Annotated in this window: 50 protein-coding genes and 1 pseudogene; 27 read left to right on the forward strand and 24 right to left on the reverse strand. The window is 63.4% G+C overall.

Annotation, left to right across the window (positions count from 1 at the left end):
- Positions 1-8 precede the first annotated feature (8 nt).
- The gene (locus LB536_RS20990) at positions 9-488 is read right to left on the reverse strand and encodes a hypothetical protein (RefSeq protein WP_224595940.1); all 480 of its coding nucleotides are present in this window, start codon (positions 486-488) and stop codon (positions 9-11) included.
- Between the two features lie 275 nt (positions 489-763).
- Here LB536_RS20990 and LB536_RS20995 point away from each other — a divergent pair, with 275 nt between their 5' ends.
- Positions 764-2,767 carry a PhoX family protein gene (locus LB536_RS20995; protein WP_224595945.1) on the forward strand — a complete coding sequence of 668 codons (2,004 nt, stop codon included), beginning with the start codon at positions 764-766 and terminating at the stop codon, positions 2,765-2,767.
- Positions 2,768-3,002: 235 nt separating this feature from the next.
- On the opposite strand, the gene LB536_RS21000 is transcribed toward LB536_RS20995, so the two are convergent.
- Positions 3,003-4,187, reverse strand: coding sequence for a flavin-containing monooxygenase (locus LB536_RS21000; protein WP_224595948.1), 1,185 nt, complete (start codon positions 4,185-4,187; stop codon positions 3,003-3,005).
- A gap of 435 nt (positions 4,188-4,622) precedes the next feature.
- Here LB536_RS21000 and LB536_RS21005 point away from each other — a divergent pair, with 435 nt between their 5' ends.
- Positions 4,623-5,660, forward strand: a complete 1,038-nt coding sequence (locus LB536_RS21005; protein ID WP_224595951.1) for a phosphatidylglycerol lysyltransferase domain-containing protein — start codon at positions 4,623-4,625, stop codon at positions 5,658-5,660.
- 56 nt (positions 5,661-5,716) lie between these two features.
- On the opposite strand, the gene LB536_RS21010 is transcribed toward LB536_RS21005, so the two are convergent.
- Entirely contained in the window at positions 5,717-6,478 is a 762-nt protein-coding gene (locus LB536_RS21010; protein ID WP_224595953.1) for an ABC transporter permease, read from the reverse strand.
- Positions 6,479-6,492: 14 nt separating this feature from the next.
- Complete coding sequence (locus tag LB536_RS21015; protein ID WP_140765189.1) at positions 6,493-7,419, reverse strand: ABC transporter ATP-binding protein; 927 nt, start codon at positions 7,417-7,419, stop codon at positions 6,493-6,495.
- Positions 7,420-7,741: 322 nt separating this feature from the next.
- Between LB536_RS21015 and LB536_RS21020 the strand changes: the two genes are divergently transcribed.
- Positions 7,742-9,103, forward strand: a complete 1,362-nt coding sequence (locus LB536_RS21020) for a cytochrome ubiquinol oxidase subunit I (protein ID WP_224595955.1) — start codon at positions 7,742-7,744, stop codon at positions 9,101-9,103.
- A 4-nt stretch (positions 9,104-9,107) separates the two neighbouring features.
- On the forward strand, positions 9,108-10,112 hold the full coding sequence (locus LB536_RS21025) for a cytochrome d ubiquinol oxidase subunit II (RefSeq protein WP_224595957.1): 1,005 nt from the start codon (positions 9,108-9,110) through the stop codon (positions 10,110-10,112).
- A gap of 188 nt (positions 10,113-10,300) precedes the next feature.
- On the opposite strand, the gene msrA is transcribed toward LB536_RS21025, so the two are convergent.
- The 5 genes from msrA to LB536_RS21050 form a co-directional block, all read right to left on the reverse strand.
- The gene (gene msrA / locus LB536_RS21030; protein ID WP_140765603.1) at positions 10,301-11,026 is read right to left on the reverse strand and encodes a peptide-methionine (S)-S-oxide reductase MsrA; all 726 of its coding nucleotides are present in this window, start codon (positions 11,024-11,026) and stop codon (positions 10,301-10,303) included.
- A gap of 179 nt (positions 11,027-11,205) precedes the next feature.
- Positions 11,206-11,436: a hypothetical protein gene (locus tag LB536_RS21035; RefSeq protein ID WP_224595959.1), complete on the reverse strand. Its 231-nt coding sequence runs from the start codon at positions 11,434-11,436 to the stop codon at positions 11,206-11,208.
- Positions 11,437-11,604: 168 nt separating this feature from the next.
- Positions 11,605-12,309, reverse strand: coding sequence for a DUF1223 domain-containing protein (locus LB536_RS21040; protein WP_224595962.1), 705 nt, complete (start codon positions 12,307-12,309; stop codon positions 11,605-11,607).
- Positions 12,310-12,573: 264 nt separating this feature from the next.
- Positions 12,574-12,945 carry an endonuclease domain-containing protein gene (locus LB536_RS21045; RefSeq protein ID WP_140765597.1) on the reverse strand — a complete coding sequence of 124 codons (372 nt, stop codon included), beginning with the start codon at positions 12,943-12,945 and terminating at the stop codon, positions 12,574-12,576.
- A 259-nt stretch (positions 12,946-13,204) separates the two neighbouring features.
- The gene (locus LB536_RS21050) at positions 13,205-14,284 is read right to left on the reverse strand and encodes a TadE/TadG family type IV pilus assembly protein (protein ID WP_224595963.1); all 1,080 of its coding nucleotides are present in this window, start codon (positions 14,282-14,284) and stop codon (positions 13,205-13,207) included.
- A gap of 209 nt (positions 14,285-14,493) precedes the next feature.
- On the opposite strand from LB536_RS21050, the gene lepA reads away from it, so the two are divergent.
- From lepA to LB536_RS21065, 3 genes are all read left to right on the forward strand, one after another.
- A complete protein-coding gene (gene lepA, locus LB536_RS21055) occupies positions 14,494-16,299 on the forward strand; it encodes a translation elongation factor 4 (RefSeq protein WP_224595965.1) in 1,806 nt (601 codons plus the stop codon).
- 93 nt (positions 16,300-16,392) lie between these two features.
- Positions 16,393-18,927 carry an SIR2 family protein gene (locus LB536_RS21060; protein ID WP_224595968.1) on the forward strand — a complete coding sequence of 845 codons (2,535 nt, stop codon included), beginning with the start codon at positions 16,393-16,395 and terminating at the stop codon, positions 18,925-18,927.
- Between the two features lie 318 nt (positions 18,928-19,245).
- Positions 19,246-19,761: a hypothetical protein gene (locus tag LB536_RS21065; RefSeq protein WP_224595971.1), complete on the forward strand. Its 516-nt coding sequence runs from the start codon at positions 19,246-19,248 to the stop codon at positions 19,759-19,761.
- 1,040 nt (positions 19,762-20,801) lie between these two features.
- On the opposite strand, the gene LB536_RS21070 is transcribed toward LB536_RS21065, so the two are convergent.
- The 3 genes from LB536_RS21070 to LB536_RS21080 all read right to left on the reverse strand — a co-directional run bounded on the left by LB536_RS21070 (position 20,802) and on the right by LB536_RS21080 (position 24,245).
- Positions 20,802-22,442 (reverse strand): ABC transporter substrate-binding protein, encoded by a 1,641-nt coding sequence (locus tag LB536_RS21070; protein ID WP_224595974.1) that lies wholly within the window; start codon positions 22,440-22,442, stop codon positions 20,802-20,804.
- 455 nt (positions 22,443-22,897) lie between these two features.
- A complete protein-coding gene (secB, locus tag LB536_RS21075; protein ID WP_224595977.1) occupies positions 22,898-23,401 on the reverse strand; it encodes a protein-export chaperone SecB in 504 nt (167 codons plus the stop codon).
- A gap of 346 nt (positions 23,402-23,747) precedes the next feature.
- The gene (locus LB536_RS21080; protein ID WP_140765607.1) at positions 23,748-24,245 is read right to left on the reverse strand and encodes an FxsA family protein; all 498 of its coding nucleotides are present in this window, start codon (positions 24,243-24,245) and stop codon (positions 23,748-23,750) included.
- Positions 24,246-24,444: 199 nt separating this feature from the next.
- Between LB536_RS21080 and LB536_RS21085 the strand changes: the two genes are divergently transcribed.
- The 4 genes from LB536_RS21085 to LB536_RS21100 are packed head-to-tail and all read left to right on the forward strand — an operon-like array spanning position 24,445 to position 27,195.
- Complete coding sequence (locus LB536_RS21085; RefSeq protein WP_224596040.1) at positions 24,445-25,152, forward strand: Tim44/TimA family putative adaptor protein; 708 nt, start codon at positions 24,445-24,447, stop codon at positions 25,150-25,152.
- A 21-nt stretch (positions 25,153-25,173) separates the two neighbouring features.
- Positions 25,174-26,271, forward strand: a complete 1,098-nt coding sequence (locus LB536_RS21090) for a murein transglycosylase A (RefSeq protein WP_224595981.1) — start codon at positions 25,174-25,176, stop codon at positions 26,269-26,271.
- Positions 26,271-26,801, forward strand: a complete 531-nt coding sequence (locus LB536_RS21095; RefSeq protein ID WP_224595984.1) for a Smr/MutS family protein — start codon at positions 26,271-26,273, stop codon at positions 26,799-26,801. Before LB536_RS21090 ends, LB536_RS21095 begins: the two co-directional genes overlap by 1 nt.
- Positions 26,802-26,826: 25 nt before the next feature.
- Positions 26,827-27,195 (forward strand): helix-turn-helix domain-containing protein, encoded by a 369-nt coding sequence (locus LB536_RS21100; RefSeq protein WP_224595987.1) that lies wholly within the window; start codon positions 26,827-26,829, stop codon positions 27,193-27,195.
- 46 nt (positions 27,196-27,241) lie between these two features.
- Here LB536_RS21100 and LB536_RS21105 read toward each other — a convergent pair whose 3' ends face one another.
- From LB536_RS21105 to LB536_RS21120, 4 genes are all read right to left on the reverse strand, one after another.
- Positions 27,242-27,481 carry a hypothetical protein gene (locus tag LB536_RS21105; RefSeq protein WP_140762260.1) on the reverse strand — a complete coding sequence of 80 codons (240 nt, stop codon included), beginning with the start codon at positions 27,479-27,481 and terminating at the stop codon, positions 27,242-27,244.
- Between the two features lie 368 nt (positions 27,482-27,849).
- Complete coding sequence (locus LB536_RS21110) at positions 27,850-28,464, reverse strand: transglutaminase-like cysteine peptidase (RefSeq protein WP_224595991.1); 615 nt, start codon at positions 28,462-28,464, stop codon at positions 27,850-27,852.
- Positions 28,465-28,624: 160 nt separating this feature from the next.
- Positions 28,625-29,902: a polyhydroxyalkanoate depolymerase gene (locus tag LB536_RS21115; protein ID WP_224595994.1), complete on the reverse strand. Its 1,278-nt coding sequence runs from the start codon at positions 29,900-29,902 to the stop codon at positions 28,625-28,627.
- A 292-nt stretch (positions 29,903-30,194) separates the two neighbouring features.
- Entirely contained in the window at positions 30,195-30,563 is a 369-nt protein-coding gene (locus LB536_RS21120; RefSeq protein ID WP_140762270.1) for a septal ring lytic transglycosylase RlpA family protein, read from the reverse strand.
- Between the two features lie 309 nt (positions 30,564-30,872).
- Here LB536_RS21120 and LB536_RS21125 point away from each other — a divergent pair, with 309 nt between their 5' ends.
- The 4 genes from LB536_RS21125 (at position 30,873) to LB536_RS21140 (ending at position 35,884) form a co-directional block, all read left to right on the forward strand.
- Positions 30,873-31,058 carry a hypothetical protein gene (locus LB536_RS21125; RefSeq protein WP_181178733.1) on the forward strand — a complete coding sequence of 62 codons (186 nt, stop codon included), beginning with the start codon at positions 30,873-30,875 and terminating at the stop codon, positions 31,056-31,058.
- A gap of 962 nt (positions 31,059-32,020) precedes the next feature.
- The gene (locus tag LB536_RS21130; protein WP_224595997.1) at positions 32,021-33,472 is read left to right on the forward strand and encodes a pyridoxal-phosphate dependent enzyme; all 1,452 of its coding nucleotides are present in this window, start codon (positions 32,021-32,023) and stop codon (positions 33,470-33,472) included.
- Positions 33,469-34,638, forward strand: a complete 1,170-nt coding sequence (locus LB536_RS21135) for a trans-sulfuration enzyme family protein (RefSeq protein WP_224596000.1) — start codon at positions 33,469-33,471, stop codon at positions 34,636-34,638. The genes LB536_RS21130 and LB536_RS21135 overlap by 4 nt, the downstream gene beginning before the upstream one ends.
- Positions 34,639-34,918: 280 nt before the next feature.
- Positions 34,919-35,884, forward strand: a complete 966-nt coding sequence (locus tag LB536_RS21140) for a GlxA family transcriptional regulator (protein ID WP_224596003.1) — start codon at positions 34,919-34,921, stop codon at positions 35,882-35,884.
- Between the two features lie 22 nt (positions 35,885-35,906).
- Here the strand turns inward: LB536_RS21140 and LB536_RS21145 are convergent, their stop codons facing one another.
- Positions 35,907-36,074: a hypothetical protein gene (locus LB536_RS21145; protein WP_181183080.1), complete on the reverse strand. Its 168-nt coding sequence runs from the start codon at positions 36,072-36,074 to the stop codon at positions 35,907-35,909.
- A 99-nt stretch (positions 36,075-36,173) separates the two neighbouring features.
- Between LB536_RS21145 and LB536_RS21150 the strand changes: the two are divergent.
- The 4 genes and pseudogenes from LB536_RS21150 to LB536_RS21165 form a co-directional block, all read left to right on the forward strand.
- Positions 36,174-36,287 (forward strand): annotated as a pseudogene (locus LB536_RS21150) (helix-turn-helix domain-containing protein); the annotation flags it as partial.
- Between the two features lie 318 nt (positions 36,288-36,605).
- Complete coding sequence (locus LB536_RS21155; protein ID WP_224596005.1) at positions 36,606-37,910, forward strand: M24 family metallopeptidase; 1,305 nt, start codon at positions 36,606-36,608, stop codon at positions 37,908-37,910.
- 265 nt (positions 37,911-38,175) lie between these two features.
- Positions 38,176-38,856, forward strand: a complete 681-nt coding sequence (locus tag LB536_RS21160; RefSeq protein WP_224596009.1) for an isochorismatase family protein — start codon at positions 38,176-38,178, stop codon at positions 38,854-38,856.
- An 18-nt stretch (positions 38,857-38,874) separates the two neighbouring features.
- Positions 38,875-39,825, forward strand: coding sequence for an alpha/beta hydrolase (locus LB536_RS21165; RefSeq protein WP_224596012.1), 951 nt, complete (start codon positions 38,875-38,877; stop codon positions 39,823-39,825).
- Between the two features lie 22 nt (positions 39,826-39,847).
- On the opposite strand, the gene dnaQ is transcribed toward LB536_RS21165, so the two are convergent.
- The 5 genes from dnaQ to LB536_RS21190 all read right to left on the reverse strand — a co-directional run bounded on the left by dnaQ (position 39,848) and on the right by LB536_RS21190 (position 44,060).
- Positions 39,848-40,576: a DNA polymerase III subunit epsilon gene (gene dnaQ, locus LB536_RS21170; protein ID WP_224596013.1), complete on the reverse strand. Its 729-nt coding sequence runs from the start codon at positions 40,574-40,576 to the stop codon at positions 39,848-39,850.
- 283 nt (positions 40,577-40,859) lie between these two features.
- A complete protein-coding gene (gene coaE / locus LB536_RS21175) occupies positions 40,860-41,453 on the reverse strand; it encodes a dephospho-CoA kinase (RefSeq protein ID WP_224596014.1) in 594 nt (197 codons plus the stop codon).
- A complete protein-coding gene (locus LB536_RS21180; RefSeq protein ID WP_224596015.1) occupies positions 41,450-42,292 on the reverse strand; it encodes a shikimate dehydrogenase in 843 nt (280 codons plus the stop codon). Before LB536_RS21180 ends, coaE begins: the two co-directional genes overlap by 4 nt.
- Positions 42,285-42,884 (reverse strand): Maf-like protein, encoded by a 600-nt coding sequence (locus LB536_RS21185; protein WP_140762298.1) that lies wholly within the window; start codon positions 42,882-42,884, stop codon positions 42,285-42,287. Before LB536_RS21185 ends, LB536_RS21180 begins: the two co-directional genes overlap by 8 nt.
- A 243-nt stretch (positions 42,885-43,127) precedes the next feature.
- Positions 43,128-44,060: a pyruvate, water dikinase regulatory protein gene (locus LB536_RS21190; RefSeq protein WP_411966562.1), complete on the reverse strand. Its 933-nt coding sequence runs from the start codon at positions 44,058-44,060 to the stop codon at positions 43,128-43,130.
- Between the two features lie 293 nt (positions 44,061-44,353).
- Between LB536_RS21190 and hemE the strand changes: the two genes are divergently transcribed.
- From hemE to rho, 3 genes are all read left to right on the forward strand, one after another.
- On the forward strand, positions 44,354-45,385 hold the full coding sequence (gene hemE / locus LB536_RS21195; RefSeq protein ID WP_224596017.1) for a uroporphyrinogen decarboxylase: 1,032 nt from the start codon (positions 44,354-44,356) through the stop codon (positions 45,383-45,385).
- Positions 45,385-45,915, forward strand: a complete 531-nt coding sequence (gene hemJ / locus LB536_RS21200; protein ID WP_140762307.1) for a protoporphyrinogen oxidase HemJ — start codon at positions 45,385-45,387, stop codon at positions 45,913-45,915. The genes hemE and hemJ overlap by 1 nt, the downstream gene beginning before the upstream one ends.
- A gap of 166 nt (positions 45,916-46,081) precedes the next feature.
- Positions 46,082-47,347 carry a transcription termination factor Rho gene (rho, locus tag LB536_RS21205; protein WP_027145740.1) on the forward strand — a complete coding sequence of 422 codons (1,266 nt, stop codon included), beginning with the start codon at positions 46,082-46,084 and terminating at the stop codon, positions 47,345-47,347.
- Positions 47,348-47,625: 278 nt separating this feature from the next.
- On the opposite strand, the gene LB536_RS21210 is transcribed toward rho, so the two are convergent.
- The gene (locus tag LB536_RS21210; RefSeq protein ID WP_224596042.1) at positions 47,626-49,644 is read right to left on the reverse strand and encodes a thioredoxin domain-containing protein; all 2,019 of its coding nucleotides are present in this window, start codon (positions 49,642-49,644) and stop codon (positions 47,626-47,628) included.
- Between the two features lie 70 nt (positions 49,645-49,714).
- Between LB536_RS21210 and mnmE the strand changes: the two genes are divergently transcribed.
- From mnmE to LB536_RS21235, 5 genes are all read left to right on the forward strand, one after another.
- A complete protein-coding gene (gene mnmE, locus LB536_RS21215) occupies positions 49,715-51,043 on the forward strand; it encodes a tRNA uridine-5-carboxymethylaminomethyl(34) synthesis GTPase MnmE (protein WP_224596018.1) in 1,329 nt (442 codons plus the stop codon).
- 199 nt (positions 51,044-51,242) lie between these two features.
- A complete protein-coding gene (gene mnmG, locus LB536_RS21220; protein WP_224596019.1) occupies positions 51,243-53,126 on the forward strand; it encodes a tRNA uridine-5-carboxymethylaminomethyl(34) synthesis enzyme MnmG in 1,884 nt (627 codons plus the stop codon).
- On the forward strand, positions 53,123-53,755 hold the full coding sequence (gene rsmG / locus LB536_RS21225; RefSeq protein ID WP_140813686.1) for a 16S rRNA (guanine(527)-N(7))-methyltransferase RsmG: 633 nt from the start codon (positions 53,123-53,125) through the stop codon (positions 53,753-53,755). The genes mnmG and rsmG overlap by 4 nt, the downstream gene beginning before the upstream one ends.
- A gap of 56 nt (positions 53,756-53,811) precedes the next feature.
- Entirely contained in the window at positions 53,812-54,612 is an 801-nt protein-coding gene (locus tag LB536_RS21230; protein ID WP_224596020.1) for a ParA family protein, read from the forward strand.
- A 66-nt stretch (positions 54,613-54,678) separates the two neighbouring features.
- Positions 54,679-55,563, forward strand: coding sequence for a ParB/RepB/Spo0J family partition protein (locus LB536_RS21235; RefSeq protein WP_224596021.1), 885 nt, complete (start codon positions 54,679-54,681; stop codon positions 55,561-55,563).
- Positions 55,564-55,919: 356 nt separating this feature from the next.
- On the opposite strand, the gene holA is transcribed toward LB536_RS21235, so the two are convergent.
- Positions 55,920-56,963, reverse strand: a complete 1,044-nt coding sequence (gene holA / locus LB536_RS21240) for a DNA polymerase III subunit delta (protein WP_224596023.1) — start codon at positions 56,961-56,963, stop codon at positions 55,920-55,922.
- Between the last annotated feature and the right edge of the window lie 204 nt (positions 56,964-57,167).

The following is a 57,167-nucleotide window of genomic DNA, read 5'->3' on the forward strand; positions in this document are numbered from 1 at the left end:
GCCGAAATTCACAGGCCCCTGAGACGGCTGACATCGGCCGGTGTGGCCCGGCGGTCGATGATCGTGCGGCCCAGCGCATCCTTCATCCTGAAACGGCCGTTCTCGATGGTTTCCGTCATGCCGTCGGGGTGCTGAACTGAAATCTTGCTGCCGTCCACGTCGACCTTGTCGCCGGTCGTGGCGTTGACATGGCTGGAGTTGTTGTCGCCCTGCCCCTTGCCTTTTCCGTTGTTGCCGCCGCCGCTATTCCCGTTACTGTTCCCGCTATTCCCACTATTCCCACTGCCGCCACTGTTGCCGCCGTTGCCGTTGCCGTTACCACCGCCGTTGCCGCCACCATTGCCGCCCTTGTCGGCATGTGCGGTCGCGGCATCGATTCCGGGCACGAAACCATGGAAGACAACTCCATAGGGGGCGACGGTCAGCGCCAGAAGCGCCGCCGATCTCAGAGCCAGACGGCAACAACGGGCCGTGATCGATCCGTGCATACTGATCTCCGTCGATTGAGCCGGCGCGCCCACCCCAACGTTGCAGTGCAACCAACATCGCCGAAAGACGTGGTGACCGGAAGCGACCTCCGACCGTTGCGTTTCTCTCCCAGGACCTTTGCAGGCGCAAGGTTGGACCAAAGTCCCAGACCCAGCATGAAAAACGGTAGCGTGAGGGAGCGGCAGTGCCGATATCCTGTCACGAAAATGTGATCAGCCGACTGTAAGGCGTCGAACAGGCAACAAGCTCCAGCCAATCCAAGCCAGAGGCTCCCATGACCGAACATCGCACCCCCGACGCCCGATTCCGCACCAGCCTGCTCGAGGAAAACGAAGGCCCGGCCAACAATCCCAGCGAAAACCGCACGATGGGCGAGATCATCGCCGCACGTTTTTCGCGCCGTGGCTTCCTCAAGGGTTCGCTTGCCGTCTCCGCGATCGCCGCCACCGTCAGCCCGCTGGCTATGATTGCCTCCGACGATGCCCGCGCCGCGGACGGCTCCGCCTTCAAATTCGACGAGCTGGAGGCCGGTATCGACGACAAGCACCATGTCGCGCCGGGCTACGACGCCGACGTGCTGTTGCGCTGGGGGGATCCGCTGTTTGCCGATTCGCCGGAATTCGACCCGACCAAGCAGTCGGCGCAAGCCCAGGCAAGGCAGTTCGGCTACAACAACGACTATGTCGGCTATATCGCGATTGACGGCTCGGCGGAACATGGCCTGCTGGTGGTGAACCACGAATACACCAACCCGCATCTGATGTTCCCGGGCCTCGTCAAGATCGTCGAGAAGGACGGCAAGAAGTCGGCCGAGGTGGCGCCGCTCTCGAAGGAGCAGGTCGATGTCGAGATGGCCGCCCATGGCGGCACCATCGTCGAGATCCGCAAGGACGGCGGCAAGTGGCAGGTGGTGCGCGACGGCAAGCTCAACCGCCGCATCACCTCCAGCACCGAGATGGCGCTGTCCGGCCCGGTCGCCGGCCATGACCGCGTCAAGACCAATGCCGATCCGTCGGGAACGAAGGTCTTCGGCACGATCAACAACTGCGCCGGCGGCGTCACGCCCTGGGGCACCTATGTGATGGCCGAGGAGAACATTCATGGCTATTTTTCCGGCGAGCTGCCGGAAGGCCACAAGGAAGCCGCCAACTACAAGCGCCTCGGCATCCCGGAAGGCGCCTATGAATGGGGCGCGCATTACGACCGCTTCAACCTCGCCAAGGAGCCGAACGAGCCCAACCGCTTCGGCTGGATCGTCGAGGTCGACGTCAACGACCCGAATTCGGTGCCGCGCAAGCGCACCGCCATGGGTCGCTTCAAGCATGAGGGCGCCGAGTCGATCGTCGCCAAGGACGGCCGCGTCGTCTTCTATCTCGGTGACGACGAGCGCTTCGACTATGTCTACAAATTCGTCACCAAGGGCATGTTCAACGCCGGCGACCGCGCGGCCAACAAGGACCTGCTCGACGACGGCACGCTGCATGTCGCCAAATTCGCCGAGGACGGCTCGGTCGAATGGATGCCGATCGTGTTCGGCCAGGGTCCGCTGACGGCGGAAAACGGTTTTGCCGGCCAGGCCGACGTGCTGATCGAGACGCGCCGCGCCGCCGACCTGCTTGGCGCCACCAAGATGGACCGGCCCGAGGACATCCAGCCTAATGCCGGCAACGGCAAGGTCTATGTCATGCTGACCAACAATTCCAAGCGCAAGGCCGATCAGGTCGACGCCGCCAACCCGCGCGCCGGGAATGCCTTCGGCCATATCATCGAGATCGTCGAGGACGGCGGCGATTTCGCCGCCACGAAGGGCAAGTGGGAAGTGCTGCTGAAATGCGGCGACCCGTCGGTGGCCGATGTCGGCGCCACCTTCTCCACCGCGACGACGGCCAATGGCTGGTTCGGCATGCCCGACAATTGCGCGGTCGATTCGGCCGGGCGCCTCTGGGTCGCCACCGACGGCCAGGGTCCGAAGGCCACCGGCCGCACCGACGGCCTGTGGGCGGTGGACACGGAAGGACCGGCGCGGGCGACCTCGAAACTGTTCTTCCAGGTGCCGATCGGCGCCGAGATGTGCGGCCCGCTGTTCGCGCCGGACGATCGGACCGCCTTCGTCGCCGTCCAGCATCCGGGCGACGGTGGCGAGGACTGGGAAGCGTTTGGCCGGCCCTCCTATTACGAGGACCCGTCGACCCGCTGGCCCGACTTCAAGCCCGACATGCCGGTGCGGCCGGCGGTCGTGGCGATCACCAAACAGGGCGGCGGCAAGATCGCCGTCTGACGTCGGGCTAATGCATGTCGCCCGGAAGTGATCCTATTCGCCGCGACATGCTGTAGACAAAACGAGAGGCGCCTCGGGGATCCGAGGCCCCTCTTTTTGAATGCGTGTTGTATTCAAGCCTCGGGAAAGATTGGCGCGTGAATTGGCTCTCACCCTCGCTTGCCCTCAACAATGCCGGCAAGGCCGACGAGGAGATGCCTACCGAGGCTGTCGGTTCCGACTACTGGAGCCGAAATCAGCGTGAGGTGCCCGGATGGCCGGGACCGGCGATCCGCCCAGCTATCGCCCTGGCCAAAATGGCGGCATTGGCGAAGCAGCCGCGGATGCTCGGCCGCATGCCGGTGAACCACAGGCCGGGCAGTTTCGGATCGGCCTGGCCGCCGTTGAAGAGCGGAACGCCCTTCTCGTCGAGGACGCCGAGATCGCCGACCATGCGCTCCAGCCCGGTGCGGTAGCCCGTCGCGGCAATGACGATGTCGGGAGCGATCAGGCTGCCATTGGCCAGGATGACGCCATCGCGGGTGAACTCCCGTATCCCCGGCACCACCACGATCCTGCCCGATTTGATGGCATCGACGGCGCCATCGTCGGCGGCGATCGCGGTATAGTCCGAGGTCAGGCGGCTGGCGCCGCCGGCGGGCGCGGGCGGCAAGCCGAATTTGGTGAGATCACCGAAAACCAGGCGCTGCGTCACCGCCATGACCGCATCGGCGAGGCGCAGCGGCAGGCGTGCCATGAGCGGCGAGAGGCGGTGCACGGCGATCTTGCCGACGCGCTTGGGCAAAAGAGCGGGGCCGTTGCGGGCCGACAGCCAGACAGCGGCGGTATCAATGCCCGCCAGATGATTGAGGGCGTCGAAGCCCGAATTGCCGGCGCCGACAACCAGCACCTTCTTGCCCGCATAGGCCTGGGCGTCGCCGAAATCCGCCGAGTGGATGATCCGGCCCCCGAACGCCTGCACGCCCTTCCATTGCGGCGTGAAGGGTTCCCTGTCGCGGCCGGTGGCGACAACGACATGACGCGCCAGGCGCAAGCCGCCGCTGGTGCGCACGATCCAGTGGTCGCCCCCGGACGTGATGGCCTCGACGGAGACGCCAAACTCCACCGGCAAACGGTTCGCCTCATGGAAATCGCTCATATGGCGGATGACGACATCCCGGTGCGGAAAGGCGGGGGTACCCTTGGGATAGGCAAGGCCGGGCAGCGCCGAGAGATCGCGGTGGGTGTTGAGGTGCAGCTGTTCGTGGCGCCGGCGCCAGGGCTCGGCCAGCCGGCTTTCCTTCTCCAGGATCGCCGTCGCCACGCCGGCCTTCATCAAGGCCTGCGCGACAGCCAGCCCGGCGACGCCGGCGCCAATGACGATCGCCGGCTCGACCGCCACCAGCTGCTCCATCATCGTCCCAGGTGTTGTATCAGCCATTCAATCTCAAATCCCATTCGCCCTTACCGCAACCCCGAAGGCTCGCAGGCCGCTGTAACCGTTTGATCGCGCCAAACGGCAAATCGATGCCGATCTTCGATGACCCGCGCCGAGGCGCGGTCTCGCTTCCAGAGCATTGCGCCACCCGGTGGAAACAGCCGGTCGCGGCGCCGCGGCCAAAACAACGACATGGAGCGGATTACCCGCTTCTGTCCGAATACATCCAGCCCTATATGGCATATCGGCGGCATCGGCGATAATCAGGTCGCGGCAAAGTGATTGATTCGAGGTCCGGGGGCTGGCGGATCTCGTCACGGACGCAGGCATTCGAAACCGGCAACCGATTTCGGCTACCCGCGAAAAATCAAGACGCCGTGGCGCGTCTTGCGTGTCGGCGGACACGTCGCGCCACAAACGGCACGCGGAATCTCGACCATGCCCTCCTTGCGGATCTATTTCGACAACATCCTCGAGGGTGCCTCGCCCAAGGTCGAGCGCCGGGCGCTGACGCATGTCGAACGGCTGGCGCTGGTGCGCCGCCATGGCGACTTCTCGCTCGCCTATTCCACCGCCGTGCAGCCCAAGCTTTCCTATTTTGGCGACGCCGACGGCTACATCGCCTTCGGGACCAAGATGAAGCATCATTTCGCGCTCGGCGATCCGGTGGCGGCACCGGCGCAGCGGCCCGATTATATCAGACGCTTCGTCGAGAGTGCCGGCGGCCCATGGTTCGTGCAGATCGGCGAACAGACCGCCCAGGTCCTTGCCGGCCTCGGCTACAAGGTGAACCGGCTGGGCATCGACACCCGCCTGCCGCTGCCCGAGCATGATTTTTCCGGCAAGCGCAACGAAACGGTGCGTTATTCCGAGCGCTGGCTGCTGAAGAAAGGCTTTTCGTTCGAGGAGGACAAACGCACGATCCACCTCGACGAGATCTCCCGGCTCTCCCAAAACTGGCGCGGCGACCGCATCGTCAAGCGCTGGGAGATGGGGTTCCTGAACCGTCCGTTTTACGATCAGCTCGGCACCGACATGCGCCGTTTCGTACTGCACGGTCCCGATGGCGGCCTGGTCGCGCTGCTCGATTTCGATCCGATGTTCGCCGACGGCAAGGTGATCGGCTACACTACCGCCTTCAAGCGCAAGCATATCGATGCCTCGCCGCATGCCGAGATCGGCCTGACCAAATTCGCCGTCGACCGCTTTCGCGAGGAAGGCGTTTCGGTGGTGACGCTCGGCCTGTCGCCGCTCGTCGATGTCGGCCCGAGCGGATTTGCCGAAAGCGACTTCTGGCGCAATACCTTCCAGCGCGCCTACGATTCGCCCTGGGTCAACCGCCGCAGGTTCAACCTGCAGGGCCAGGCGGCATTCAAGCGCCGTTTCCACGGCGTCGAGGAGCCGGTCTACATCGCCTTTCGCGAGGGGACTTATATCGAGATGCTGGGGTTGCTGCGGCTGGTCAAGGCAATTTGAGATTTGCCCTTTCCTCGCCCCCGCGGAGCGGGGGAGAGGAACCAAGTCCCAGCCGATCAGTTGCGCAGCCGGTAACCGGTGCGGAAGATCCAGGCGACGATCGCGATGCAGACGGCCAGGAACACCAGCGTCATGCCGAGACTGACGACGACCGAGACGTCGGCCTTGCCGTAGAAACTCCAGCGAAATCCGCTGATCAGGTAGACCACCGGGTTGAACAGCGTGATCGTCTTCCAGATGCCGGGCAGCATGTGGATCGAATAGAAGCTGCCGCCGAGGAAGGTCAGCGGGGTGACGATCAGCAGCGGCACCAGCTGCAGCTGCTCGAAGCTTTTCGCCCAGATGCCGATGATGAAGCCGAACAGGCTGAAGGTCACCGCCGTCAGGATAAGGAAGGCGAGCATCCAGAACGGATGCTCGATGTGCAGCGGCACGAACAGCGAGGCCGTGGCCAGGATGATCAGGCCGAGGATGATCGACTTGGTGGCCGCACCCCCGACATAGGCGATGACGATCTCCAGGTAGGAGACCGGCGCCGACAGGAGCTCGTAGATCGAGCCGACGAATTTCGGGAAGTAGATGGCGAAGGAAGCGTTGGAGATCGACTGCGTCAGGAGCGACAGCATGATCAGTCCCGGCACGATGAAGGCGCCGTAGCTGATGCCGTCGATCTCTGTGATGCGCGAGCCGATGGCCGAGCCGAAGACGACGAAATAGAGCGATGTCGAGATGACCGGCGAGATGATGCTCTGCAGCACGGTGCGGAACGCACGCGCCATCTCGACCCGGTAGATCGCCCACACTGCACGTAGATTCATGGCTGCGCGCGGATTCATGGCTCTTGCCTCAGAAGATTGACGAAGATCTCTTCGAGCGAGCTGTTCTTGGTGTCGAGATCGCGGAACTGGATGCCGGCCGCCTCGAGATCGCGGATCAGCGAGGCGACGCCCGGCCGGTCGCTCTGGTTGTCATAGGTGTAGGTGAGCTGGTTGCCGTCCGGCGACAGTTCGAGCGCGTAGTTCGAGAGCCCGTCGGGCACGCTGCCGAGCGGGGCGCGCAGCTCCAGCGACATCTGCTTGCGGCCGAGCTTGAGCATCAGTTCGGCCTTGTCCTCGACCAGGATGATCTCGCCGCGATTGATGACGCCGACGCGGTCGGCCATCGCCTCGGCTTCCTCGATGTAGTGCGTGGTGAGGATGATGGTGACGCCGTCCTCGCGCAGCCGGCGCACCATCGCCCACATGTCCTGGCGCAGTTCGACGTCGACGCCGGCGGTCGGCTCGTCGAGGAACAGGACGCGCGGCTCATGCGACAGCGCCTTGGCGATCATCAGCCGCCGCTTCATGCCGCCCGACAGCGTGATCGCCTTGGAGTCCTTCTTGTCCCACAGCGACAGATCGCGCAGCACCTTCTCGACAAAGGCCGGATTGGCCGGCCTGCCGAACAGGCCGCGGCTGTAGTTGACGGTTGCCCACACGGTCTCGAAGGCATCGATGGTGAGTTCCTGTGGCACCAGCCCGATCAGGCTGCGCGCGGCACGATAGTCCTTGTTGATGTCGTGGCCGTCGACGGTGACGGTGCCCGACGAGCGGTTGACGATGCCGCAGACGATCGAGATCAGCGTCGTCTTGCCGGCGCCGTTGGGACCGAGCAGGGCGAAGATCTCGCCGCGCTCTATGTCGAGACTGACTTCCTTGAGCGCGGTGAAGCCGGTGGCGTAGGTCTTGGAGACCCCGGAAATGGACAGAATGGACGGCATGGTTGAAAACGGCTGCCTGAAAGAGGTGACTTGATATAGGCCTGTTGTCGCCCAGTGCAACCGCAAGTCAATGCCCTGCTGCCAGTTCTGGACATCGAAGCCCGGGGCTGGCCGGAAATGCGTCGCTTCTATCCGGTAAAATTGTCCTGTGGCGTTCAGCCTCGCGGCGGGACGCCGCTTTGACCTGATCCCGCTTCGGGCCTATCCTTCGCCAGTATTGGAGCAATTCCAGGAAAAGTGTGAAGCGGTTTTCCCGGGAAAAGCGCACAACGCTTTCCCTAGGGAATTGCGTCGAATAAGTAATAAGCAGCCGGAGCCCGCCATGGACCCGCTCATTCTCTCGCGCATGCAGTTCGGCGCGAATATCTCGTTTCATATCCTGTTTCCGACGATCACCATTGCCCTTGGCTGGATGCTGCTGTTCTTCAAGCTGCGCTACAATGCGACCAATGATTCCGCCTGGATGCGCGCCTATTTCACCTGGGTGAAGGTGTTCGCGCTGTCCTTCGCCATGGGTGTCGTGTCGGGCGTCACCATGAGCTTCCAGTTCGGCACCAACTGGCCGGGCTACATGCAGCACGTCGGCAACATCGCGGGGCCGCTGCTCGCCTACGAGATCCTCACCGCCTTCTTCCTTGAGGCGGCGTTCCTCGGCATCATGCTGTTCGGCTTCCGCCGCGTCTCCAACCGCGTCCACACGCTGGCGACGGTGCTGGTCGCCGGCGGCACCACGCTGTCGGCGTTCTGGATCATCGCGCTCAATTCCTGGATGCAGACCCCGGCCGGCTTCGAGATGCGCGACGGCGTGGCACACGCCGTCGACTGGTGGGCCATCGTCTTCAACCCCTCCATGCCCTACCGGCTGGTGCACATGCTGCTCGCCTCGGGGCTCACCGTGTCGTTCCTGATCGCCGGCCTGTCGGCGCTGCGCTACCTCAAGGGCGACCGTTCGGAATCGATGTGGAAGGCGCTGCGCACCGGCGTCTTCACGGCCGCCATCCTGATCCCGATCCAGATCCTGGCCGGCGACCAGCATGGGCTGAACACGCTGGAACACCAGCCGCAGAAGATCGCCGCCATGGAGGCCAACTGGAACACCGGCCCCAACGTGCCGCTGGTGCTGTTCGCGCTGCCCGACGAGGCGGCCAAGGAAAACAGATTCGAGGTCACGATTCCGGACGGCGCCAGCGTTATCCTGCGGCACAGCGCCGACGGCGTGGTGCCGGGGCTGAACGATTTCCCGGGCAACCATCCGCCGGTCTTTCCACTCTTCTGGAGCTTCCGCATCATGGTCGGCACCGGGCTTTTGATGCTCGCCGTCTCGTGGTCGGCCGCCTTCTTCCTCAAGCGCCGGCATTCGCTGCCCAGGCCGCTCGCGCTGCTGATGGTGCCGATGGCGCTGTCGGGCTGGCTGGCGACGCTGGCCGGCTGGTACACGACCGAGATCGGCCGCCAGCCCTGGCTGGTGACCGGCGTGTTGAAGACCGCCGACGCCGTCGGGCCGGTGGCCGGCAGCCATGTCGCGCTGACGCTCGTCATCTATCTCCTCCTCTACGTGCTTTTGCTGATCGCCTATCTCGGCGTGCTGGTGCACCTGGCGCTGAAGGCGGCCAAGGATGGTGACACCTCGCCGCTGCCGGGTGTGATGAAGACGGCCATGTCGCAACCGGCGGCGGGGGAGTGAAAAGATGACCTACGACTGGCCGACCCTGCTCCCGCTCATCTTCGCCGGCCTGATGGGCCTCGCCATCCTGATCTATGTCATTCTCGACGGGTTCGACCTCGGCATCGGCATCCTGTTCGCCGCCGCCGAGGACACCGAGCAGGACACGATGATCGCGGCGATCGGCCCGTTCTGGGATGCCAACGAGACCTGGCTGGTGCTGGCCGTCGGCCTGCTCCTGGTCGCCTTTCCGCTGGCGCATGGCGTCATCCTGACCGCGCTCTACATTCCAGTGTTCGTGCTGCTGGTCGGGCTGATCCTGCGCGGCGTCGCCTTCGATTTCCGCGCCAAGGTGCCGGCCGGCCGCAAGCACCGCTGGAACCGCATCTTCTTCCTCGGCTCGGTCATCGCCTCGCTGGCGCAGGGTTACATGCTGGGCGTCTACGTGCTCGGCCTCGATATCGGGCCGGGCGGCATGGCGTTCGGCGCGCTGGTGGCGTTCTGCCTGGCGGCGGCCTACGCCGCGATGGGCGCGGCCTGGGTGATCTACAAGACCGAGGGCGAGTTGCAGAAGAAGGCGGTGCTCTGGCTGCGCACGGCACTTGTGCTGACCGCGCTCGGCATGGCCGCGGTGTCGCTGGCGACGCCCTTCGCCAGCCCGCGCATCTTCGCCAAATGGTTCGGCTGGCCGCAGATGCTCTATCTGTCGCCGCTGCCGATCCTGTCGGCGCTGCTGTTCCTCTGGCTGTGGCGGCAGACCTTCCATCTGCCGCGGCCCGACGACCGCCATTCGCTGACGCCGTTCCTGACGCTGGCCGCCATCTTCGCGCTCGGCTTTGCCGGGCTTGCCTGGTCGTTCTATCCCTATGTGGTGCCCGATCGACTGACCATCTGGCAAGCGGCGTCGGCGACCGAAAGCCTGGCCATCATCCTGGCCGGCACCGTGGTGGTGCTGCCGATCATCATCTTCTATTCGTTCTATGCCTACCGCGTGTTCGGCGGCAAGGCGACGGATCTGACTTACGATTGAGGGTGGGATGACAGCGTCTTTCTCCCCGTCACTATACGGGGAGAAATGTCCGGCAGGACAATGAGGGGCAGCACGAACTTGCCAAGCAAAGCGAGTAGCCTCTGCCTTTCGAACTGCCGGCGCCGCCCCTGATCCGCCTGCCGGCACCTTCTCCCCGTAAAAGGGGAGAAGGCTCAATGCGGGCCATCTCAATTGCTCGCCGACAGCACCAGCACCGGCTTTTCGCTGTAGAGCGACGGGAACAGCGCCTTCAAATTCGCCACCTTGGGCAGGTCGTTGTAGACGATGTAGGGGTAGGTCGGGTTCAGCGTCAGGAAATCCTGGTGGTAGTTCTCGGCCGGGTAGAAGGTCTTGCCGGTCTCCAGCGTGGTGACGATGGGCTCGGAAAACACCTTGGCCTTGTCGAGCTGGGCGATGTAGCTCTGCGCGATCTTCTTCTGCGCGTCGTTCTCGGCGAAGATCGTCGAGCGATACTGGGTGCCCGAGTCCGGGCCCTGGTAGTTGAGCTGGGTCGGGTTGTGGGCGACCGAGAAATAGACCTGCAGCAGCTGGCCATAGGTCACCTTGGACGGATCATAGGTGATCTCGACGGATTCGGCATGGCCGGTGCGGCCGGTGCCGACCGTCTCGTAGACGGCGTTCTCCTTTGACCCGCCGGTGTAGCCGGACACCGCCTTGCTGACGCCCTTGACGTGCTGGAACACGCCCTGCACGCCCCAGAAGCAGCCGCCGGCGAAGATCGCCTTTTCGCTGCCTGGGGCCGCCTTTTCGTCGATCGCCGGCGGCGGGATCTTCACCGCATCCTCGGCGGAGATGGCGGGCGTGAGCCAGAAGGCGGCGCCCGCGACGGCAAGGGCGAGTGCGGCGAGCCCGCCCCGGACAAAGCCCGTCGGACGATTGTCGATATTGGTCATGGTTGCACTCCTCATGGCTTGCATAGGGATCAGTCTATTGGATCAGCGACCGTGGCGCGATGCGGCGGAGGCTCACATTCGCGTGCTCCCCCGGACGTCACGCCTTTCCCGGGATTGCTCCGGCAACTGTCCCCGGCTGGACAGGGAGCCCGCCAGGGACAGAAGGCCACGAACCAATCTCAATTGGCCGTGGCATCCGTTGCCGGCTTCATCGCGTCGGTCGTCGGTTTCATCGCGTCCGCCGGCTTCATGGCATCGGCGGCGGGCTTCATGGAATTGGTGGCCATCGGATCGGCGGGCTTCATCGCATTGGTGGCGTCGTCGGCGCGCGCGATGCCGCCGGCAAACAGCGCCGTCGAGCAGAGAGCAAGCGCGAGCGCCGGCAGCGTCAGGCGGGAGAAATTGGTCATGGTCGGTTTCCTTGTGGGGTTGGTGGCACGCCCTCTGGGCGGCCGGGCTCTTGCGCCGCCGCCCATGCGGCGGCGCAAATCTCTGCTCGGCAAGTCTTTGCCTGAACGTGATTGTTGCTTGATGCATGTCGTCGTCGCAAAACCGAGGTCACTTTTGCGCGACATGCATTAGTTGGCGGCGGCGGCCAGGATCGGCCCGCCGCCGGGCGACTGCAGCAGCACGGCGGTGCTGAGGCCAGCCGAGGCTGCCGGCAGATCGAGCGTCTTGGCCTCGCCGCTCCAGCTGCCGAGTTTTGTCAGTGCGTGCACGACATTGGCGTGCGGCAAGGTGCGGCCGGTGTTTTCGCCGCGCGCCACCGGCACCTCGACGATACCCTTGGTGTAGCGCACCAGCCAGACATCGGCCTTGCCGCCAGGCGCCGAGCCGGCGCCGATCGCGACCTTGCCGCCCCCGAGCGACAGCGACGGGCCGCCGGTCTTGCCCGTGGCGGCGATCAGATGTTCGATCTGGCCCGGTGCGGCGCCGACGACATCGGCATGGCCGTTGACCACCACCTGCGGCGTGAACGGCCCGTCATGGCCGAGCGGCGGCTCGTAGGAAACCTGGCGCTGGGTGAATTCCTGCTTGCCGAACGTGTCCTTCCAGCCGAGATAGTCCCAGTAGGTGACATTGAACGACAGCGCCAGCACGCCGGGCCGGTCCTTCACCTTGATGAGGTTGGCATTGGCCGGCGGGCAGGACGAACAGCCCTGGCTGGTGAACAGCTCGACCACGGTGAGCGGCTGGGCGACGGCGCTGACGAGCGAGGCAGCGAGCGCCATCCCGGCGAGGCCGGACAGTGCGAGGAACCTGCTTGATAGGACTGGCGACATCGGCGTGCTCCGTGGGGACGGCGCCGCGATGCGCCCGTCATGTCCCCACTTCGCCGCCACGACGAGCTTCGTTACAACGCTCACCGGTTTGTGATCGGGGCGCCTGCGCTTCTTCCCTTCTCCCCTTGTGGGAGAAGGTGGCCTCGCGAAGCGAGGTCGGATGAGGGGTGTTCCAGGGAAAGCCAACGCCTCACTCTGCTGGAACACCCCTCAACCGTCTCGGCGCTACGCGCCGATCCACCTTCAAAGAACCGCGGCCGGCACCTAACGCCAGGGCTGCAGACTCGTGTCCCTGATATAGGCGATGATCGTGTCGCAGACGGCGTTCATGTCTCTCAGGACGTCGTCATTCCAGAAGCGCAGGATGCGAAAGCCTCTCGCCTTCAGGTCGGCGTCACGGCTGCGGTCCGAATCCGAATCCGCGTGCTGGCTGCCATCTATCTCGATGATAAGGCTGGCTTCGATGCAGACGAAATCCGCGACGTATTTTCCAAACGGCATCTGGCGCCGGAATTTTATCCCGTCGAGCCTGCGGTCGCGCAGCTCCTGCCAAAGCCTGCCTTCAGCCTCCGTCATGGCACGACGAAGCGAGCGGGCAAAATTGCGTTTGGCGGGAGGGACGGGTTGATGCGGCATGACGTGAGATTAGTCGAACGCTGCGGTCCGTCTACAGTCCCTGTGGCAAAAGGCACGCATTTCCTTCTCCCCTTGTGGGGCCCGAAGGGCGGGCGAGGCCCGTGACTCGCCCAGGGCGGTGGATCGGCGCGATAGCGCGGAGACGGTTGAGGGGTGTTCCAGCGGAGTGAGGCGTTGGTGTTCCCTGGAACACCCCTCATCCGACCTCGCTTCGCGAGGCCACCTTCTCCCACAAGGGGAGAAGGAAGAAGCGTCTACGTCACTGCGTCAGCGCGGTGTCCGAGGGCCGCTTGTTGAAGTCGCATTTGCCGGTGACGTTGTAGAAGAAGTCGGCGTTGGTGACAGGCGCCGGGACCGGGTTGCCGCCGTCTTCCCAGGCTTGATAGGCTGTCGAGCCGCAAGGCACGAGGCCGAAGATATCGACGACCTGGCCGGTCGCGGTCTCGGTATAGTTGACATTGTTGGTCAGCGGATCCTTGACCCCGCTATAGAGTCGGTTCGAGGTGAGCGGATCGTTCGACTTGAGGTCTTGCGGGTTCCCTGATGGCACATGCATCTGCAGACTGAGGCCACCCATCTGGCTGACGTCGATCTGTGCGCCGGGGCCATCGGCGGGATACATCGTGTCGACACAGTAATAGTACGTGCCACTCGCATCTTTCTGGAGCGTCACACCGGCGGGTGGTTTTTTGCCAAGGCTACAGACCTGCTTCTGGACCAGGGTGGTGACGGTCTTGCCGTTTGAATCGGTGGTGAGGACGTTGACATTGGTGGTGCCATAGCCCTTCGGGTCTCCGGTGCCGCCATAGGTATAGTCGATCGTCATCAGCGGTTTGGCCACCGTCGCGCCGAATTGTGTGCCGTAGAGGGTCATTGTCTTGTTCCAGTAACCCGACACGCCGGTGACCTTGAACGTGGCCGCAACCAGCGCCGGCGGCTTGCTCACCGCCGCCGCGACGGCGATCGGCACGGTATTGATCCTGGCGATGCTCATGAAAACGGTCGGCATGGCGAAACTTGCCGTGGCCTGCGCGGTGGTGGCGGTCGCGGTGGTGCCAGCCACGAAGTTGGTCAGCGTCGCGCTGCCCTGTCCACCGTTGGCGATGAAGGAATTCTGCAGCATCGTCTGGCGCTGCGACAGCGTCGACGTGGTATCCATGGTGGTGATCGCCAGGATGGCGGCATCCAGCGCCTGCTGCTGGTTGGACCTGGTCTCGACCGCGCTGGTATAGTCGACTGACATGCCGACAGCCACGATCAGCGGCATCAGCATCACCAGGAAGAGCGGCATCATCGACCCGCTGCGGGAACGGGCAAAGCCGCGCATAACCCTGAACATTTCCAACCCCCCAACGGACATTAGCGACCGTGCATTTACCACACAGCCGGCAAACCAAGGTCTAATGTGATCGATCAAAATTTATGCATTCTTGGCGCGAAGGCCGATTTTCTCGGTTTTTTGGCTGCTATCACCGCTTTGTGAGCGGCAAGGCAGCCCTTGCGCCGCAAGCCTTGCCGCCGGTTGCCGCCCCTGCTAAAGCGCGCGGCATGAGCACGCCCCTCGACCACATCAGAAATTTTTCCATCGTCGCCCATATCGACCATGGCAAATCCACGCTTGCCGACCGCCTGATCCAGTCCACCGGCGGGCTGGAGCTGCGCGACATGAAGGAGCAGGTGCTGGACTCGATGGATATCGAGCGCGAGCGCGGCATCACCATCAAGGCGCAGACGGTGCGGCTGAAATACCGCGCCAACAATGGCGAGGACTATATCCTTAACCTGATCGACACGCCCGGCCATGTCGACTTCGCCTATGAGGTGTCGCGGTCGCTCGCCGCCTGCGAGGGCTCGCTGCTGGTCGTCGACGCGAGCCAAGGCGTCGAGGCGCAGACGCTGGCCAATGTCTACCAGGCGATCGACAACAACCACGAGATCGTCGTGGTGCTGAACAAGGTCGACCTGCCGGCCGCCGAGCCCGAGCGCATCCGCGAGCAGGTCGAGGAGGTGATCGGCATCGACGCCTCGGGCGCCGTGCTGATCTCGGCCAAGACCGGTCTCGGCATCCCCGACGTGCTGGAAGCCATCGTCCACCAATTGCCGCCGCCGCGCGAGGGCGATGCCACGGCACCCCTGAAGGCGATGCTGGTCGACAGCTGGTACGATGCCTATCTCGGCGTCATCGTACTGGTGCGCGTCATCGACGGCGTGCTCAGGAAGGGCCAGACCATCCGCATGATGGGCACGGGCGCCAAATACCTGGTCGAGCGCACCGGCGTGTTCACGCCGGCCCGCATCAATGTCGAGGAGCTCGGCCCCGGCGAGTTCGGTTTCTTCACCGGCTCGATCAAGGAAGTGGCCGACACACGCGTCGGCGACACCATCACCGAGGACAAGCGCCAGACCGCACACGCCCTGCCCGGCTTCAAGCCGGCGCAGCCGGTGGTGTTCTGCGGCCTGTTCCCGGTCGACGCCGCCGATTTCGAGGATCTGCGCGCCGCCGTCGGCAAATTGCGCCTCAACGACGCTTCCTTCTCTTATGAAATGGAAACCAGCGCCGCGCTCGGCTTCGGCTATCGCTGCGGCTTCCTTGGCCTCTTGCATCTGGAAATCATCCAGGAGCGGCTGGAGCGCGAGTTCAACCTGGACCTGATCGCCACCGCGCCATCGGTCGTCTACCGGCTGCTGCTCAATGACGGCTCGGTGAAGGAACTGCACAACCCGGCCGACATGCCCGACGTGGTGAAGATCTCGGCCATCGAGGAGCCGTGGATCCGCGCCACGATCCTGACCCCCGACGATTATCTCGGCGGCATATTGAAACTCTGCCAAGACCGGCGCGGCATCCAGGCCGACCTCTCCTATGTCGGCAAACGGGCCATGCTGACCTACGATCTGCCGCTCAACGAAGTCGTCTTCGATTTCTACGACCGGCTGAAGTCGATCTCGAAGGGCTACGCCTCGTTCGACTATCACCTGACCGACTACCGCGAGGGTGATTTGGTGAAGATGTCGATCCTGGTCAACGAGGAGCCGGTCGACGCGCTGTCGATGCTGGTCCACCGCACGGCGGCCGAAAAGCGCGGCCGGCAGATGTGCGAGAAGCTGAAGGAGCTGATCCCGCACCACCTCTTCAAGATCCCGATCCAGGCCGCCATCGGCGGCAAGGTCATCGCCCGCGAAACCATCTCGGCGCTGCGCAAGGACGTGACGGCGAAGTGCTACGGCGGCGACGTGAGCCGCAAGCGCAAGCTCCTCGACAAGCAAAAAGAGGGCAAGAAGCGGATGCGGCAATTTGGGAAGGTGGATATCCCGCAGGAGGCGTTTATTCAGGCGCTGAAGATGGGCGATTGAGGGGCGCGTCATGCGCTGACGGCAAAACTCATCCTTTGGGGCTAGTAAATAGTTCGAACCTCGGCCATTCTAGCAATTAGGTAGGGGGATGCTATGAGCTTGTTTCCAGAGTCTGTATTTGCCGATATTCGCGAAGGCAGGGTTGTCCTAGTTACGGGTGCCGGTGTTAGCGGGCAAGCAACAAATAAATTTGGCCGGCCAATTATAAGTACGACTCAGATCGCAAAGCTGATCGCCGAGGCATCCGACCTTTCATACGGCGGTGAAGATATTAAAGACGTATTCGAGGCTGCTGGGGCTTCGCTTGGATCAGCAAAATACAAGAAAATTTTCCAGGATAACTTTACAAACGCTAAGCCGAGCACTTCTCTTGTCGAGGCGTTCAGCTATCCATGGCGCCGAGTGTACACGTTCAACGTAGATGATACCATTGAGAATATTCCGAGAAATAAGCGCTCACAGAGGCTTTTTTTCTACAACGCGCTTAAGGATCGGCGTGTAGAATGGAAAGGTTATGCCGAGTGTCAGGTTATACATCTGCATGGCTCCGCTCTCGATACCGAAACGGGATTCATTTTTTCGTCCTCCGAGTACGCTGAGGCTTCGGCAAAGAATCCGGCGTGGTATTCGCAGCTTGGCGAGGATTTCATCGACTACACCGTTATATTTGTAGGCACTACGCTAAAGGAGCAAATTCTATTTCAAAGCGTGAGGGCAGCGTTGACCAAGGATGCCGTCCCTGGTCGGTCTTTTTGCATCACGCCCGACATTCTTACTGAGATTCAGAGCAAGTCGCTCCAGAACCGCGGCATAGTCCATATTAAGGCAAAGCTTGAGGATTTTGTTCTGGAGCTCGGCCGAAGATTTCCAGGAGGGCTTTTACCTAGAGATCTCGAGTCCAACGGGGCCGCAGCGCGAATTAGCCAGCAAAGTCGATTTAGTGAAACTGACGTTGAGGCGCTCAGAGCGGTATTCCCAATAACAAAGAAAGATATCGAAAGACGATTTTTGAACATCGGACTAGACATATCAAAGCATAGGAGACGGTTCTACGAGGGGTACGGCCCAACTTGGCCGATAATCTCTACTTCGTCGTATGCGGTCCTCGGACAATTCGAACGAATTGCTCAAGAGGTAGACAATACTAGAATTCAGAAACGGGCTATCGTTGTCCTTGGTGAAGCTGGATCTGGAAAATCAACCTTCGTTATGCACTACGCAATGAATTCGGTAGCCTTCAAAGAGGAAGTACTTGTATTTGAGTATACAGAGAGCGGAACTCCGTTCAAGGAAGTGATGTATTCGCTAAAGAAATTTCGTGACGACAAACCATGCATAGTAATTGTCGACGATCTGCACGTCGTGGCCGAAGACATTTCGGAGGTTTTGAATGGGCGCTCCATGGAGGGCGCCACCATTGTCACAAGCGCGAGGACCGGGGAGTGGTACGATAGGCTTGGAAAATTGTTTGGCGGCAACGTCGGCACCGTTAGGTTCGATAGATTTAAAAATGATGATATACCGATTATCATCAAAGCGATCGAGGTTAATTTCGCTGCCCCGGCGTTCAACAAATTAAGCTTGGTTGAAAAGAGAGAGCGCTTCACAAAGAGTAAGCAACAACTGCTGATCGCCATGCTCGAGGCGACAGAATCCAAAGGCTTTGAAGAAATTATTGAGGATGAATTTTCTCGGATAACGGACCAAGGGCGGCGTTGGTTGTTTCTTATGGTTGCTATTGCAACTGTTCCCAGAGTTGGAATTAGTAAATCTATGGCGTCGACTGTCCTAAGCTATCTGAATGTCATGCAGACGTTTGATGAGCTTTCCAACGGCCTCCAAGGGATTGTCGATGTCGCAAAGTCGGGTAGGTACCAAGCGAGACATCAAATATATGCATCTGAGATAGTCCAGAAGCACGCCAAAATAGAGGACATCGAAGCGGTATTGGAGGCGATGATTAGATATTATGTTCAGTTCGCTCCACCAATAATCCGGAATTTAACCAGCCATGACGCGCAGCTATTCAAGTATCTTCTGAATAACAACAATATATACCAGATTTTTGCTGAGTCCGGCGATAAATCGAACGCTATTAAGTTCTATGCGAAGTTCGAGGTGCTTCTTCAGCTGGATGGTCATTTCTGGCTTCAGTATGCATTGCTATTACGCCGCCTTGGACGGCAGCAGGACGCTTTGGAGATGCTGGGTAGATCAATAGAGGCGTATCCCGGGAACAAGTACGCACAGCATGCGCTTGGGCAACAAAAATTAATCGTTGCCGCTCAACACAAGATTTTCAGCGGTTCTACGCAGAAGCTCATCGACGAGGCTGTAACGAGTCTAATGGAGCGACACCATTCGATGGGTGTAGAGAGATTGAAGGGGGCGCTGGACGAATATCCAATAGTGACTCTTGGGTATCATCATATTGATGCCCTGATGTCGCATGGGTTAGTAGATAGGGCGGTTGTCGCCAGCAAGGCCTATTTTCGCGAAGTAGACAGTTTGCTGAAGAGATTTTCGGATCCAATCTTGATGGAGTTGAGAACGCGCCTGCTGACTCTGGCATCGACGTCCGAGTGGCGTCGGCTGTCGTATAAAGTAGGTCAAATCAATTACAAATAGCACTCGCGATGGCGCTGTTATTTGTCGATAGCTAGCAGCTTGCGGGATACCTGCTTGGCGGCTAGGCGCTTTCATCGCGCGCTGCGCTTTCGACACGTCGCTCAAGGTCGCGCTTGACAGTCCGGGTTCCGCGACCGGCGACGTGTTGGTTCCGTGTCAGAAAATTGACCGCTTGGTCAAAGCTATGATATCTTTGTTGGGTGAAGGTGGGAGGCGAAGCATCTGCGCTTCGTCCCCCTGTCACCCAGCGGTGGCTGCCGGATTGGGCCGTTGCGGCGGCGGCGTATCCTCTCTCCAGCTTGCTTGGGGGACATCAAAATGCGCATCACCACTCTAGACACCATCGCCTCCATCGGCCTCGCCGTCGGCGGCATCTTCGGCCTTGCCGGCACCTTCGTGGCAAGCAATGCGTTGCGCGAGACGCTGTGGGCGATCGACGGCGTGGCGCTGGTGGTGGCGACCGCGCTTCTGACGATGAAATACCAGCGCCTAGGCAATGATTGCGTGGCCGCGGGCTTCCTGACCTTCCTGGCCGGCGAGAGCCTGCTTCTGGCCGGCAATGCGGCGGGCTTGCAGGCCAGCGTGCCTTCCTATGTCGGCGGCATCTCGCTTTGGGCGGCGGCGCTGATCATGATCAGCGTGCCGAACACTTTCGCGCCGTGGATGCGGATCACCGCGCTCGTGGCCGCCGTGCTGTTCCTGGTGTCGGTGGGCATGGTGCTGTGGGGCGCGCCCTTGCTGCCGACCTCGGCGCCGCTGCCGGCGGCTGGTTATCCCTTCCTGGTGCTGACCTTCGCCGGCTGGATCTGGACGCTGCTGAGGCCGGCGCGATGAGCGGGACCCGGCGCGGCGCTTCTTCCTTCTCCGCTTGTGGGAGAAGGTGGATCGGCGCGTAGCGCCGAGACGGATGAGGGGTGCGTACAGAGTGAGAGGGCGACGTGTTTCGCGCCGATTTGGTGCGGCTTTTGATGGTGCCGCCAAGCTGGAACACCCCTCATCCGTCTTGCCGCTTTGCGGCAATCCACCTTCTCCCACAAGGGGAGAAGGAAGAACGCTCTTCACCGTCCGGTCTGCACGTGCGCATTGACATCGCGCGAATACCGGCGCCTTTGGACCTTGGCCATTGGGGGCCAGGGGGACCATCCATGAAAAAGACCTATGCGAAGCCTACGCTGAGCAAGCGCGAGAAGCTTTCGGCCGTGACGGCCGGAGTCTGTACAATATCGCACCCCTGCGGATAGCTTCCGCCTCAAGGCCTGCCCCCCGGGCGGGCTTGCCCCGCGCTGTCGCTGAATGGCGCCGTTCTTCCGCGCTTCCGATCTGTCGCCGATTGCTATCCGAAGTCTCACGCGAGGGTCGGTACGAATTCGTACCAACTGCCCGGCTCGGTTGATCGCGCGGCGCGGGGCCGGTACATAAATCGGGCGGCGGACCTTTATAAGGTCGCTAGTGGCCGGCGCGGGGCTCAGGCAATTGTCTCACCGGCATCGCGCCGGCCATCTTCCCAAATGATAAGAGTGTGGGCCAAAGGCGCTCCGCATCGCCCGCGGCTCCCGGTGCTGACTTTCGCCGGTTGGATCCAGACGCGGCTGAGGGCCGGGCGGTGAGCGACGCCGGGCGCGGCGCCTCTTCCTTCTCCCCTTGTGGGGTCCGAAGGACGGCCGAGACCCGTGGCTCGCCCCCGGGCGGTGGATCGGCGCGCAGCGCCGAGACGGTTGAGGGGTGCGGTACGGAGTGAGGCGTGATGGTTTCGCGCCGCTTCGATGCGCTTGCCGTCAAACGCATGCTGCCAAGCTGGAACACCCCTCATCCGACCTCGCTTCGCGAGGCCACCTTCTCCCACAGGGGGAGAAGGAAGAGGCGCCGCGACCGCCTCAGCTTTCAATCCAAACCTTCTCGAAATGCTGTTCGAGCGCCTGGTGCTGTTCGCAGCCTTCAATGCCTTTGCGGTAGGTGCGGTAGACCGAGCGCCAGTAGGGTTGGATGATGATGCCGGAGTCGCGCAAATTCTGCTCGATCTTGGCCATGATCTCCTTGCGGGCCTTGGGGTCGGGCATGGCCAGCGCCTTGTCGAGCAGCTCGTCGAACTCCTTGTTGGCGTAGGCGCTCTCGTTCCAGGCGGCGCCGGATTTGTACGCCAGCGCCAGCACCTGGACGCCGAGCGGGCGGCCGAGCCATTCGGTGCAGGAATAGGGGAACTTGCTCCAGTCGTTCCAGAAGGTGGCGGCGGGCAGCACGGTGCGCTTGACCTTGAGGCCGGCCTCGCGGATCTGCGCCGCGATGGCGTCGGCCGTGTTCTTCTGCCATTCGATGTCGACCGAGATCAGCTCGTATTCGTGGTCGGCCTTGCCGGATTCGGCGAGCAGTTTCCTGGCCTGATCCACATCGCGCTTGGCCGGGCCGATATCGGCGTATTCGGGATGCATGGGGCCGACATGGTGGTTGTCGGCGGGTTTGCCGCGGCCGTCGAGGCCGAGCTTCAGCACGGCGGAGTTGTCGACGGCGAGCTGGGCGGCGCGGCGCACCTTGACGTCGTCATAGGGCGCATTGCCGACATTGAAGCGGGCGACGATGGTCGAGCCGGTGGCGATCTCTGAATTCTTCAGCCCCATCTTGTCGGTCTGCGAGACGGCGTCGGAAGCGGTCTCGTGGTCGGTGTCGATCTCGCCGGATTCGAACGCCGACAGCATGGCGTTGGGGTCGGACCCGTAGTCGATCCACTGGATGCCATCGAGGTAGAACTCGCCCTTCCACCACGGCTTGTCCTTGCGCTTGACCTCGGCGCCGGTCTCGGCGTCCCATTTGACCAGCTCGCAGGGGCCAGTGGTGATCGCCAGCGCCTTCATCGGGTCGCCATCGCCGTCATAGGAGCGGTGCATGATCAGCGCGGGATAGTCGGCCATGCCGGCGATCAGCGAAATGTCGGGTTTCGGCAAATTGAGTTTTATCGTGAAGTCGTCGACCTTCTCGATGCCGCCATCGACCAGCTTCTTGGTGTCGGCGTCGACCAGCGCGCCCATGCGCGCGGCGACCGAATTGCCGGCGACGCCGGCCTCGCACCAGCGGGTGAGATTGTGGACGACATCGTCGGCGTTGAAGGCATCGCCGTTCGACCAGGTGATACCCTTGCGCACATGCAGCGTCAGCGTCCTGGCGTCGTCGCTCATCTCCCACTTTTCCAGCAGCCAGGGCTCGAACGAGAAATCGGTGTTCCAGCGCACCAGATATTCGTTGCACTGGCGCGCGACATTGGACATCTCGACGCCGTCGAAGGTGCGCGGGTCCTTGAAACCCTTGACGTTCATGGCGACGCGCAAGGTCCCGCCCTTCTTCGGCTCGGCGGCGCGGGCGGGCGTCGCGGTCAGGCCGCCCAGGGCAAAGGCGCCGGCGGCGCTGACACCGAGCCCGGCCATGAGCGCCAGATATTCGCGGCGGCTGATGCCGCCCGTCCTGAAATCGTCGGCGACGGGTTTGGCGCGCGGGTGGAGCTTGCGGTCGGTCAGCATGAATTTCATCGTCGTTCCCTCTTTTGTTGGTAGATGCCGCCCAAAACTGCCCAGCGGTTTCGGGACGGCATGCACGGGGCGCCAAGGCGGGGCGGCTGCGACCGCCGGGGCGCCATTGCCTGAGAGGGAATGATAAAGCGGGGTGACGTACGGAAATGTTCTGGAATCCGCAGGAGTTGTGCGGTGCTCCGCAAGAGGGGATGAGCGGTGTGGTTCAGAATTGGCCGACCGCCGAGTTCCTTCACACCCCCCCTCTGTCCTGCCGGACATCTCCCCCGCAAGGGGGGAGATTGGCAGCTTCAGCGCTCCGCCGACATTGAGACGTTGGAGATTGGCGAAGGCAAAACACGACAGGCCAGAGGGGGGTGCTGTCCCGCCAGCGTTGCCGAGGAGACGAACGGGATAACACCAACAAAAAACCCGGCACGAGGCCGGGTTCTTCAAGCGATCCGTGTCAGCCGAGATCAGCTCACCTTGGTCTGCGAGGCGGCCTGGTCTTCGGCGATCTTCTGCTGGAACATCTGCGCGAAATCGATCGGGTCGAGCATCAGCGGCGGGAAGCCGCCATTGCGGGTCGCCTCGGCGATGATCTGGCGGGCGAAGGGGAACAAAAGGCGCGGGCATTCGATGAACAGGATCGGCAGCATGTGCTCCTGCGGGAAGCCCGAAATGGCAAAGACGCCGCCATAGACCAGCTCGACGTTGAACAGCACTTCCTGGTCGAAGGAGGCCTTGGCGTTCAGCGTCAGGTTGACGTCGAACTGCTTGTCGGAGAGCGGGTTGGCGTTGACGTTGACGTTGATGGCGATGCCGGGCGCCTTGTCGCGGCCGCGCAGCGAGTTCGGCGCGCCGGGGCTTTCGAAGGACAGATCCTTGACATACTGGGCCAGGACGTTGAGCGAGGGCTGCGTCGCGCTGCCGTTGCCGTTTCCGTTGGCGCCGACCGGCGCGTCATCATTGCTGGCCATGAGCCTATATCCTTTTGCCTGGGCAGCGTTGCTGACCGAATTGAAATCGGGCGTTCGCTACCATGGCCGGCATGACAAGACAAGGTTTGCCGCCTTCGGGCTCGGGGGCAATTGCTTGCGTTGGAGAAGTCAGTCGAGGGCAGCGCTGCCCCTCACCTGCCTGCCGGCATCCTCTCCCCGTATAGTGACGGGGAGAGGGGTGCTGTCATCAATGGTTTCGCCAATCGCCAACGTCGCGGGATTGAGCGCCGGCGCCGCAATCAGCCCTTTCTCCCCGTCACTATACGGGGAGAAATGCCCGGCAGGGCAATGAGGGGCGGAGCCGACGTCGGGAGCGGGGCGGCACTCAGTCGTCCTTCAGACGCCGCCATGGCGAATTGTGGTCCGGGCCGCGCTTCAGGTCGTCCTCGCGCGAATAGTCGCCGTCTTCGAGGTCGATGACCTTGTCTCGCTGGCGGCGGAAGCCGCCGGTGGAGAAATCGGTGGCGACGACGATGCGGCCCTTCAGCCTGTTCCAGGCAAGGTCGCGCAGCGGCGGCAGGAACAGCAGCAGCCCGATGATGTCGGTGATGAAACCGGGGATGATCAGCAGGATCGCCGCGACCACGATCATGGCGCCGTGGGCGAGCTGGCGGCTGGGGTCGCGGCCGGCTGCCATCTCGGTGCGGATACGGGTCATGACGCCGAAACCCTGGTGGCGCAGCAAAAGCACGCCGGCGAAGCTCGAGGCAAGCACCAGGCCGACCGTCGCCAAGGCGCCGACCTCGCGGCCGACGACGACGAAACCGGCGATTTCCAGCAGCGGCAGCGCCAGGAGAAAGAAGGGAAGCAGCGAAATGCGCAAGTCTTTACCGACCATTCGATTGTTTTGTCCCGCCGGCGGCCAATCGCCGCTGGCATGGAGGCTGTTAGATAGGTATGCCTGCCTTTGATTTGAATGATTGCGCCTTGCGTTCTATATGCTTTGAATGTTGAACGCTATGCGACCGCGGCCTGTTGGCTGGACGGTCCGGCCTAGAGGCAGGGATTGATTGGCGGAAGATATGGGCTTCTTCGACTTCGGCACGATTTTCTTCCTGATCGCGGCGGTGGTGATCTTCTTCCAGCTGCGCAACGTGCTGGGCCGTCGGACCGGTAGCGAACGGCCGCCCTTCGATCCTTACACGGCGGCGCGCACCGAAAAGGACGCCACGCAGAAGCCCGAGAACGTGGTTTCGCTGCCGCGCAAGCGGGCGCCCGGCGAGCCCGCGCCGGCCGACGCCTATACGGCGATCGACGCCTTCGCCAAGCCCGACACCGATCTCAACAAAGGCCTGCGCGCGATCAAGGACAACGACCCGTCCTTCGATCCCAAGGGGTTCGTCGACGGCGCCAAGATGGCCTATGAGATGATCGTCATGGCCTATGCCGACGGCGACCGCAAAACGCTGAAGAACCTTTTGTCCCGTGAAGTTTTCGACGGCTTCGTCGCCGCGATTGGCGAACGCGAGGCCAAGTCGGAAAAGATCCAGTCCTCCTTCGTCGGCATCGACAAGGCCGACATCGTCTCGGCCGAGATGAAGGGCGGCGAGGCGCATGTCACGCTGCGCATCATCAGCGAGCTGATCTCGGCGACGCGCGACAAGGCGGGCGCGGTCATCGACGGCGATCCCGAAACCGTGGCCGAGGTCAAGGATGTCTGGACCTTCGCCCGCGACACGCGCTCGCGCGATCCGAACTGGAAGCTCGTCGCCACCGAAGAAGAAGACTGAGCCCGGAACAGGCGGGCTCCGGTGTCGCTGTCGCCTCTCCTTGTTGAAAGATCCTTCGGCGACCTGCCCGGTTGGGGTGACGACGACCATCTGCCGGCCTTCGAGGCCTTTGCCCGCTCCGCCTTCCATGTGCTGGTAAAACCCTATCGCAGCGGTGCGCTGGGTGTCGATTTCGGCGCCTTTGCCGAGGCCTATGCGCACGCGCGAGCAGCCCCTGCCGCCAGCCGGCCGCAGGCCCGCGCCTTCTTCGAGCGCCATTTTGTCCCCATGCTGGTCCGGCCGGAGACCGGCGCCGGGCTCGTCACCGGCTTCTACGAGCCGCAAGTCGAGGCCTCGCCGGTGCGGACCGAGCATTTTGCCGTACCGCTGCTGTCGCGTCCGGCCGACCTCGTCGATGTCGACGACGCCAACCGGCCCGCCGGAATGGATCCTTACCTCGCCTTCGCGCGCCGGACATCGGACGGGCTGGCCGAATATCCCGACCGTGGCGCCATCGAGCGCGGCGCGCTCGCCGGCCAGGGGCTGGAGATTGCCTGGCTGGCCGACAAGGTCGATGCCTTCTTCATCCATGTGCAAGGCGCGGCTCGGCTCGCCATGACGGACGGGCGGCTTTGCCGCGTCACCTACGCAGCCAAATCCGGCCAGCGCTTTATCGGGCCTGGCAAAACCTTGAGCGAGCTGGGGGAAATCCCGCTCTCGGAAGTGACGATGCAGTCGATCCGCGCCTGGCTCAAGGCGCATCCGGAGCGTATCGACGAGATCCTATGGCAGAACCGTTCCTACATCTTCTTCCGCGAGGCCGCGGTGGATGACGCGGCGCTGGGGCCGATCGCGGCCGCCAAGGTGCCGCTGACACCGGGCCGCTCGATGGCCGTCGACCGGCTGCTGCACACATTCAGCACGCCTTTTCATATCGACGCGCCGACGCTCACCGCCTTCGACAAAAGACCGTTCCGGCGGCTGATGATCGCGCAGGACACCGGCTCGGCCATCACCGGACCGGCGCGCGGCGATCTGTTCGCCGGCTCGGGCGACGCCGCCGGCGAGATCGCCGGCGTGGTGCGCAACGCGGCCGATTTCTACGCGCTGGTGCCACGCGCGCTGGCCGGGGGCGCATGATGAGCAAGCGCCCGGACAAGCTCAGCGAGGATGACCGGGTGCTGTGGAACCTGGTGGCGCGCACCGCCAAGCCGCTCAAGGGCCGCGCCGCCGTCGACATTCCAGACCTGGCCGTCGATGCCAGGCCGACGCCGGCCCAACCGGCTCAGCCCGCCGCCGGCCTGGCTGGCGCGGCAAAGCCGAAGGTCCAGCATGTCACGCACCGGCTCGACGAGCCGACGCTGGACAAGTTGCAAAAAGGCCGGCTGCCGATCGAGGGCCGCGTCGACCTGCACGGCATGACGCAGGACGAGGCCTATTCGCTGCTGTTCTCGTTCCTGCACCGGGCGCATGCCGGCGGCGTCCGCTATGTACTGGTCATCACCGGCAAGGGGTCGTCCTCGGGCGGCGACGGCGTCTTGCGGCGTGCCGTGCCCGCTTGGCTGTCGACGCCGGCGTTCCGGCCGCTGGTCTCCAGTCACGACCATGCCGCCCGCAACCATGGCGGCTCGGGCGCGCTCTACATCAGGCTGCGGCGGGTGCGCTCGTGAGGCGTAGAGCCGGGAGACCGGGCGCATGACCCCGTTCGGCGAGAAGCTGCGCGCGCTGAGGGCCGAGCGCGGCGTCAGCCAGAAGGATATGGCGGCGGCGATCGGTGTCAGCGCCGCTTATCTGTCGGCGCTCGAGCATGGCAGGCGCGGCGCACCGACCTGGACGCTGATCCAGAAGATCATCGGCTATTTCAACATCATCTGGGACGATGCCGAGGAGCTGGCGCGGCTGGCCGAGGCCTCGCACCCGCGCGTCAAGCTGGACACGTCGGGTCTTACCCCCGCCGCCACCGAACTCGCCAATCTTCTGGCCGAAAACATCGAGAAGCTGGATGAGGCCGCGCTTGTGCGCATCACCGCCTCGATCCGCGCGGCATTGGGCCGGCGATCCTAGAAGACAGCGCCCGGCGGCGAGCAGCCAGCGGGCAGCCGTGGCGGGATCAATTCTTGCCGGCCGTGCTGCCGCCATTGTTTCCCCGGCCGCCATTGCCCTGATGGTCACGGCCACCGTTGCCGCCGCCCAGACAGTCCGATGCGCCAGCGCTGCAACAACGGCCGCTCCACAGGTCGTTGAGATTGGTATTGGCGCAGCTTGGGATGGTCTGGCCGGCCAGAGCAGATCCGGTCAGGGCCGAAGCGGCGGCGGCGGCGAGAAGGGTATTTCGCAGAAAAGCAGTCATTTGAAGTCTCCATGATTTGGGTTTCTATCGTCCACGGCTGTGTGTCGCCGGGCGAACGGAAATGGTTCACGGAGGATGAAAGATTTGCGGGATAGCGATGCGAGACGCGCGATCGGCAATGTCGACGCCGCCCCTCATCTGCCTGCCGGCATCTTCTCCCCGTAGAACGGGGAGAAGGGGCAAATTCGCCATGCTTCTTGCACCGCTAACAACTGGCGAAATCGTTGATGACGGCGTCTTTCTCCCCGTCACTATACGGGGAGAAATGCCCGGCAGGGCAATGAGGGGCGGCGCCGACCTTCGCCAGGATAAGCGGGAAGACACTTGCGGCACGAAAGCTGCCGCGGTTCGAACCGCGGCGCTCTTTGCTACTGCACCGAGCCGACCAGGACCTGCTGGCCGCCGCGGATCGAGACCCAGCGGCCGGTGTTGTCGATCGCCTGGCGCTTGAGGAAGCGGTAACCGGTCTCGTCCCAGGGTTTGACCTTGTCGGTCAAATTGTCGAGCACATAGTCGCCGCCGTCGGTGCGCACCGTCAGTACGGCGTGGCCCTCACCGTCGGGCTTGCGCACGACGGTTATCAAGAGATCGGCGAGCGAGATGCCCATGCGGGACAGCTGGCGCCGCTTCTCCAGCACGTAGTCCTCGCAGTCGCCGACGCCCTTGTCGGGATAGGCCCAGACCTCGTCCTTGCCGTATATGTCCATGTCGCTCATCGGCTTGACGGCGGCGTTGACCCTGGCGGTGACGTCGACCAGCTTGCGCATCAACCCGTCGGTCAGGGTGGCCGGCGCCAGGTTGGCCGGGCGGATCGAGCATTCGCCCGGATGCTGCTTGCAGAAATCGTAGTGGCCGATCGGCTGCGAGGTGAGGCCCCCGGTCGCCATGGCGCCCGACGCCCAGGCCGGTGCCATCCAGCCTCCCGTTAACGCCAGCCCGGCTGCCGCGCATACGCGCAGCCTTCGCATGGTTGAGGAATTCATTGTCCCCGCTCACCCTGTTGTTAACGAAACGTTAAGGGCGATTTACACTCCGTGTCAATTAAAGACATCGAGTTGATTGGCGGCATGGTTACCCGCCGGGAGGGAAAGCGGCGCTCGTGCAACGGAATCGGACCCGCGGCCGGTTCCGTTTCCAAACTCCCTACCGCTTGGCGGTGCGGACCAGCTTCGGCTTCACCGCCACCCGGTTCTGGCGGCCATAGCTGGCGATGAAGTCGACGATGCGCGGCACGATCTCGGAGCGGAAGCGTGAACCGTTGAAGACGCCGTAATGGCCGACCGCCGGCTGTACGTAATGCGCCTTTCTGTCGGCGGGGATGTTGACGCACAGGTCCTGCGCCGCCCTGGTCTGGCCAAGGCCCGATATGTCGTCGTTCTCGCCCTCGACCGTGAACAGGGCGACGTTGCGGATAACGGACGGATCGATCCTGGCGCCACGATGCGTCATCTCGCCCTTGGGCAGGGCATGGCGCACGAAGACCGTGTCGACGGTCTGCAGGTAGAATTCCGCCGTCAGGTCCATCACCGCCAGATACTCGTCATAGAAGTCGCGGTGCTTTTCGGCATTGTCGCCATCGTCCTTCACAAGGTGCATGAAGAATTCCTTGTGGGCGATGATGTGGCGGTCGAGGTTCATGCTCATGAAGCCCGACAGCTGCAGGAAGCCGGGATAGACCTCGCGGCCGAAGCCCGGCACCGGCCAGGGCGCGCGCATCACGACATTGTCGCGGAACCAGTCGATGCCCTTTTCCTCGGCGAGCAGATTGACGGCGGTAGGGTTGCGGCGGGTGTCGATCGGCCCGCCCATCAGGGTCATCGTCGAAGGGACGAAGGGGTCGCCCTTCGCCTCCATCAGCGCCACGGCCGCAAGCACCGGCACGGAAGGCTGGCACACGGCCATCACATGCGTGTCCGGACCCAGCGTGTGCAGCATGTCGATGATGTAGTCGATATAATCGTCGAGATCGAAGCTGCCGTCGGCCAGCGGCACCATGCGGGCGTCGACCCAGTCGGTGATGTGGACATCGGCATGGGGCAGCATCGCCTCGACCGTGCCGCGCAGCAGCGTGGCGTAATGGCCCGACATCGGCGCCACGATCAAAAGCTTCGGGTCGGCCTTGCGCCCGGCTGGAACGGCGCGCTCGAACCGGACGAGATTGCAGAACGGCTTCGACCAGACGGTCTTTTCGGTGACCGCGACGCTGTTCCAGTCGACCACCGTCTTGGCCAGGCCGAATTGCGGCTTGCCGTAGCGGCGCGTGGTGCGCTCGAACAGTTCGGCGCCCGCCGCGATCGATCGGCCCCAGTGCGTATGCGAAACCGGGTTGAGCGGATTGGAGTAGAGAAATCGGACCGCGTCGGCATAGAGCCGCGCCGGCTGCAAGGCAGCATGGTTCATTTCGTAGAGCTGGTAGAACATACGTTACCCCGCGCCCGAAGGGACGACGAGCAGCGCCGAGCCCTAGATGTCTCGCGGGGAGGTTAACAACTAATTGCTGCGATGCAATACGTCACGTGGCGTGACGAATGCTTCTTTTCGCCCAAAGCCTTGAAAATCGGCCCCGGACGGCACAGCCGGCTCAATGTGCGGTGCCGAAATGTGTAGGATATGTGTCAGGTCTCGGCGCCGGACACCTGGCCATGATCCCGAAAACTTCCCGCTTTGCTCCGCTGATCCACGGTCCGGGAGAGATCATTAAGAGACGGTCAGGTCAAACGCGCGTCATGCAGACGGACGTCTGACCGGAGCCGATGAAGCCGAGCTGGCCTGCGGCGCCTTTCGACAAGTCGAGCACGCGGCCCTTGATGAAGGGACCACGATCGTTGATGCGCACGACGACGCTGCGGCCGTTGTTCTTGTTGGTGACCCGCAATTTGGTGCCGAAAGGCAGCGTGCGGTGGGCGGCGGTCAGCGCCGAGGGGTTCATACGCTCACCCGATGCGGTCCTCGAGTGCAGCGCGTACCAGGAAGCGCGGCCACACTGGCCGGCGGCGGCGGTTGCCGAAGTTGCGGAGGCGCCGACCATCAGGCCAGCAACGATCGTTACCGCGACAAGCGCGGTCTGTTTTGGGGTCTTCATACTTGGGGGATGGCTCCGTTTTTGACAGACCCCAGCCGTTAGGAGGAGAATAAGGCACGAAATGCGGCAGTGATCTGGCGGTTCCATGGCGAGATCACACGTTTGGAGTCACCGGGTAACAGTCTGTCAGAGACTTTTTGGCGCTCCAGGACCGGTTTCTGATTATGTTTTGATCGGCACGAAGGATTTTTATGACAAGATTACGCATTGATCTTCAAATAGAAGTCTGCACGATCTGGCCACTTCCTTCGGCTCTTTCATCACGGCGATAGCGTCGAAATCGATCGACTTGAAAAGCGGGATTCGACAATGAGACTGATCAAAAATCTGCTGGCCTTGATTGTGCTGGCCATTGGTGCGCTGTGGTCGCTGCAAGGCATCGGCGTGGTCGGCGGCAGCTTCATGACCGGCCAGTCGCAATGGCTCTATATCGGCCTCGCCGCCATGCTGGTCGGCCTGGCCGGGCTGGTGTGGGCAAACCGTTCGCGCGGGTAAGCCGCGCTTGGCCCCTTGTCGCGACGCACTTCCGGCGGCGATCTTGTATTTGGCGGACCTGTGTTCGCCCGAAAGCGACTTCCGCGATCGCACCATGTTCGCCTGAGTGCAGTCTGGTATTTATCGGGGGGGCGGCGCGTGGCCGAACAACTTCCGTTCTCAACTATAAGACGGCGGGACTAAAGTCTTGCGCACCGGTAGGCCTTGGTCCGAGGGGCCTTCAAACGTTCCGTACTTGTCCATTGGACGTTCCGTACTTTAGTCAATTGATATATACGTGGCTTGACGCAGGCCCGTTGCAAAAGCGTTCTCATTCTCGACCGTGTCTACGTGCATCTCGGTCGGCACGAGGAGCCATTCTGGTTCGGCGCATCGATCACCCGTTCTCTCCCAGTGGCGAGATCGTGCACCCAGGTTGCGGCTTCGAACCGGCCATGGGCTACCCCGGGAAAAGAATGGCCGGTGCGGGGGATGCTTGGGTTGAAAGCGGGTCGCACCGGCCATTGCGGGTTAGGCTTCGATTTGGGATCGTCCCCCGCATGACCAAGCTACATATATATTAGCTGCTACTCAACTAAGACTGAAGTCCCTCCCGCTGCCAGCCGGAGGATAGCGTTTCGCCGGTGAGGTCAGCACTTTACGACGCCCCCCTCTGGCCTGCCGGGCATCTCCCCCACGGGTGGGGAGATTGGCAGCTTCGCTGACTGTGCTCTCCCTTCAACGGTCGAAGAATAGCGAAGGCCAGGGTGATGCCGATCTCCCCCTTGCGGGGAGATGTCCGGCAGGACAGAGCGGGAGGGTGTGACGGAACTCGGCATAGGGATCGAATCCGGGTCGACCGTTCTGTGGCAACCGCCGCTGGAATTTCATTCCCCGTCTGGCCGCCGGATTGGCACGATCTATCTTCTTTCCAACAGCGATCGGCTGGAAAAGACGCTAGGTTGATCCATGGAGGCTCCGACATGAGCGAGCGCAGAAAAGCCATAGCCGACGGTGCCGACGGCGCCCCATCGGACACCGCAACGTCCCGCCTGCGTAAACCCTATGCCTCGGTGCTCGATCTGATCGGCCAGACGCCCATCGTCGAGCTGACCAGGTTCGACACGGGAAAATGCCGGCTGTTCATCAAGCTCGAAAGCCAGAACCCGGGCGGCTCGATCAAGGACCGTATCGCGCTATCGATGATCGCGGCGGCGGAGAAGGACGGCAGGCTCAAGGCCGGCGGCACCATCGTCGAGGCGACCGCCGGCAATACCGGCCTTGGCCTCGCCCAGGTCGGCATCCCCAAGGGTTACCGCATCATCCTGGTCGTGCCAGACAAGATGTCGCGCGAGAAAATCCAGCATCTGCGCGCGCTGGGCGCCGAAGTGCACATGACGCGCTCCGATGTCGGCAAGGGTCATGCCGAGTATTACCAGGACATGGCGGAGAAGATTGCCGCCGAACTGCCCGGCGCCTTCTATGCCAACCAGTTCGCCAACCCGGCCAACCCGCAGGCGCATGAGACGACGACCGGCCCGGAGATTTTCTCGCAGCTTGACGGTGATGTCGACGCGGTGGTGGTCGGCGTCGGCTCGGGCGGCACGCTGACCGGACTTGGCCGCTTTTTCGCCAAGGCGTCGCCGAAGACGGAGATGGTGCTGGCCGATCCGGTCGGCTCGGTGCTGGCGCCGCTGATCAAGACCGGCAAGATGGAAGAGGCGGGAAGCTGGACCGTGGAAGGCATCGGCGAGGATTTCGTGCCGCCCAACGCCGATCTGTCGCTGGTCAGGAAAGCCTATTCCATCACCGACAAGCAGAGCATGCTGGCCGTGCGTGATCTCCTGTCACGCGAAGGCATCCTGGCCGGTTCTTCCTCCGGCACGCTGCTGTCGACGGCCCTGCGCTATTGCCGCGAACAGACGACGCCCAAGCGCGTCGTCACCTTCGTCTGCGACAGCGGCAACAAGTACCTGTCGAAAGTGTTCGACGATTTCTGGCTGGCCGAGCAGGGGCTGGCCGAACACGAACAGCATGGCGACCTGCGCGACCTCGTCATGCGCACGCACCGCACCGGCGACACGGTCTATGTCGGGCCGGATGAAAGCCTGCTCAACGCTTATGGCCGCATGCGCCGCTCCGATGTCTCGCAATTGCCGGTGCTCGACAATGGCAAGCTGGTCGGCATTGTCGACGAAAGCGATATTCTTGCCCATGTCGACGGACCCTATGACGGGCGCTGGGAGCGCTTCAGCGGCCCGGTGCGCACGGCGATGACCTCCAACCTGCACACGCTGCAGGCCAGCCAGACGCTGGACGTGCTGCTGCCGGTGTTCGACCGCAACGAGGTCGCCATCGTCTTCGACGGCGACGAGTTCGTCGGCCTGATTACCCGCATCGACCTGATCAACCATCTGAGGCGCCGCGCAAAATGACCACATCCGGCAAGAACCGTCTGGCCTTCTCCACCCGGACCATCCATGGCGGCCAAAGCCACGACCCGCTGACGGGTGCCGTGATGGTGCCGATCTACGCCACCTCGACCTATGGCCAGCAGTCGCCCGGCGTGCACAAGGGCTTCGAATATGCCCGCAGCCAGAACCCGACGCGCTTCGCCTTCGAGCGCGCGGTGGCGGACCTGGAGAGCGGCTCGGCAGCCTTCGCCTTTGCTTCCGGCCTGGCATCGATCGCCACGGTGCTGGAACTGCTCGATTCCGGCGCCCATATCGTCGCCACCGACGACATCTATGGCGGCTCGTTCCGGCTTATGGAGCGGGTGCGCAAGCGCTCGGCCAACCTGCAGGTGAGCTTCGTCGATTTCACCGACCTTGCGGCGGTCGAGGCGGCGATCCGGCCGGAGACCAAGATGCTGTGGGTCGAGACGCCGACCAATCCGCTGCTGCGCATCGTCGACCTCGAAGGTGTCGCGGCGCTCGCCAGGCGCAAGGGCATACTGACTGTCGCTGACAACACTTTCTGCAGCCCCTACATCCAGCGGCCGCTGGAGCTCGGCATCGACATCGTCGTCCACTCGACGACCAAATATCTGAACGGCCATTCCGACATGGTCGGCGGGGTGGCCGTGGTCGGCGACAACAAGGATCTCGCCGACCGGCTGAAATTCCTGCAGAATGCCATCGGCGCCATATCGGGTCCGTTCGACAGTTTCCTGGCGCTGCGCGGTTTGAAGACCCTGGCGCTCAGGATGGAACGCCATTCCACCAACGGGCTGAAAATCGCGCAGTGGCTGGAAACCCGCAGGGACGTGCGCCGCGTCATCTATCCCGGCCTCGCCAGCCATCCGCAGCATGCAATAGCCGTCCAGCAGATGCATGCTTTCGGCGGCATGATATCCGCCGTGCTGGATCGCGACCTTGCCGGCACGAAACGCTTCCTCGAACGCACGCGGCTGTTCACGCTGGCCGAGAGCCTCGGCGGGGTGGAGAGCCTGATCGAGCACCCGGCGCTGATGACGCATGGCTCCATTCCCGCCGGGAAGCGGGAAGAGATCGGCATATCGGATTCGCTGGTGCGGCTGTCGGCGGGCATCGAGGACGGCGATGACCTGATCGCGGACCTGGATCAGGCGCTGGGGGACTGACACGAGCGCTCTGGGCGGCTTATGCCGATACCTATCGGGTGTCAGCGCCGCCCCTCACCTGCCTGCCGGCATCCTCTCCCCGTATAGGGACGGGGAGAGGGGCGCTGTCCTCGGCGGTTTCGCCAATCGCCAACGTCGCAGAACAAGCGCCGACATTGCGGCCCGCCCTTTCTCCCCGTCTCTAGACGGGGAGAAATGCCCGGCAGGGCAATGAGGGGCGGCGCCAAGGTTCTGGATAGGCAATTGACCCCAGGCGCCATTCGCCCGAGATGTAGCGCCCATGGCCACGCGCGAACCACCCACAAACGCACCCCTCACCTTCGCGGTGCTCGTGTTCCCCGGCTTTCCGATGATGGCGTTCAGCTCGGTCATCGAGCCGCTGCGCGCCGCCAACATACTGGCGAAGCGGGAATGCTACCGCTGGATCATCGTCGGGGCGACGGAAGGGACGGTCGAGGCTTCCAACGGCGTCGTCATCCAGCCAGGGTTTTACGCCGAGGCGGCGCCCAAGGTCGACCGCATCGTGGTCTGCTCGGGCGGCGACGCCGATCACCTCGTCGCCGAGGACGCGGCGAGCTGGATCCGCCGCAGCCTGCGCGGCGGCGCCCATGTCGGCGCGGTGGCGGACGCGGCGTTCTTCCTGGCGCGCGCGGGCCTGCTCGACGGCCATGCCTGCACCTTGCATTGGACCAGCCAGGCGGCCTTCACCGAGGCCTTCCCGAACATCGAGTTGCGGCGCGACCTCTATGTCATCGACCGCAAGCGCTTCACTTCGGCCGGCGGCGTCGGCAGCCTCGACATGATGCTGGAGATCATCACCCGCGACTACGGCGCCGAGCTTGCCGCCGGTGTCGCCGAATGGTTCGTGCACAGTCAATTGCGATCGAGCGTCGACCGCAAGCTGATGCCCTTGCGCCTGCGCACCGGCGTCCAGAACGAGCTGGTGCTATCGGCCATCGCCATCATGGAGGATGCGGTGGAGGAACGGCTCGGCATGGCCGAGCTGACGGCGAAGCTTGGCGTTTCCTCCGACAAGCTCGAACGCTCCTTCCGCTCCGAACTCGCCATCTCGCCGAACGGCTATTACCGGCGGCTCAGGCTGAAGCGCGCCGCCGATCTGCTGGCACACTCGACGCTCGCCGTGCGCGACGTGGCGCTGGCTTGTGGGTTTGCCTCGATGTCGAGCTTTGCCCGGGCTTTTCGGGAAGAGCACGGGCATGCGCCGAAGATGGCGCGGAGGCATTAGGCGCAGTCAGCGGGCGGCCGTTTCAACCGCGACGAAGGAATAGCAGGTAGAAAGCCATGAACATAAAAACAATCCCAATATTTGCAGCCAGCCGCCCCCAGAATTGACCTCTGAAGAACAGGAAATCCATACCGACTATAACCACCACCATCGCCACCACGTAAAGCGCAATGGCTACTTGTCTGCTCATGGGAACTTGATTCTCCTTTTCAAGTTCGCCAGCACGTGACCTGACGTGCCGGTGCTCCATTGCCCGGCCAGAATAACGCGGTTGGGAGGTTCCGCAAAGACGCTTGCCGTATGCGACGTGGCGCTGGCCTGCGGCTTTGCCTCGATGTCGAGTTTTGCCAGGGCTTTTCGCGAGGAGCATGGGCATGCGCCGAAGATGGCGAGGAGGCATTAGGGGGCGCGCCGATGCGGTGAGAGGTCGGCGGGACAGCGCCCCCCTCTGTCCTGCCGGACATCTCCCCCTCAAGGGGGGAGATTGGATGTTATCGCGGTTTTCGCCAATGCTCCACCGTTGAACAAGAAGGCGAGGTTGGCGAAGCTGCCAATCTCCCCACTTGAGGGGGAGATGGCCGGCAGGCCAGAGGGGGGTGCTGTCCCGCCAGCGTTCCGTATCTCCAGCGGTATTTCGCACGACCTATGCGGTTTTCCGCACAATCCCTCCGCGCCTCCTGGGCCATGGTCAAGCCTTTCACCCACCCAAGGCCTAGCACCCATGAGCATCGTCGTATTCGACCCCGACAGCACCGAGGACGTCGATTTCAAGGACCGCGTGCGCCACCCGGCCGCCGCTGATCCGGCCGGCGGCATGTGGCTGTCGGACACGGAGCCATCCTTCATCGATGCCGACGCGCTCCGAAAAGGCCGGCTGGCGAAACTGCGCGGCTGGATGCGCGAGGCGGGGTACGGCGGCGTCGTGCTGTTCGATCCCTACAACCAGCGCTACGCCACCGGCTCGCGCAACATGTTCGGCTATTTCCTGCGCAATTCGACCCGCTATATCTTCATTCCGACCGACGGGCCGATCGTGCTGTTCGAATATCCGCAGAGCTACCATGTCTCGATGGTGCTCGACACGATCGACGAGGCGCGTCCTTCCAAGCTCGTCTGGTCTTCCGTGTCGGGCCGTGACGACGAAACCGCCGGGCCGTTCGCCGACGAGATCGCCGAACTGCTGAAGAAGCATGGCGCCGGCTCGATGAAGCTCGGGCTCGACCGCTGCAGCCATTTGCAAGCCCTGGCGCTGGAGAAACGCGGCTGCGAGGTTCGCGATTGCCAGGGCGAGATCCTCGCGGTGCGCGCGGTGAAGACGCCTGAGGAGGTGAAGTGCCTGCAGGTGTCGATGGCCGGCGCCGAGGCGGCGGTCTATGCGGTGCGTGAGGCGATCAAGCCCGGCGTATCCGAAAACGAGCTGTTCGCCATCATGTATGGCGAGGTCATCCGCCAAGGCGGCGAGTTCATCGAGACCCGGTTGCTCACCTCGGGCCAGCGCACCAATCCGTGGTTCAACGAGGCCAGCGGCCGCAAGATCAGGCCTGGAGAATTGCTGGCGCTCGATACCGACACGATCGGCTGCTACGGTTATTATTCGGATTTTTCCCGCACCTTCCGCTGCGGGCCGGGCAAGCCGACCCCTTACCAGAAGTCGCTCTACCGCATGGCGCACGACCAGGTTCAGCACAATATTTCGATCGTCAAACCCGGCATGGCTTTCCGCGAGATCGCCGAGAAGGCGTGGAAAATCCCGGACCGTTTCGTCGACCAGCGCTACACCTCGGTCATGCACGGCGTCGGCATGCATGGCGAGACACCGTTCATCGCGCATGCCATGGATTACGAGACCTATGGCCGCGACGGCCATATCGTGCCAGGCATGGTGGTGAGCGTGGAAAGCTATATCGGCGAGAAGGGCGGCCGCGAGGGCGTCAAGCTGGAGGACGAGATCCTGATCACCGAGACCGGCACCGAGCTTCTGTCGCGCTTCCCCTATGAGGACGCGTTTCTGGAGAAAGAGGTTTGATGCTGGTTGCTCACCTCAGCGACGTGTCGCATTTGAAGAACGAGCGCCTTATTCCGTGGCACCCCCCTCTGTCCTGCCGGACATCTCCCCCTCTAGGGGGGAGATCGGCAGCTTCGCTTGCAGCGCTTTTTCCTGCAACGCTGGTGATTGGCGAAAGCATTCGCAACCGCCAATCTCCCCCCTCGAGGGGGAGATGCCCGGCAGGGCAGAGGGGGGCGCTGCCCCTCCAGCATTTGGAAATATCTTGGGGCGAAGGCCCATCCACATGAAAGCCCCCATCTCCATCAAGCGCGGCACGGTGGCCGCCATCTTCATCGACCTGCAGGAAGAGCACCGGCAGGACCCACGCTACCTCGTTGAGGGCTACGAAAAGATCCTCGCCAACGTCCAGCGCCTGCAGGCCACGGCGCGGCAGAACCATGTGCCGCTTCATCACTGGGCCTATATCGTCGATCTCGACAGCCAGGTCCGGCCCTTTCATCCCACAGGCGAAGACGGCAAGTCGGCCTTTTCCGACAAGAGCGACCCGCTGACCGAAATCTGCCACGAGGTGGCGCCGGCAGATGGCGAGGCGCTGCTGATCAAGGCGGAGGCCAGCGCCTTCCGCTCCGGGCCGGCGGGCCACCGGCTCAAGGCTTCCGGCATCGAATGGCTGGTTATATCGGGCGTGTGGACCGAGGCCTGCATCGACGCCACCGTAAAGGACGCGGTGACGATGGGCTTTCGCGTACTTCTGGTCAAGGACGCCTGCGGCAGCGGCAGTGCGGCCATGCACCAAACCGCCATCCTCAACCTCGCCAACCGGCTCTATGGCGGCGCCGTCACCGACACCGACAGCGCCTGCCGGCTGCTGGCCGGCGAGGCCGTCGCCGCCTGGCAGGTCGAAGGCTCGGTACCCCTGCGCTTCAGCTTTGAAAACGCCGCCCGCCTCTATGCCGAGCTTTGACGTGCCCGCAGGACCGAGATGACCAGCCGCGGCAAATATGGGTCCTGGCTCGACCCGGCGCTCTGGGCCTATATCGACAGCGTCAACGCCTGGTACCCGCCCGAGATTGCCGGCCTGCCGGTCGACAAGCAGCGCGCGGTCTATGCCAGGATGTGCCGGGCCTTCCACCAGGGCCGCCCGCCCGGGGTCAAGGCCAGCGACAGCCTGGTCGCCGCTTCGAGGCATGACATCCCGGTCCGCCGCTACCGGCTCGCCGGCGCGGCGCCGCGTGCGGCAGTGCTCTATTTCCATGGCGGCGGCTTCATCCTCGGCGGTCTCGAAAGCCATGACGACATCTGCGCCGAAATCTGCGCCGGCACCGGCTTCGACGTGCTGTCGGTCGACTACCGGCTGGCGCCGGAGCATCTCCACCCCGCCGCCTTCGACGATGCGCTGGCCGCTTTCGAATGGGCGGCCGCAAGCATCGACCTGCCGCTCGTGCTCTGCGGCGAAAGCGCGGGCGGCAATCTGGCGGCGGCGGTGGCACAGGCCACGCGTCACCATCCGCGCGCCGCGATCGGCCAGGTGCTGATCTATCCCGGTCTCGGCGGCAACGAGGCGATGGGCTCGTATGTCGAACACGCTGACGCGCCGCTGCTGTCGACAGGCGATGTCGCCTTCTACCGCGACGTTCGCTCGATCAGGCGGCAATCGCCCGACGATCCGACCTTCTCGCCGTTGCGCGATACCGATTTTTCAGGCCTGCCGCCAACGGTGATCGTCACGGCCGAGTGCGACCCGCTGTCGTCGGACGGCGAGGCCTATCGCGACCGCATCCTGGAAGGCGGTGGCAAGGCCTGGTGGCACGAGGAACCCCGTCTCGTGCACAGTTTCCTGCGCGCCCGCACGACCGTACTAGCCGCGGCGGAAGCCTTTGCGCGCATCATCGCGGCGGTCGCCGCGCTGGGCCGGGGGGAGTGGCCGTACTGAGGCCGTTTTTCACGGACGGCTTTTATGAGGATAGCGCCTGGGCTACTTCCTGTGGGGAGGCTTTCAGCCACAGCGCCTTTTCGCCGAGCGTAGCGACCATGGCGGCGTGCGCCGCGCGCTCCCCTTCGGTCAGACGCGGCACGAGCGGCGCCGGGCGTTCGGCGACGATGATCTCGATCTGACGGACATTGTCGCCGCCCAGCGATGGCGCGGTGGCGCTGTCGAGGATCAGTGCGGCCTGCTTGCCGCCGATCAGTTCGATATAGACCTCGGCCAGCAACTCGGAATCGAGCAGGGCGCCGTGCTTGGTGCGCTTCGTATTGTCGATGCCGTAGCGCCGGCACAGCGCGTCGAGCGAATTGGGACCCATCGGGTGCTTGCGGCGCGCCAGGGCCAGCGTGTCGACGACAAGCCCGTTATCGACCGGCGGGTGACCGAGCCGGCCGAATTCGACGTTGAGGAAGCCGATATCGAACGTGGCGTTGTGGGCGACCAGCTTGGCGCCTTCCGTGAATTTCAGCCATTCCTCGGCGATTTCGGCGAAGCTCGGTTTTCCCGCGAGATCGGCCGCGCTGATGCCGTGCACGGACTGCGCCTCGGCGTGGATCGCGCGGCCTTGCGGGTTGATATAGTGATGGAAGGTCCTGCCGGTCGGAAAACGATTGACCAGCTCGACGCCGCCAAGCTCGATCACGCGGTCATCGCGCGAATCGAGCCCGGTGGTTTCCGTATCGAAAATGATCTCACGCATCGAATCAGGTGCTCCTGGGAGCAGAATCGTCAGACCGGAACAAAATGGCAATGGGCAACCGTGCTGGCTAGGACAATCACACAAGTTTGCGCTGCCCCTCATCGCCCTGCCGGCGGCAGCCTCGGTGCTCCCCTTACAACGCAGGAGATTGGCGAAACCCTTCGCGAAGTCGTCCTTCTCCCCGTCCCTATACGGGGAGAAGATGCCGGTAGGCAGATGAGGGGCGGCGCCGACAGCAATCTGGACGATCGGCATTGCCGGTGTGCGATGGCCTCCGATAGCGTCAGTTTCCCGGCTTGCCCGCCAGTTCGGCAATAATCGCTGCAACCGCGGCGCGTGCGGCGTCCATCCCCTCACCGGTGTCGATGACGAAATCGGCCCGCCGGCGCTTTTCGGCATCCGGCACTTGCTTGGCCAGGATCGACGCCAGTTTTTCCTCGCTCATGCCTGGCCGTGCCAGCACGCGCTGGCGCTGGACTTCGGCCGGCGCGGTGACGACGACGACCTTGTCGACCCGCCCACGGCCGCCGGTTTCGAACAGCAGCGGGATGTCGAGGACCGCGATCGATTCGCCGGCGTTACGATGCCTGGCCAGGAAGGCGTCGGCATCGGCACGGACCAGCGGATGGATGATGGCCTCGAGCTTTTTCAGGGCTGCCGTATCGCCGAGGACACGGGCGCCGAGTTTTGCGCGGTCGACGCTTCCACCAACGGCAGTGCCGGGAAAGGCGGCCTCGACCAGGGGGGCCGCCTTGCCGGCATAGAGGCGGTGCACCGCCTCGTCGGAATCATGCACCGGCACGCCGGCCTCGGCGAACATCTTGGCCGTAGTCGACTTGCCCATGCCGATCGAGCCGGTGAGGCCGAGCACGATCATGATTTGGGCACCAGATCGGCAACGATGAGCGCGCGGAGCTCAGCCGTAACCTTCGGCCTGACGCCGAACCAGCGTTCGAAGCCGGGCACCGCCTGGTTGAGCAGCATGCCGAGCCCGTCGACCGTCTTCAGTCCCCGTGCCCGAGCGGCGGCGAGCAGGGGGGTTTCGAGCGGCACATAGACGATGTCGTTGACGATGGCGTTGTCGGGCAGCAGCGCGGGATCGGCGGGCAGGCCCTCATTGCCCTGCATGCCCACAGCGGTGGTATTGACCAGCAGGCCGGCGTCGCGCAGCAATTCGGCGGTCGCGGCCATTTGGTGCGCCGAGACGCCGGCGCCAAAGCGGTCGCGCAATTCGATCGCCCGGGCGAGCGTGCGGTTGACGATGCGGATGTCGCCGAGGCCGCGCTCCTTCAGCGCATGGATGACGGCGCGGGAGGCGCCGCCGGCACCCAGCACCACTGCCGGGCCATTGGACGCCCAGCCCGGAGCGTAATCGTCGAGATTGGCGGCAAAGCCGTGGCCGTCCGTGTTGCCGCCCCACAAAGTGCCGTCCTCGAGCCACAGCGTGTTGACGGCGCCGATCTGGTCCGCTGCATCATCGCGGCACGCGACCCCGGCAAAGGCTGCCTCCTTGTGCGGGATGGTGACGTTGCCGCCGCGATAGCCATTGGCCTGCATGCTCGCCAGGAAATCGGCGAAGTCCCGCGGCGCCACGTCGATCGCCTCGTAGCTGCCGTCGATGCCGTGCTTGGCCAGCCAGTGGCCGTGGATCATCGGCGAGCGCGAATGTTTTATCGGATGGCCGGTGACGAAGGCCTTCTTCATCGTCTCAGCCATCGATGGCTCCCAGGGTACGGAGTTCCGCCAGCAATGGCAGCAGCGGCAGGCCGACAATGGTGAAATGGTCGCCTTCGATTTTCTCGAACAGCTGAATGCCTTCGCCCTCGACCTGATAGGCGCCGACGCTGGCCAGCGCCCTGGCGCCGACGCGGGCGAGATGCCGGCCGATGAAGGCAGGGTCGAGCTTGCGCATGGTCATCGAGGCGATGCCGACATGGCGCCACAATACATTGCCGTCGCGCACCAGCACGGCGGCGCTGTTGAGCTGATGGGTCTTGCCCGACAGCGCCAGGAGATGGCGACGCGCGCCTTCCATGTCGGCCGGCTTGTGGAACACTTCGTCGCCGAGCGACAGCGTCTGGTCGCAGCCGAGCACCAGCGCGCCGGGCCGGCGCTCGCTGACTTCGGTGGCCTTGGCTTCGGCGAGCACCAAGGCGACGTCCTCGGGCGAGGCGCCGCTGTCCTGCAACGGCGCTTCAAGCGCGCGCTCGTCTAGCGTCGCGGGAACGGCCTCGATGTCGACGCCGGCGTCGACCAGCATCGCCTTGCGGAACGGGCTGCCTGAAGCGAGGATGATTTTTTCTGTCATGATGATTCACCGGGGTTGGTGTTCCGTCACGCACCCCTCATCCGTCCGAGCTGCGCTCGGCCACCTTCTCCCACAAGGGGAGAAGGGAAGTCCTGCGCGGGCGCCGCTGCAAATCGCCGCCTAGCAGTATTTGCGGGGACGATGGCGCCGCGTTCTTCCTTCTCCCCTTGTGGGAGAAGGTGGCCTCGCGAAGCGAGGTCGGATGAGGGGTGCGTGACGGGATGCTCACTTCTCTCGTCTGCCCTAGCGCGTCTTCCCCCTGAGGGCAACGATGGCCGCGGCCGTCTCCTCGATGGAGCGGCGGCTGACGTCGATCATCGGCCAGCCATGGCGGGTGCAGATCTGGCGGGCGTAGGCGAGTTCCTCGTTGATGGCGGCGCGGTCGACATAGTCGGTCGGCACGTAGGTGCTCGAATTGCCGAGGATGCGGTTCTGGCGGACATGCGAGATGCGCTCGGCGGTGGCGATCAGCCCGACGATCAGCGGCGTCCTGGCGCTGAGCAGGCTTTCGGGCACCGGCACGCCGAGCACGATCGGGATGTTGGCGGTCTTGATGCCGCGGTTGGCGAGATAGATGCTGGTCGGCGTCTTCGAGGTGCGTGAAATGCCGATCAGCACGACATCGGCGTCATCCATGTTGGCCGGCAGCTGGCCGTCGTCATGGTCCATGGTGAAATTGAGCGCATCGATGCGCCGGAAATATTCGGCGTCGAGAACATGCTGGGCGCCGACGCGGCGGCCGGCCGGCGTCCCGAGATAGGACTGGAAGACGGTCAGCACGGGCTCCAGCACGGACACGCAGGGCAGGCCCATGGCCGCGCAGCGTTCGTCGATGCCGCGCGCCAGCTTCTGGTCGACCACTGTGTAGAGGATGATGCCCGGCTCCTCCTCAATGTCCTCGAACACCTTGGCTATCTGTTTTTCGGTCCGGATGAGCGGGTAGATGTGCTCGATGGCGCGCGCATCCTTGTATTGCGCCGAGGCGGCGCGGCCGGCGGCGAGCAGCGTTTCCCCCGTGGCGTCGGAAATCAGGTGCAGGTGGAAGAAGCTCTGGGGTTTGTTCACAGGGGTCACCTGGGGCTGTGGGCGGATGTGGATAAGGTCGGACAGGCGGTCGTGCCGGCCGAAGGCGACTGTATCAGATGCCGGTTTGTCCACAATTCGATGTGCTGTCAGCTTGGCCGTACCGCTGGGGACAAGTCCGTGGACGAAGCGCTTTGCCTTTCGCTCGTCCACAGGGCAGGGCTCGAAGGCGATTGATCTAGCGCATTGACTCCAGTGACAGATTCCTGATTGTCCCCACAACCCTGCAAACCGCGATCGGGAGTGCGCGACAATATGCTTGCTGGCGTTTTGGCGGCCAAAGCGGGACAGGTGACAACCACCACAACCAACAGACTCTTAGAATCAGAAGACTCTTTTAAAATAAGATATTTGATTAAGAGGAAGCCGGGAGAGGCGAGCGCTCGATGCCTGCAAGACGGATCATGCTGGATGTCCTGAAGGGCAAGACGGTGTTTCCTCCTCCGCTCTGGATGATGCGCCAGGCCGGGCGCTATCTGCCGGAATATCGTGAGACGCGAAGACGCGCCGGTTCGTTCCTCGATCTCTGCTACGACCCCGACCTTGCCGTCGAAGTGACGCTGCAGCCGATCGAGCGCTTCGGCTTCGACGCTTCGATCGTGTTCTCGGACATCCTTGTCGTTCCTCATGCGCTTGGCCGCGACGTTCGCTTCGAGGAAGGACGTGGGCCGCTGCTGACGCCGATTTCGACGGCGGAAATCGCGGCGCTGGGAAGCGAGATGTTTCACGTGAATCTCGAACCGGTCTACGAGACGCTTCGCCGGCTGCGGGCGAAACTGCCCGACGAGACGACGCTGATCGGCTTCTGCGGCGCGCCATGGACGGTGGCGACCTATATGATCGCCGGCCACGGTACGCCGGACCAGGCGCCGGCGCGGCTGTTCGCCTACCGCGAGCCGGCGGCGTTTCGACGGTTGCTGAAAGTGCTCGCCGATCATTCGGCTTCCTACCTGATCCGCCAGATCGAGGCCGGCGCGGATGTCGTGCAGATTTTCGATTCCTGGTCGGGCGTGCTCGACGATGCCTCGTTCGAACAGTTCTGCGTCGAGCCGGTGGCCGAGATCGTCAGACAAGTTCAGGCTGTCCATCCCGACGTGCCGATCATCGGTTTTCCCAAGGGCGCCGGAGCCCGCTACCAGAGCTATCGCGAGAAGACCGGCGTGACCGGGCTCGGCATCGACTGGACGGTGCCGCTCGAGACAGCGAAGGCCTTGCAGAGGCAAGGTGCCGTCCAGGGCAATCTCGATCCGTTGCGGCTGGTCGCCGGCGGCCAGGCGCTGGCCGACGGCGTCGGAGCGATCCTCGGGGCGTTGGGGGACGGGCCGCTGATCTTCAATCTCGGCCATGGCATCACGCCCGAGACGCCGGTGGCGCATGTCGAGGCGATGGTGAAACAGGTTCGGAGCGCGGCACGTTGATGATTGACACAGGCAACAGCACCGGGCAGGCGATGAAGCGGATGGTCGTCGGCATCGCTGTCCTGATCGTTCTCACCGCGCTTTTGTTCTTCTTCGCACCGGAAAGCTTCTATCCCTGGGCAAAGGCGATCCATATCCTCGCCGTCATCTCCTGGATGGCCGGCATGCTTTATCTGCCGCGGCTGCTTGTCTATCACGCCGACGCGGAGAAGGGTTCCGTTCAATCCGAGACGTTCAAGGTGATGGAGCGGCGTCTGCTGCGCGGCATCATCAATCCGGCGATGATCCTCACCTGGGTGTTCGGGCTGTGGCTGGCCTGGAAGGTCTTTGCGTTCCAGGGCGGCTGGCTGCATGCCAAGATCGGCCTGGTGCTGATTTTGTCTGGCGTTCACGGCTATCTGGCCGCCGCTGTGCGCAAATTCGCCGAGGACCGCAACGAAAAACCGGCAAGGCACTGGCGGATCGTCAACGAGATCCCCACATTGCTGATGATCGCAATCGTGATTCTGGTCGTCGTGAAGCCGTTCTGAGGCTTCATCGGACCCGCTCAAAAGGCGGCTTGCTCTTTCAGCCGACCGACGATACAAGACGGGTCTTCCTTCCCGTCATGCGCCGCCCGTCATTGCTTTCGGCCGCGCCCGGCATTTGTCGCATCCCGCCGATCTTTTCCCCCAAAGCCTACCCAGAGTCCGTCTAATGCAAGAAATGAAACTCACCGAGTTCAAGAACAAGAAGCCGCCAGAGCTGATCGCTTATGCCGAATCGCTCGAGGTCGAGAACGCCAGCGTCATGCGCAAGCAGGAACTGATGTTCGCGATCCTGAAGAAGCTCGCCGCCCAGGACATCGAAATCATCGGTGACGGTGTGGTCGAGGTGCTGCAGGACGGTTTCGGCTTCCTGCGCTCCGCCAATGCCAACTACCTGCCAGGTCCCGACGACATCTACATCTCGCCGTCGCAGATCCGGCGCTTTTCGCTGAAGACCGGCGATACGGTCGAAGGGCCGATCCGCAGTCCGAAGGAGGGCGAGCGCTATTTCGCGCTGCTCAAGGTCAACACGATCAATTTCGACGATCCCGAGAAGATCCGCCACAAGATCCACTTCGACAATCTGACGCCGCTCTATCCGACGTCGCGTCTGAAGATGGAGGTCGACAATCCGCCCAGCAAGGACATATCGCCTCGCGTGATCGACCTAGTGGCGCCGATCGGCAAGGGTCAGCGCGCCCTGATCAACGCCCAGCCGCGCACCGGCAAGACGGTGCTGCTGCAGAACATCGCGCACTCGATCACCGCCAATCATCCGGAATGCTATCTGATCGTGCTCCTGATCGACGAGCGTCCGGAGGAAGTGACCGACATGCAGCGTTCGGTCAAAGGCGAAGTGATCTCCTCGACCTTCGACGAGCCGGCGGTGCGCCACGTCCAGGTCGCCGAAATGGTCATCGAGAAGGCCAAGCGCCTGGTCGAGCACGGCCGTGACGTGGTGATCCTCCTGGATTCGATCACGCGCCTGGGCCGCGCCTACAACACCGTCGTGCCGTCATCCGGCAAGGTGCTGACCGGCGGTGTCGACGCCAACGCGCTGCAGCGCCCGAAGCGCTTCTTCGGCGCCGCCCGCAACATCGAGGAAGGCGGCTCGCTCACCATCATCGCCACCGCGTTGATCGACACCGGCAGCCGCATGGACGAAGTCATCTTCGAAGAGTTCAAGGGCACCGGCAACTGCGAAATCCAGCTCGACCGCAAGGTGGCCGACAAGCGCATCTATCCGGCGATCGACATCCTCAAGTCCGGCACCCGCAAGGAAGACCTGCTGGTGTCGCGTCAGGACCTACAGAAGATCTTCGTGCTGCGCCGCATCCTGGCGCCGATGGGAACCACCGACGCGATCGAGTTCCTGATCGACAAGCTGAAGCAGACCAAGACCAACGGCGACTTCTTCGATTCGATGAACACTTGATTGGCCGAGGGGCGGACTTCTGAAGGCGATGCCTCGCTGGGATTGATGGCAGAAGTCGGCGCTGCCCCTCATTGCCCTGCCGGGCATTTCTCCCCGTGAACGGGGAGAAAGCGGCAGCTGCAACCCTCGCTCCTTCTGTAACGACGACGACTGGCGAAATCGGCGATGACATCGTCCTTCTCCCCGTTCTACGGGGAGAAGATGGCGGTAGCCAGATGAGGGGCGGCGCCAGCGTTTGAAGTGGTGCACTCAAGGTACCGAATGCGGTTACGTGCTGATCAATTTCGCCGCAACAGCCCTTCCAGCTCATCGGGATCCGTGACCATCGGCAGGCAGACCTGGCCGGTGCACAGCCAGGCGCCGGGCTGGTTGGTCGGCGGCAGGATTCCGCCGGGTAGCAAGGGTCGTTTCGCCTCCGTACCGATCGGCACGACGATATCGACACGGCGCGGATCAGGGTTTCGATTAACCACCGGAACGAGCCTTTGATCTGCCTGGTCGTCGACGATGACCAGTTTCAGCGGTTCGATGGCAAGCGCGCAGGCATTGACGATGCCCGCCTGGCCATAGGCCTGGTGCGCGGCGCGGCCGGCGGCGTGCTCGGCGGTTTTCGACGCCCTCTCCTGCAAATCGAGATTGCCGGTGACCGAGGCGAGCCGGATCTGCGCCTCGATGATCTGGCTGGTGGCTGACGGAATGGCCTCGTCGACATCGCCTCGGATGCGGATCGGCACATCGGTGCTGTCCGAGGCGGTGAGAAAATAGCCGGCGCCTTGCGCGTCGGCGTGCCAATGGTCGAGCTGTTCGAGGAACCGGCCAGCCCGGTCGACATAGTTCCAATCGCCCGTGGCTTCGAACAGCGAGATCGCCGCATTGGTCATGGCGGCGTAGTCGCTCGACAGGGCGGGAAACAATTTCCTGGTGCCGAGCATGGAATGCGGCAAACGATCGTCGCGGCTGGCCTTGCTGATATGGGCAAAGGCCTTTGCCGCGGCCTCGATCCAATCCGGCCGTGCCAGCGAGCGGCCGGCCTCGGCGAGTGCTGCGATCATCAAGCCGTTCCAGTCGGTAAGGGTCTTTGCGTCCAGGCCTGGCCTGACCCGTTCTTCCCGGGCGGCGAGAAGCCTCGCCTTGAGCGGCACCAACCGTTCCCAGTCGTTCACGCCAAGCGCTTGTTGGGAGAGGGTTTGATGGATCACCGGCTTGCCTTCCCAACCGGGTGGGCTGGAAAGCGTGAAGTATTTGAAAAACAAGGCCGAATCATCGCCAAGGACGGATTCGATCTCTTCCCTGCTCCAGGTGTAGAACAGGCCCTCCTCGCCATCGCTGTCGGCGTCGAGGCTGGCGGCAAAGGCACCGCCATCGACGCGCATTTCGCGCAGCAGCCAGTCGACCGTGTCTTCGATTCGTATCCGGAACAAATCATTGCCGGTCGCCGCAAGGGCCCAATTGCAGAAGCGGATGAGCTGGGCGTTGTCGTAGAGCATCTTCTCGAAATGCGGCACCAGCCATTCGGCGTCCGTCGAGTAACGGCTGAGGCCGCCGCCGATGTGATCGTAGATGCCGCCGCTCAGCATCTGTTCGAGGCTGATGAGCACGTCGTCGCGATGCGCGGCATTGCCGTCGCGCAGCCACGATAGCCACAGCGTCTGCATGAACGGCGCGTTCGGGAATTTCGGCGCGCCGGCGAGGCCGCCGCGATCGCGGTCGATCATACCGCTGACGCGGCCGGCGAGGTCGGGCAGCGTATCGCGATCGAGAAGTGCCTTGGAATGGGTGGCCGAGAGCCGCGCCTCGACATGCGAGGTCAGGCCGTCGGCGCTCTGGTGCAGGCTCGCCCGCTTTTCGCGCCAGGCCTTGTCGACCGCTTCCATCACCTGGATGAAGCCCGGACGGCCATAGCGCGGCTCGCGCGGGAAATAGGTGCCGCCCCAGAACGGCTTGCCGTCCGGCGTCAGGAACATGGTCAGCGGCCAGCCGCCTTGCTCGCCCATCGAGGATAGTGCCGCCATGTAGATCTGGTCGATGTCGGGGCGCTCCTCGCGGTCGACCTTGATATTGACGAACAGACGGTTCATGACGGCGGCGACGCCGTCGTTCTCGAAGCTTTCATGGGCCATGACATGGCACCAGTGGCAGGCGGCGTAGCCGATGGAGAGCAGGATGGGCCTGTCCAGCGTCTTTGCTTCCTCGAGCGACACCGGCGACCATCCCCGCCAATGCACGGGATTGCCGCTGTGCTGCTGCAGATAGGGGCTGGCCTCTTCGGCAAGCAGGTTTTGCGCGGGCAATGTCACAATGGCCAACTTTCGGGCAGCTCGGGGTCGGTGATGGACGATAGCTAGGGCGGTTCGGTAGAGCGGGCAAATGATTTCAGGCGATTCGATCGTGGCGCTGTCGAGCGGCCGGCTTCCGGCTGGCGTCGCGGTGCTGCGGATATCCGGCCCCAGGACTCGATTCGTTCTCGAAACGATTGTCGGTGGCGTGGTTAAGGAGCGCGCGGCGGTTTTGCGCAAGTTGAAGGCACCAGATGGAACGGTGCTCGACACCGGGTTGGTCGTCTTCTTCCCCGGTCCAGCCAGCTTCACTGGTGAGGATGTCGCCGAGTTCCATGTTCACGGCGGCCGCGCCGTGGTGGCCAGGATGCTGGACACGATCGCCGGATTCGACGGCGTCAGGCATGCCGAACCGGGAGAATTCACGCGCCGCGCCTTTCTCAACGGCAAGGTCGACCTGGTCGAGACGGAGGCGCTGGCGGATCTCGTCAACGCCGAGACCGAAGCGCAGCGGCGTTTTGCTATCCAGAATGCCGGGGGCGCGCAGAGCGAGCTTTACCTCGGTTGGCGTCGGCGCCTGATCCATGCGCGAGCCATGGTCGAGGCCGAGATCGACTTTGCCGACGAGGATGATGTGCCAGGTTCTGTTTCGGACACGGTCTGGTCTGATGTACGGTCGATGATATCGGAGATTGACCGCCATATAGGGGGATTTCATGCCGCCGAGATCATCCGTGACGGTTTTGAAGTCGTCATCCTCGGTGCGCCCAACGCCGGCAAGTCCAGTCTGTTCAACACTTTGGCGCGGCGCGATGCGGCTATTGTAACGGATGAACCCGGCACCACCCGCGACCTGCTGGAGGTCGTGCTGGATCTCGAGGGCTTGCGTGTCAGACTGACCGACACGGCCGGTCTGCGGGAAGCGCCTGGGAAGGTCGAGGCGATCGGCATCGAGAAGGCGAAAGCCAAGGCGGATCGCGCCGATCTGGTGCTGCTGCTCGAGGACGCCGCCGACCCCAGGGACGCCGGCCCGCTGCCGATGACGACGCCGGCATTGCGCGTCGGAACCAAGCTCGACCTGCTTGGTAGGGTGTCGGCCCACGATGCTACCGGGCGTTACGAATTCGGCATATCGGTGGTCGACGGGACGGGCATGGATGGATTGCTGGCGGAGATCGGTCGCCGCGCTACCGAGGCAGCCGGCGATGCCGGCGATGTGCTGCCGTCGCGGCTGCGGCATGTCGAGTTGCTCGGGGATGCGAACCGGCATCTGCATGGCGCCGCCGATGAACGTATGCCCCAGGAATTGCGCGCCGAAGAGCTGCGTCTGGCGGCGGATCGTCTGGGGCGGATCGTGGGAGCGGTGGACGTCGAAGACTTGCTCGACGTGATCTTTTCCCAATTCTGCATCGGGAAATGACTCACGTGAAACATGCATGGTCGGTGGCAGAAGCTCCGGCTGACTCACGTGAAACATCGTGGGCCGTGATTCACGTGAAACGCGGCCAGAAGCAGGGTTTGGCTGTTTCACGTGAAACGTCGCGAGGAAGTTTTCTTGACACTCCCGCCTCGTGGGGACATGTGTCGCTCATCTTCTTTGAGTCCGGGACCAAAATAGAATGACCGATCACTATGATGTGGTTGTGGTGGGTGGCGGCCATGCCGGTTGTGAGGCGGCCAGCGCGTCAGCGCGCGGCGGCGCCACGACCGCGCTGGTGACGCTGCGTTTCGACACGATCGGCGTGATGTCGTGCAACCCGGCGATCGGCGGGCTCGGCAAGGGGCATCTCGTGCGCGAAATCGACGCCATGGATGGGCTGATGGGCCGGGTGGCGGATGCCGCCGGCATCCAGTTCCGTCTGCTTAATCGCCGCAAAGGGCCGGCGGTGCGCGGACCTCGTACGCAGGCCGACAGGAAACTCTATCGCCTTGCCATGCAGGAAGCGATTCGGCAGCAGAACGATCTCGACGTGATCGAGGGCGAAGTTCTCGATTTCGAGATCTCCGATGGGAAAATAGCCGCGGTTCTCCTGGCGGACGGCCGCCGGCTTGCCTGCGGCGCCGTGGTGCTGACCACAGGGACGTTCTTGCGCGGGCTCATTCACATCGGCGAGAAGAAGATTGTCGCCGGCCGGATGAACGAGAAGGCCAGCATGGGACTGTCGGCGACGATGGACCGCGCCGGCTTCAAGCTCGGGCGGCTCAAGACCGGCACGCCGCCGCGGCTGGACGGGCGAACCATCGACTGGGCTTCGCTGGAAAGCCAGGCGGCGGACGAAAATCCGGTACCGTTCTCGCTGCTGACCGACCGCATCGTGACGCCGCAGATCGATTGCGGCATTACGCGCACGACCGCGGCCACGCATGAGCTGATCCGCGCCAATCTTGGCCGCTCGGCCATGTATTCCGGCTCGATCGAAGGCGTTGGGCCGCGTTATTGCCCGTCGATCGAGGACAAGATCGTCAAGTTCGGTGACCGCGACGGACACCAGATATTTCTCGAACCGGAAGGGCTAGACGACCACACCGTCTATCCCAACGGCATTTCGACCTCGCTGCCGGAAGACGTTCAGCTCGACATCCTGAAGACCATTCCCGGGCTGGAGCGCGCCGTCATGCTGCAGCCGGGCTATGCCATCGAATATGATCATGTCGATCCGCGCGAACTGCATCAGACGCTGGAGACCAAGCGCGTTGCCGGGCTTTTTCTCGCCGGGCAGATCAACGGCACGACCGGCTATGAAGAGGCCGCCGGGCAGGGCCTGCTCGCCGGCCTCAATGCGGCGCGGCGCGCCGCGGGCGGGGAACAGGTCGTGCTCAGCCGCACCCAGGCCTATATCGGCGTGATGGTCGACGATTTGACCAGCCGCGGCATCAGCGAGCCGTACCGGATGTTCACTTCGCGGGCCGAATTCCGGCTGTCGCTGCGCGCCGACAATGCCGATGAGCGGCTGACCCCGCTGGCGCAGACGCTGGGGATCGCCTCGGCGCGGCGGATGCAACGTTTTGGCGATGTCACGCGGCGGCTCGACGAAGCGCGCCAGCTGGTGCTTTCGCTGACCATGACGCCGAACGAGGCGGCGCGGCACGGCCTCGAGATCAATCGCGATGGCGTGCGCCGGTCGGGCTTTGAGCTGCTCGCTTATCCCGGTGTCGACATTGCCTGGCTGGCCATGGTCGAACCGAAATTCCATGACATCGACGCCAAGACCGCGGAGCGCCTCGAAACGGAAGCGAAATATTCGGTTTATCTCGACCGCCAGAGCACGGATGTCGCGCAGATCCGGCACGAGGAGAGCCGGCTGATCCCGGAGGCCATCGACTTCGCCGGCGTGCCCGGGCTGTCCAACGAGCTGAAGCAGAAGATGCAGGCGCGGCGGCCGCGCTCCATCGCCGATGCGCAGCGCATGGAAGGCATGACGCCGGCGGCGCTGGCGGTCATCGTCGCGCATGTCCGTCATTGGGAAACCGCTGAAAAAGCCGAGCAAAGGGACGTTGCGTGAGGTCTTTCTCCCGCGAGAGCCTGCAGGACGCCGCCGGTCCGGTTTCACGTGAAACATTCGATCGCCTGGTAGCGTTCGAAGAGATGTTCCAGAAATGGAACCGCAGCATCAATCTCGTGGCGCAATCGACTTCCGGTGATGTCTGGCAACGCCACATCCTGGATAGCGCGCAGCTTGCGCGGATAGAGCCCGAAGCCGCACATTGGGTCGACATCGGATCGGGCGGCGGATTTCCCGGGCTTGTCATGGCGTTTCTGCTCGCCGAGCGCCCGGGAGCCAGCATCGATCTGGTCGAGAGCAACCGCAAGAAGGCCTCGTTCCTGCAGACCGTCATCGGTCAGTTCGGCTTGCCCGCGCGGGTCGTGGCGCGCCGCATCGAGGACAGCCATGTGCTTGTTTCGAAGCCGCAAATCGTCACGGCGCGGGCGCTGGCCCCGCTTTCGGTCCTGCTCGACCTGTCGGCGCCCTGGCTGGCCTCTGGCGCGCGGGCGCTGTTTCACAAAGGCCGGGATTACCGGGCCGAAGTGCAAGAAAGCGTTAACCGGTGGACCTTCGATCTGGTAGAACATCCAAGCGTGACCGACGCCAGCGGCGTCATCCTCGAATTGTCCAATGTGCGACCTGTCTGAACCGAGACAAGGTCTGATTATTCGGCGACCCAAAGATGAATTTCTGGCATAAACCCATGATGAAGAATGGCCCTCGAATCATCACCGTAGCCAACCAGAAGGGCGGTGTCGGCAAGACCACCACCGCCATCAACCTGGCCACCGCGCTGGCGGCAATCGGCGAAAAAGTGCTGATCGTCGACCTCGACCCGCAAGGCAATGCCAGCACCGGCCTCGGCATCGACCGCAAGGACCGGACGGTCTCGTCCTATGATGTGCTGACGGGCGAACTGGAACTCGAGGCGGCGGCCATTCCGACCGCCGTGCCCGGCCTGTCGATCGTGCCTTCGACGCTCGACCTGCTCGGCATCGAGATGGAGATCGCCTCGGCGCCGGACCGGGTGCTGCGGCTGCGCAACGCCTTGCGCGCCGCGGCCGACCGTTCGGCCAGCTTCGGTTATGTGCTGATCGATTGCCCGCCCTCGCTCAATCTTTTGACTTTGAATTCAATGGCGGCAGCCGATTCCGTTCTCGTCCCGCTGCAATGCGAGTTCTTCGCGCTGGAAGGCCTCAGCCAGCTGCTCGAAACGGTCGAGCAGGTGCGTCGCTCGATCAATCCGGATCTTACCATCCAGGGTATCGTGCTGACCATGTATGACGGCCGCAACAATCTCGCCAACCAGGTGGTGCAGGACGTGCGCGAGCATATGGGCGACAAGGTCTACGAGACCATCATTCCGCGCAATGTGCGGGTGTCGGAGGCGCCGTCCTATGGCAAGCCGGCCATCCTCTACGATCTGAAATGCTCCGGCAGCCAGGCCTATCTGCAACTGGCCTCCGAAGTGATCCGCCGCGAACGCAAATTGCGTGCCGCTTGATTAGATCGGCCGCATAATTAACAGCCGATTCGACGCCGAAACGATCTGAATAGACGTGGAATAAAGATGAGCGAAGATCTGTCGAGGAAAAGACTGGGACGCGGACTGGCGGCATTGATCGGCGAGATCGATCGCCCGGCCGCACCGGAAAAGCCCGGCATGAGCGCCGACGGCAAGGTGCCGATCGAGTTTCTCAGCCCAAACCCGAGAAATCCGCGCCGGCATTTTGGCGATGCCGAACTGACCGACCTCGCCCAGTCGATCCGCGAGCATGGTGTGGTGCAGCCGGTCGTGGCGCGGCCCTCGCCGACGCAGGCCGGCCGCTATGAGCTCATCGCCGGCGAGCGGCGCTGGCGCGCGGCGCAGCGTGCCGGGCTGACCGAGATCCCGGTCATCATCCGCGAAGTCAACGACCGCACGGCGCTGGAGCTGGCGATCATCGAGAACGTCCAGCGCGCCGACCTCAATCCGGTCGAAGAGGCACAGGGCTACCAGCAGCTCATCGACGACCATGGCTACACCCAGGCCGATCTCGGCCAGGTCATCGGCAAGAGCCGCAGCCATGTCGCCAACACGTTGAGATTGTTGAAGCTGCCCGACGTGATCCGCGACATGCTGGTCGACGGCGCGCTGTCGGCCGGCCATGCCCGCACGCTGGTCACGGCGGAGGATCCGGCCGGTCTCGCCAAGCGCATCGTCGAGGAGGGCCTTTCCGTGCGCCAGGCCGAGGCGCTGGCGCAGATGCCGGCCGGCACCAGTGCCAACGGCAGCAAACCTGCCGCGCCAGCCGTCGAAAAGGACGCCGATACGCTGGCCCTGGAAAAGCTGCTCACCGATACGACCGGCATGATCGTCACGGTAGACCACAAGGGCAAGGGCGGTGTGCTGCGGGTTGCGTATCGGAGCCTGGAACAACTGGACGAGCTGTGCCGGCGCTTGAAGCAGGATTAGAGCTTAGCCGGCAAATATTGCAGTTAATTTGAAGCGTTGGCGCCGCCCCTCATCCCCCTGCCGGGGGCAGGGTGCGAGGCCGGCGCCTGTCTTGCGGCGCCGGTGATTGGCGAAAGCAGCGATAAGAGCGTCCCTCGCCCCGTTTACGGGGAGAGGATGCCGGCAGGCAGGTGAGGGGCAGCGCCGACGGAACATCAGTTCGGCCGAGGGCGCGGGCCCTATTGAGATAGGCTGGCGGGACAGCGCCCCCCTCTGTCCTGCCGGACGTTCGTCGTTCGAAAAGCCAAGCAGTTGGCTTTCCGTCCGCTTCGCGGAGCACTCCTCAACCCCCGCAAGGGGGGAGATTGGCCAATTCTCTACCTCTGCGCCAGCCGCGCGCTTTCGACAGCGATCCCCAGTAGCGCCTGCCTGGCCAGCGCCACCGACAGGTCCGGCCGGCGCCGTGTCTGCAGGACGGCTGATTGCAGGCGGGTCAGCGCGCGGCCGAGCGCTTCGCTGTTCCAGCGCTCCAGCGTCTTCTCCACCAGCTTGCGGCGCGCGAAAAAGACCGGCGGACGCGCGGCGGCAACGACGGAAGCGGCGTTGCGGCCGCCTGAGTCCATCTGGCCGCGCATGACCTGGATCTGCTGTATCTGCCGCATCGCCGAGGACAGCACCAGGAAGGGCTGGCCGCCGCCCTGGCAGTGGCGCGTGAAGGCGGTGTCGAAGTCGCCGATCTTGCCTTCGAGTAGCGCGTCGACGGCGTCGTCGAAAGACGCGCCGGACACGTCACCCGACATGGCCCTCACGTCCTCCAACCCGATTTCCTTCTGGCCATGGGCGTAGAGGACGAGCTTTTCGATCTCGCCGCGCGAGGCCAGCCGGTCGCCGCCGAGATTGCGGCGCAGCGCCTGTCTCGCCTCCAGCGTCATCGACATGCCGGCCTTGCGCAGCTCGTCGTCGATGACCGTGTCGATGTCCCGGGCTTCATCGGCATAGCAGGGCAAGGCGATGGCATTGTCCGCGCCCTCGACCACGGCGCGCAGCCCGACGCCTTTCTTCAAGTCGCCGGCCTCGATCAGGATGATGGCATCGCGCGCAGGCTCCGCCGTCAGCGCCCTGACGTCGTCGGCCAGCGCCTTCTGGCCGCTGGCGTTGCGCACCCAGAGCAGCCGGCGATCGGAAAACATCGGCACGGTGCGGGCCTCGTCGAGCAGCCGGCCCTCATCGCGATCGACCTCCGAACCCTCGAGCCTGACCACCGAGAACGGATCGTCGAGCGGCAGGCCGGTCTTTCCGGCAAAGGCCTTTGCCCGCTCCGAGACGAGGCCGCGATCGGGGCCATAAAGCAGGACGATCGAGATGCGCGGATCAGGCTTCGCGAGCCAGGAATCGACCTCGAATGCTTTCTTCTGTGCCATGCAGGGTGGTTAGCATGCTGCGGGGATGGAGTGAACGTTTTCCAACTCGGGTTTCTCTCTCGGGAGGGGCTCCGATCGCGGACAGGGGAAAAGCGCGAGTTCGCCAACCTTGGCGCCCTTCCTCTCCCTCCGGAGGGGGGAGAGGTGGCGCTGCGAAGCAGCGGCGGAGTGGGGGAAGCCGGTCCTCAAATCCGCCGCCGCTGG

Origin of the sequence: Mesorhizobium sp. ES1-3, from assembly GCF_020164795.1 — a bacterium.
Taxonomy (GTDB): Bacteria; Pseudomonadota; Alphaproteobacteria; order Rhizobiales; family Rhizobiaceae; genus Mesorhizobium.

Bases quoted from the DNA above. Each gene is read 5' to 3' on its own strand.
- dnaQ (WP_224596013.1), bottom strand. From the start codon at position 40,576: ATGCGTGAGATCATTTTCGATACGGAAACCACCGGGCTCGATTCGCGC.
- LB536_RS21145 (WP_181183080.1), bottom strand. From the start codon at position 36,074: ATGAGCAGACAAGTAGCCATTGCGCTTTACGTGGTGGCGATGGTGGTG.
- LB536_RS21115 (WP_224595994.1), bottom strand. From the start codon at position 29,902: ATGTTCTACCAGCTCTACGAAATGAACCATGCTGCCTTGCAGCCGGCG.
- LB536_RS21165 (WP_224596012.1), top strand. From the start codon at position 38,875: ATGACCAGCCGCGGCAAATATGGGTCCTGGCTCGACCCGGCGCTCTGG.
- LB536_RS21135 (WP_224596000.1), top strand. From the start codon at position 33,469: ATGACCACATCCGGCAAGAACCGTCTGGCCTTCTCCACCCGGACCATC.
- LB536_RS21015 (WP_140765189.1), bottom strand. From the start codon at position 7,419: ATGCCGTCCATTCTGTCCATTTCCGGGGTCTCCAAGACCTACGCCACC.
- LB536_RS21095 (WP_224595984.1), top strand. From the start codon at position 26,271: ATGAGCAAGCGCCCGGACAAGCTCAGCGAGGATGACCGGGTGCTGTGG.
- LB536_RS21070 (WP_224595974.1), bottom strand. From the start codon at position 22,442: ATGAAATTCATGCTGACCGACCGCAAGCTCCACCCGCGCGCCAAACCC.
- LB536_RS20995 (WP_224595945.1), top strand. From the start codon at position 764: ATGACCGAACATCGCACCCCCGACGCCCGATTCCGCACCAGCCTGCTC.
- LB536_RS21000 (WP_224595948.1), bottom strand. From the start codon at position 4,187: ATGGCTGATACAACACCTGGGACGATGATGGAGCAGCTGGTGGCGGTC.
- LB536_RS21005 (WP_224595951.1), top strand. From the start codon at position 4,623: ATGCCCTCCTTGCGGATCTATTTCGACAACATCCTCGAGGGTGCCTCG.
- LB536_RS21065 (WP_224595971.1), top strand. From the start codon at position 19,246: ATGCGCATCACCACTCTAGACACCATCGCCTCCATCGGCCTCGCCGTC.
- mnmE (WP_224596018.1), top strand. From the start codon at position 49,715: ATGATTTCAGGCGATTCGATCGTGGCGCTGTCGAGCGGCCGGCTTCCG.
- LB536_RS21020 (WP_224595955.1), top strand. From the start codon at position 7,742: ATGGACCCGCTCATTCTCTCGCGCATGCAGTTCGGCGCGAATATCTCG.
- LB536_RS21050 (WP_224595963.1), bottom strand. From the start codon at position 14,284: ATGTTCAGGGTTATGCGCGGCTTTGCCCGTTCCCGCAGCGGGTCGATG.
- coaE (WP_224596014.1), bottom strand. From the start codon at position 41,453: ATGATCGTGCTCGGCCTCACCGGCTCGATCGGCATGGGCAAGTCGACT.
- LB536_RS21180 (WP_224596015.1), bottom strand. From the start codon at position 42,292: ATGGCTGAGACGATGAAGAAGGCCTTCGTCACCGGCCATCCGATAAAA.
- LB536_RS21120 (WP_140762270.1), bottom strand. From the start codon at position 30,563: ATGAAGACCCCAAAACAGACCGCGCTTGTCGCGGTAACGATCGTTGCT.
- holA (WP_224596023.1), bottom strand. From the start codon at position 56,963: ATGGCACAGAAGAAAGCATTCGAGGTCGATTCCTGGCTCGCGAAGCCT.
- LB536_RS21040 (WP_224595962.1), bottom strand. From the start codon at position 12,309: ATGTCGCCAGTCCTATCAAGCAGGTTCCTCGCACTGTCCGGCCTCGCC.
- LB536_RS21045 (WP_140765597.1), bottom strand. From the start codon at position 12,945: ATGCCGCATCAACCCGTCCCTCCCGCCAAACGCAATTTTGCCCGCTCG.
- LB536_RS21085 (WP_224596040.1), top strand. From the start codon at position 24,445: ATGGGCTTCTTCGACTTCGGCACGATTTTCTTCCTGATCGCGGCGGTG.
- LB536_RS21110 (WP_224595991.1), bottom strand. From the start codon at position 28,464: ATGAATTCCTCAACCATGCGAAGGCTGCGCGTATGCGCGGCAGCCGGG.
- rho (WP_027145740.1), top strand. From the start codon at position 46,082: ATGCAAGAAATGAAACTCACCGAGTTCAAGAACAAGAAGCCGCCAGAG.
- mnmG (WP_224596019.1), top strand. From the start codon at position 51,243: ATGACCGATCACTATGATGTGGTTGTGGTGGGTGGCGGCCATGCCGGT.
- LB536_RS21125 (WP_181178733.1), top strand. From the start codon at position 30,873: ATGAGACTGATCAAAAATCTGCTGGCCTTGATTGTGCTGGCCATTGGT.
- LB536_RS21105 (WP_140762260.1), bottom strand. From the start codon at position 27,481: ATGACTGCTTTTCTGCGAAATACCCTTCTCGCCGCCGCCGCCGCTTCG.
- LB536_RS21060 (WP_224595968.1), top strand. From the start codon at position 16,393: ATGAGCTTGTTTCCAGAGTCTGTATTTGCCGATATTCGCGAAGGCAGG.
- LB536_RS21155 (WP_224596005.1), top strand. From the start codon at position 36,606: ATGAGCATCGTCGTATTCGACCCCGACAGCACCGAGGACGTCGATTTC.
- LB536_RS20990 (WP_224595940.1), bottom strand. From the start codon at position 488: ATGCACGGATCGATCACGGCCCGTTGTTGCCGTCTGGCTCTGAGATCG.
- LB536_RS21130 (WP_224595997.1), top strand. From the start codon at position 32,021: ATGAGCGAGCGCAGAAAAGCCATAGCCGACGGTGCCGACGGCGCCCCA.
- hemJ (WP_140762307.1), top strand. From the start codon at position 45,385: ATGATTGACACAGGCAACAGCACCGGGCAGGCGATGAAGCGGATGGTC.
- LB536_RS21140 (WP_224596003.1), top strand. From the start codon at position 34,919: ATGGCCACGCGCGAACCACCCACAAACGCACCCCTCACCTTCGCGGTG.
- LB536_RS21010 (WP_224595953.1), bottom strand. From the start codon at position 6,478: ATGAATCTACGTGCAGTGTGGGCGATCTACCGGGTCGAGATGGCGCGT.
- hemE (WP_224596017.1), top strand. From the start codon at position 44,354: ATGCCTGCAAGACGGATCATGCTGGATGTCCTGAAGGGCAAGACGGTG.
- LB536_RS21100 (WP_224595987.1), top strand. From the start codon at position 26,827: ATGACCCCGTTCGGCGAGAAGCTGCGCGCGCTGAGGGCCGAGCGCGGC.
- LB536_RS21185 (WP_140762298.1), bottom strand. From the start codon at position 42,884: ATGACAGAAAAAATCATCCTCGCTTCAGGCAGCCCGTTCCGCAAGGCG.
- LB536_RS21035 (WP_224595959.1), bottom strand. From the start codon at position 11,436: ATGACCAATTTCTCCCGCCTGACGCTGCCGGCGCTCGCGCTTGCTCTC.
- LB536_RS21025 (WP_224595957.1), top strand. From the start codon at position 9,108: ATGACCTACGACTGGCCGACCCTGCTCCCGCTCATCTTCGCCGGCCTG.
- LB536_RS21160 (WP_224596009.1), top strand. From the start codon at position 38,176: ATGAAAGCCCCCATCTCCATCAAGCGCGGCACGGTGGCCGCCATCTTC.
- lepA (WP_224595965.1), top strand. From the start codon at position 14,494: ATGAGCACGCCCCTCGACCACATCAGAAATTTTTCCATCGTCGCCCAT.
- LB536_RS21230 (WP_224596020.1), top strand. From the start codon at position 53,812: ATGATGAAGAATGGCCCTCGAATCATCACCGTAGCCAACCAGAAGGGC.
- LB536_RS21235 (WP_224596021.1), top strand. From the start codon at position 54,679: ATGAGCGAAGATCTGTCGAGGAAAAGACTGGGACGCGGACTGGCGGCA.
- secB (WP_224595977.1), bottom strand. From the start codon at position 23,401: ATGGCCAGCAATGATGACGCGCCGGTCGGCGCCAACGGAAACGGCAAC.
- msrA (WP_140765603.1), bottom strand. From the start codon at position 11,026: ATGACCAATATCGACAATCGTCCGACGGGCTTTGTCCGGGGCGGGCTC.